Origin of the sequence: Janthinobacterium sp. HH104, assembly GCF_001758715.1 — a bacterium.
GTDB classification, from domain to species: Bacteria; Pseudomonadota; Gammaproteobacteria; order Burkholderiales; family Burkholderiaceae_D; genus Janthinobacterium; species Janthinobacterium aestuarii.
Window position 1 is genome coordinate 55,371 of record NZ_LRIB01000054.1, and the last position, 56,939, is coordinate 112,309.

At 62.6% G+C, this 56,939-nt stretch carries 54 protein-coding genes and 1 tRNA gene (2 of these 55 cut by a window edge); 41 read left to right on the top strand and 14 right to left on the bottom strand.

From position 1 onward, the window contains the following. Positions 1-164, top strand: the end of a protein-coding gene (locus JAB6_RS24925; protein WP_070305301.1) for a molybdopterin dinucleotide binding domain-containing protein. It extends 3,043 nt beyond the left edge of the window; only the last 164 of its 3,207 coding nucleotides appear in the window; its start codon lies off the left edge, out of view; it ends in the stop codon at positions 162-164. A gap of 53 nt (positions 165-217) precedes the next feature. Here JAB6_RS24925 and JAB6_RS24930 read toward each other — a convergent pair whose 3' ends face one another. From JAB6_RS24930 to mutM, 5 genes are all read right to left on the bottom strand, one after another. After that, positions 218-832 carry a response regulator transcription factor gene (locus JAB6_RS24930; protein WP_070305303.1) on the bottom strand — a complete coding sequence of 205 codons (615 nt, stop codon included), beginning with the start codon at positions 830-832 and terminating at the stop codon, positions 218-220. Beyond that, positions 829-2,619 carry a sensor histidine kinase gene (locus JAB6_RS24935; RefSeq protein WP_070305305.1) on the bottom strand — a complete coding sequence of 597 codons (1,791 nt, stop codon included), beginning with the start codon at positions 2,617-2,619 and terminating at the stop codon, positions 829-831. The genes JAB6_RS24930 and JAB6_RS24935 overlap by 4 nt, the downstream gene beginning before the upstream one ends. Further along, complete coding sequence (mutY, locus tag JAB6_RS24940; protein ID WP_070305549.1) at positions 2,619-3,743, bottom strand: A/G-specific adenine glycosylase; 1,125 nt, start codon at positions 3,741-3,743, stop codon at positions 2,619-2,621. The genes JAB6_RS24935 and mutY overlap by 1 nt, the downstream gene beginning before the upstream one ends. A 62-nt stretch (positions 3,744-3,805) precedes the next feature. Then, positions 3,806-5,707, bottom strand: a complete 1,902-nt coding sequence (locus JAB6_RS24945) for a dynamin family protein (RefSeq protein ID WP_070305307.1) — start codon at positions 5,705-5,707, stop codon at positions 3,806-3,808. 21 nt (positions 5,708-5,728) lie between these two features. After that, entirely contained in the window at positions 5,729-6,565 is an 837-nt protein-coding gene (mutM, locus tag JAB6_RS24950) for a bifunctional DNA-formamidopyrimidine glycosylase/DNA-(apurinic or apyrimidinic site) lyase (protein WP_046681687.1), read from the bottom strand. 168 nt (positions 6,566-6,733) lie between these two features. On the opposite strand from mutM, the gene JAB6_RS24955 reads away from it, so the two are divergent. The 7 genes from JAB6_RS24955 to pth all read left to right on the top strand — a co-directional run bounded on the left by JAB6_RS24955 (position 6,734) and on the right by pth (position 12,861). Then, positions 6,734-8,536: a tetratricopeptide repeat protein gene (locus tag JAB6_RS24955; RefSeq protein ID WP_070305309.1), complete on the top strand. Its 1,803-nt coding sequence runs from the start codon at positions 6,734-6,736 to the stop codon at positions 8,534-8,536. 78 nt (positions 8,537-8,614) lie between these two features. Further along, complete coding sequence (locus JAB6_RS24960; protein WP_070305311.1) at positions 8,615-9,250, top strand: outer membrane lipoprotein LolB; 636 nt, start codon at positions 8,615-8,617, stop codon at positions 9,248-9,250. Next, positions 9,247-10,131: a 4-(cytidine 5'-diphospho)-2-C-methyl-D-erythritol kinase gene (gene ispE / locus JAB6_RS24965; protein WP_070305313.1), complete on the top strand. Its 885-nt coding sequence runs from the start codon at positions 9,247-9,249 to the stop codon at positions 10,129-10,131. Before JAB6_RS24960 ends, ispE begins: the two co-directional genes overlap by 4 nt. A 78-nt stretch (positions 10,132-10,209) precedes the next feature. Beyond that, positions 10,210-10,286 (top strand) — tRNA-Gln (locus JAB6_RS24970). A 149-nt stretch (positions 10,287-10,435) separates the two neighbouring features. Next, entirely contained in the window at positions 10,436-11,386 is a 951-nt protein-coding gene (locus JAB6_RS24975; protein ID WP_034753270.1) for a ribose-phosphate pyrophosphokinase, read from the top strand. Between the two features lie 166 nt (positions 11,387-11,552). Further along, positions 11,553-12,161 carry a 50S ribosomal protein L25/general stress protein Ctc gene (locus JAB6_RS24980; protein ID WP_035824067.1) on the top strand — a complete coding sequence of 203 codons (609 nt, stop codon included), beginning with the start codon at positions 11,553-11,555 and terminating at the stop codon, positions 12,159-12,161. Positions 12,162-12,276: 115 nt separating this feature from the next. Continuing rightward, positions 12,277-12,861 (top strand): aminoacyl-tRNA hydrolase, encoded by a 585-nt coding sequence (gene pth, locus JAB6_RS24985; RefSeq protein WP_034753275.1) that lies wholly within the window; start codon positions 12,277-12,279, stop codon positions 12,859-12,861. Here the strand turns inward: pth and JAB6_RS24990 are convergent, their stop codons facing one another. Next, the gene (locus JAB6_RS24990) at positions 12,862-13,959 is read right to left on the bottom strand and encodes a serine hydrolase (RefSeq protein ID WP_070305314.1); all 1,098 of its coding nucleotides are present in this window, start codon (positions 13,957-13,959) and stop codon (positions 12,862-12,864) included. It abuts the gene before it with no gap. A gap of 118 nt (positions 13,960-14,077) precedes the next feature. On the opposite strand from JAB6_RS24990, the gene JAB6_RS24995 reads away from it, so the two are divergent. The 12 genes from JAB6_RS24995 (at position 14,078) to JAB6_RS25050 (ending at position 27,656) form a co-directional block, all read left to right on the top strand. After that, the gene (locus JAB6_RS24995) at positions 14,078-14,653 is read left to right on the top strand and encodes a DUF2975 domain-containing protein (protein WP_070305316.1); all 576 of its coding nucleotides are present in this window, start codon (positions 14,078-14,080) and stop codon (positions 14,651-14,653) included. Beyond that, positions 14,653-14,886, top strand: a complete 234-nt coding sequence (locus JAB6_RS25000; RefSeq protein ID WP_070305318.1) for a helix-turn-helix transcriptional regulator — start codon at positions 14,653-14,655, stop codon at positions 14,884-14,886. The genes JAB6_RS24995 and JAB6_RS25000 overlap by 1 nt, the downstream gene beginning before the upstream one ends. Positions 14,887-15,040: 154 nt before the next feature. After that, positions 15,041-16,132, top strand: coding sequence for a redox-regulated ATPase YchF (gene ychF / locus JAB6_RS25005; protein WP_034753282.1), 1,092 nt, complete (start codon positions 15,041-15,043; stop codon positions 16,130-16,132). 195 nt (positions 16,133-16,327) lie between these two features. Continuing rightward, on the top strand, positions 16,328-16,846 hold the full coding sequence (locus JAB6_RS25010) for a sigma-70 family RNA polymerase sigma factor (protein WP_070305551.1): 519 nt from the start codon (positions 16,328-16,330) through the stop codon (positions 16,844-16,846). Positions 16,847-16,849: 3 nt separating this feature from the next. After that, entirely contained in the window at positions 16,850-17,818 is a 969-nt protein-coding gene (locus JAB6_RS25015) for a FecR domain-containing protein (RefSeq protein ID WP_070305320.1), read from the top strand. A gap of 103 nt (positions 17,819-17,921) precedes the next feature. After that, positions 17,922-19,688, top strand: coding sequence for an ABC transporter ATP-binding protein (locus JAB6_RS25020; RefSeq protein ID WP_070305322.1), 1,767 nt, complete (start codon positions 17,922-17,924; stop codon positions 19,686-19,688). After that, the gene (locus tag JAB6_RS25025; protein ID WP_070305324.1) at positions 19,682-21,451 is read left to right on the top strand and encodes an ABC transporter ATP-binding protein; all 1,770 of its coding nucleotides are present in this window, start codon (positions 19,682-19,684) and stop codon (positions 21,449-21,451) included. Before JAB6_RS25020 ends, JAB6_RS25025 begins: the two co-directional genes overlap by 7 nt. Beyond that, positions 21,448-22,404 (top strand): ABC transporter permease, encoded by a 957-nt coding sequence (locus JAB6_RS25030; protein WP_070305325.1) that lies wholly within the window; start codon positions 21,448-21,450, stop codon positions 22,402-22,404. The genes JAB6_RS25025 and JAB6_RS25030 overlap by 4 nt, the downstream gene beginning before the upstream one ends. Continuing rightward, entirely contained in the window at positions 22,401-23,351 is a 951-nt protein-coding gene (locus tag JAB6_RS25035; RefSeq protein WP_070305326.1) for an iron chelate uptake ABC transporter family permease subunit, read from the top strand. The genes JAB6_RS25030 and JAB6_RS25035 overlap by 4 nt, the downstream gene beginning before the upstream one ends. After that, positions 23,348-24,118 carry an ABC transporter ATP-binding protein gene (locus tag JAB6_RS25040; RefSeq protein ID WP_070305327.1) on the top strand — a complete coding sequence of 257 codons (771 nt, stop codon included), beginning with the start codon at positions 23,348-23,350 and terminating at the stop codon, positions 24,116-24,118. The genes JAB6_RS25035 and JAB6_RS25040 overlap by 4 nt, the downstream gene beginning before the upstream one ends. 1 nt (position 24,119) lies before the next feature. Then, the gene (locus JAB6_RS25045; protein WP_083292992.1) at positions 24,120-25,103 is read left to right on the top strand and encodes a siderophore ABC transporter substrate-binding protein; all 984 of its coding nucleotides are present in this window, start codon (positions 24,120-24,122) and stop codon (positions 25,101-25,103) included. Between the two features lie 99 nt (positions 25,104-25,202). Continuing rightward, positions 25,203-27,656, top strand: coding sequence for a TonB-dependent receptor (locus JAB6_RS25050; RefSeq protein WP_070305328.1), 2,454 nt, complete (start codon positions 25,203-25,205; stop codon positions 27,654-27,656). Between the two features lie 12 nt (positions 27,657-27,668). Here the strand turns inward: JAB6_RS25050 and JAB6_RS25055 are convergent, their stop codons facing one another. Both JAB6_RS25055 and JAB6_RS25060 read right to left on the bottom strand, forming a co-directional pair. After that, the gene (locus JAB6_RS25055; protein ID WP_070305329.1) at positions 27,669-28,505 is read right to left on the bottom strand and encodes a MipA/OmpV family protein; all 837 of its coding nucleotides are present in this window, start codon (positions 28,503-28,505) and stop codon (positions 27,669-27,671) included. Next, on the bottom strand, positions 28,502-28,894 hold the full coding sequence (locus JAB6_RS25060) for a hypothetical protein (protein ID WP_139143498.1): 393 nt from the start codon (positions 28,892-28,894) through the stop codon (positions 28,502-28,504). Before JAB6_RS25060 ends, JAB6_RS25055 begins: the two co-directional genes overlap by 4 nt. Before the next feature lie 133 nt (positions 28,895-29,027). Between JAB6_RS25060 and JAB6_RS25065 the strand changes: the two genes are divergently transcribed. The 3 genes from JAB6_RS25065 (at position 29,028) to JAB6_RS25075 (ending at position 32,288) form a co-directional block, all read left to right on the top strand. Continuing rightward, on the top strand, positions 29,028-30,122 hold the full coding sequence (locus tag JAB6_RS25065) for a type II asparaginase (protein ID WP_034753307.1): 1,095 nt from the start codon (positions 29,028-29,030) through the stop codon (positions 30,120-30,122). Positions 30,123-30,244: 122 nt separating this feature from the next. Then, the gene (locus tag JAB6_RS25070; RefSeq protein WP_034753309.1) at positions 30,245-31,096 is read left to right on the top strand and encodes an MOSC domain-containing protein; all 852 of its coding nucleotides are present in this window, start codon (positions 30,245-30,247) and stop codon (positions 31,094-31,096) included. Between the two features lie 34 nt (positions 31,097-31,130). Beyond that, positions 31,131-32,288 (top strand): diguanylate cyclase, encoded by a 1,158-nt coding sequence (locus tag JAB6_RS25075; RefSeq protein ID WP_034753312.1) that lies wholly within the window; start codon positions 31,131-31,133, stop codon positions 32,286-32,288. Here the strand turns inward: JAB6_RS25075 and JAB6_RS25080 are convergent, their stop codons facing one another. Continuing rightward, entirely contained in the window at positions 32,289-34,268 is a 1,980-nt protein-coding gene (locus JAB6_RS25080; protein WP_034753315.1) for a monovalent cation:proton antiporter family protein, read from the bottom strand. It lies immediately after the preceding gene. 108 nt (positions 34,269-34,376) lie between these two features. On the opposite strand from JAB6_RS25080, the gene JAB6_RS25085 reads away from it, so the two are divergent. From JAB6_RS25085 to JAB6_RS25120, 8 genes are all read left to right on the top strand, one after another. Continuing rightward, positions 34,377-35,387, top strand: a complete 1,011-nt coding sequence (locus tag JAB6_RS25085; RefSeq protein ID WP_080698628.1) for an SIS domain-containing protein — start codon at positions 34,377-34,379, stop codon at positions 35,385-35,387. After that, positions 35,387-35,920 (top strand): HAD family hydrolase, encoded by a 534-nt coding sequence (locus JAB6_RS25090; protein ID WP_046681707.1) that lies wholly within the window; start codon positions 35,387-35,389, stop codon positions 35,918-35,920. The genes JAB6_RS25085 and JAB6_RS25090 overlap by 1 nt, the downstream gene beginning before the upstream one ends. Before the next feature lie 42 nt (positions 35,921-35,962). Next, on the top strand, positions 35,963-36,574 hold the full coding sequence (gene lptC / locus JAB6_RS25095) for an LPS export ABC transporter periplasmic protein LptC (protein WP_034753320.1): 612 nt from the start codon (positions 35,963-35,965) through the stop codon (positions 36,572-36,574). Between the two features lie 25 nt (positions 36,575-36,599). Continuing rightward, positions 36,600-37,181: a lipopolysaccharide transport periplasmic protein LptA gene (gene lptA, locus JAB6_RS25100; protein WP_034753322.1), complete on the top strand. Its 582-nt coding sequence runs from the start codon at positions 36,600-36,602 to the stop codon at positions 37,179-37,181. Continuing rightward, positions 37,181-37,936 carry an LPS export ABC transporter ATP-binding protein gene (gene lptB, locus JAB6_RS25105; RefSeq protein WP_070305331.1) on the top strand — a complete coding sequence of 252 codons (756 nt, stop codon included), beginning with the start codon at positions 37,181-37,183 and terminating at the stop codon, positions 37,934-37,936. Before lptA ends, lptB begins: the two co-directional genes overlap by 1 nt. Before the next feature lie 4 nt (positions 37,937-37,940). Further along, positions 37,941-39,419: an RNA polymerase factor sigma-54 gene (locus JAB6_RS25110; protein WP_034753328.1), complete on the top strand. Its 1,479-nt coding sequence runs from the start codon at positions 37,941-37,943 to the stop codon at positions 39,417-39,419. 69 nt (positions 39,420-39,488) lie between these two features. After that, complete coding sequence (raiA, locus tag JAB6_RS25115; RefSeq protein ID WP_034753331.1) at positions 39,489-39,851, top strand: ribosome-associated translation inhibitor RaiA; 363 nt, start codon at positions 39,489-39,491, stop codon at positions 39,849-39,851. 133 nt (positions 39,852-39,984) lie between these two features. Next, on the top strand, positions 39,985-41,070 hold the full coding sequence (locus JAB6_RS25120; RefSeq protein ID WP_070305333.1) for an enoyl-CoA hydratase/isomerase family protein: 1,086 nt from the start codon (positions 39,985-39,987) through the stop codon (positions 41,068-41,070). Here JAB6_RS25120 and rapZ read toward each other — a convergent pair whose 3' ends face one another. The 5 genes from rapZ to ilvA form a co-directional block, all read right to left on the bottom strand. After that, positions 41,071-41,934 carry an RNase adapter RapZ gene (gene rapZ, locus JAB6_RS25125; RefSeq protein WP_034753336.1) on the bottom strand — a complete coding sequence of 288 codons (864 nt, stop codon included), beginning with the start codon at positions 41,932-41,934 and terminating at the stop codon, positions 41,071-41,073. Positions 41,935-42,204: 270 nt separating this feature from the next. Beyond that, a complete protein-coding gene (gene hprK / locus JAB6_RS25130; RefSeq protein WP_034753337.1) occupies positions 42,205-43,140 on the bottom strand; it encodes an HPr(Ser) kinase/phosphatase in 936 nt (311 codons plus the stop codon). Positions 43,141-43,176: 36 nt separating this feature from the next. Further along, positions 43,177-43,659, bottom strand: a complete 483-nt coding sequence (locus tag JAB6_RS25135) for a PTS sugar transporter subunit IIA (RefSeq protein WP_034753339.1) — start codon at positions 43,657-43,659, stop codon at positions 43,177-43,179. 333 nt (positions 43,660-43,992) lie between these two features. After that, positions 43,993-44,835: an NADPH-dependent 7-cyano-7-deazaguanine reductase QueF gene (gene queF / locus JAB6_RS25140; protein ID WP_070305335.1), complete on the bottom strand. Its 843-nt coding sequence runs from the start codon at positions 44,833-44,835 to the stop codon at positions 43,993-43,995. Between the two features lie 119 nt (positions 44,836-44,954). Further along, positions 44,955-46,490 carry a threonine ammonia-lyase, biosynthetic gene (gene ilvA, locus JAB6_RS25145; RefSeq protein ID WP_034753344.1) on the bottom strand — a complete coding sequence of 512 codons (1,536 nt, stop codon included), beginning with the start codon at positions 46,488-46,490 and terminating at the stop codon, positions 44,955-44,957. A gap of 201 nt (positions 46,491-46,691) precedes the next feature. Here ilvA and JAB6_RS25150 point away from each other — a divergent pair, with 201 nt between their 5' ends. From JAB6_RS25150 to ubiB, 10 genes are all read left to right on the top strand, one after another. Continuing rightward, positions 46,692-47,183 (top strand): YqaA family protein, encoded by a 492-nt coding sequence (locus JAB6_RS25150; protein WP_034753347.1) that lies wholly within the window; start codon positions 46,692-46,694, stop codon positions 47,181-47,183. Between the two features lie 258 nt (positions 47,184-47,441). Further along, entirely contained in the window at positions 47,442-51,482 is a 4,041-nt protein-coding gene (locus JAB6_RS25155) for a DUF3683 domain-containing protein (RefSeq protein WP_070305336.1), read from the top strand. Next, a complete protein-coding gene (locus JAB6_RS25160; protein ID WP_070305338.1) occupies positions 51,479-51,922 on the top strand; it encodes an HIT family protein in 444 nt (147 codons plus the stop codon). The genes JAB6_RS25155 and JAB6_RS25160 overlap by 4 nt, the downstream gene beginning before the upstream one ends. A gap of 9 nt (positions 51,923-51,931) precedes the next feature. Next, entirely contained in the window at positions 51,932-52,384 is a 453-nt protein-coding gene (locus JAB6_RS25165; protein WP_070305340.1) for a gamma-butyrobetaine hydroxylase-like domain-containing protein, read from the top strand. A 98-nt stretch (positions 52,385-52,482) separates the two neighbouring features. Next, a complete protein-coding gene (locus JAB6_RS25170) occupies positions 52,483-52,827 on the top strand; it encodes a YciI family protein (protein WP_070305342.1) in 345 nt (114 codons plus the stop codon). A 2-nt stretch (positions 52,828-52,829) separates the two neighbouring features. Further along, positions 52,830-54,071 (top strand): RNA polymerase sigma factor, encoded by a 1,242-nt coding sequence (locus tag JAB6_RS25175; RefSeq protein WP_070305344.1) that lies wholly within the window; start codon positions 52,830-52,832, stop codon positions 54,069-54,071. 29 nt (positions 54,072-54,100) lie between these two features. After that, positions 54,101-54,835: a bifunctional demethylmenaquinone methyltransferase/2-methoxy-6-polyprenyl-1,4-benzoquinol methylase UbiE gene (gene ubiE / locus JAB6_RS25180; protein WP_034778407.1), complete on the top strand. Its 735-nt coding sequence runs from the start codon at positions 54,101-54,103 to the stop codon at positions 54,833-54,835. Between the two features lie 31 nt (positions 54,836-54,866). After that, a complete protein-coding gene (locus JAB6_RS25185; protein WP_070305346.1) occupies positions 54,867-55,826 on the top strand; it encodes a Tim44 domain-containing protein in 960 nt (319 codons plus the stop codon). A 147-nt stretch (positions 55,827-55,973) separates the two neighbouring features. Beyond that, entirely contained in the window at positions 55,974-56,612 is a 639-nt protein-coding gene (locus JAB6_RS25190; RefSeq protein WP_070305555.1) for an SCP2 domain-containing protein, read from the top strand. Further along, on the top strand, positions 56,609-56,939 hold the 5' end (the start) of the coding sequence (gene ubiB / locus JAB6_RS25195) for a ubiquinone biosynthesis regulatory protein kinase UbiB (RefSeq protein WP_034753364.1). Its footprint extends 1,241 nt past the window's final position; only the first 331 of its 1,572 coding nucleotides appear in the window; the start codon lies at positions 56,609-56,611; its stop codon lies off the right edge, out of view. Before JAB6_RS25190 ends, ubiB begins: the two co-directional genes overlap by 4 nt.

The following is a 56,939-nucleotide window of genomic DNA, read 5'->3' on the forward strand; positions in this document are numbered from 1 at the left end:
TCGGCAAGTCGCGCCAGCCCGACGAAGCGGCCATCGGCGCGGGCATCAACTTGAACGACCTGGGCTTGACGGATCCGAGCCGCGGCGACAAGAACGTGTTTGTCGATCCCGTCTCGGGCACGTCGGTGCGGCAGGGACTGCCGGCGCGTATCGTGCGGACTTAGATTTGTCCACTAGTTGGTAGGTCGGATTAGCGTAGCGTAATCCGACAGACAGCCTAAATCGCCCCACCCGCCATCAGCAGCCGGGCCACCTCGGCTGCTGAATGCAGGCCCAGTTTTCCCATCGTGTTATGGCGGTGCACCTGCACCGTCTTGTCGCTGATGCCCAGTTCGCGGGCGATGACTTTCGATGCTTTGCCTTCGGCCATCAGCAGCGCCACTTCGCGTTCGCGTGCCGTCAATGTCGCCAATGCTGCCTGTGCCGTATTTGTGCTGGCGGCGCTGCGGCTTTCTTCCACGCTGCGGGCCACGGCGCGCGAGACGGCGTCCAGTAGCACCTGGTCCTTGCATGGCTTTTCCAGAAAATCGCAGGCGCCTGCCTTCATCGTCTGCACGGCCATGGCCAGGTCGCCGTGGCCGCTGAGGAAAATCACGGGTAGCGCAATCGCGTGGCGTGATAGTTCCTGCTGCAATTCCAACCCGCTCATCAAAGGCATGCGCACGTCGAGCAGCAAGCAGCCGGGCGCATGGCCCGCGTAGCGCTGCAGGAAATCGCGCGCCGATTCGAACGTTGCCACTTTCCAGCCGGCCGAATCGAACAGATAGGCCAGCGAGCGGCGCATGGCGGCATCGTCGTCGACGACAAAGATGATGGCGTCGCTTTCATTCATGGTGTTTCCTTATTTGCGTCCATATGGCTATCTTCGGGCAGGCGGAACCAGACCGTCAAGCCTGGCGCATCAGCGTTGGCGTGCGCCGACAGGCTGCCGCCGAACGATTCGATGATGCTTTTGCTGAGCGACATGCCCAGGCCCAGTCCTTCGGCCTTGGTGGTAAAGAACGGTTCGAACAATCGCGCCATCTGCGCTGCTGGCAGGCCGCATCCCGCGTCGCGCACGGCTACCGTGCAGGCGCCATTTTCACGGTGCAGCAGCACGCCGATTGGATGCTGCGGATTGCCGTTTTCCACCTGCGCATCGAGCGCATTTTTCAATAAATTGAGCAGCACCTGCTGCACTTGCTGCGGGTCGGCCAGCACGTGCGCGTCAAGATTGCTGCCGTCGTGGGTCCAGCTGATACGGGCGTGCGGATGGGCGGCGCGGAACAGTGCCACGGCTTGCTCGACGGCGCCGGCCAGGGCGAAAGCCGTGCTGTGCGCGGGACGTTTTTGCGCCATCGCGCGGATGTGACGGATGATGGCGCCGGCGCGTTCGCTTTGCGTGGCGATCTCCTGCGCGCCGTCGAGCAGGGGCGCCGCGTCGAGCCGGCCGGCCGTGATGCGGCGCGCCATGCCGCGCGCGAAATTGCCGATGGCCGCCAGCGGCTGGTTCAATTCGTGCGCGATGGCGCTGGCCATTTCGCCCAATATCGCCAGGCGCGCCGTGTGGTCGAGCGTGGCCTGGCGCTGGCGCGCCTGTTCTTCCAGCGCGCGCTGCTGGTGCTGGGCCGCGCGCAATTGCTCCGTGCGCCGGCTGACCAGGTATTCCACGCGCACCGTGTGCACGGCCCAGGCCACGAGCAGGGCCAGCACCAGCAGCATCCAGCCCCAGTAGCGGCGCAGCGCCGTCTCGAAGGTCAGCTTGTCCAGATAGGCGTAGGGACCGATGTGCAAGTCGCGGAACAGTTCATCGACGATCTGGTAATCGCTGGGCACCGTCCAGCTGTAGCCTTCGCTGGTGCGCGGCATGGCCAGCAGGGCTTGCGCCACTTTTTTTGCCAGCGCGGGCGGCGTCTGGCGCAGGGCCACGAAGGGCCAGTCCGGATACAGCCGCGACGAGCTGACGCAGCGAAAGCCGGGTATCGGGCGCGTCGTGATCACGCGCAGTTCCTCGGCGCGCACTTCGCCGCGCGCCACCATCTGTTCGAGCAGGCAGGTGCGCACGATGCCCGCATCCATGCGACCGGACCGCACGGCGTCGACGATCTGCTGCGAGGGAAAGCCGCTGTAGCGCAGGCTGGCAAAATCGTGTGTGGGATCGATGCCCGCTTCGCGCAGTTCGCGCGCGGCGATCTGGTAGCCGCCAAAGGCATCGGGCGCCACGGCCATCACGTTCTTGCCCGCCAGATCGGCCAAGTCATGCAAGGGCGACGCGCTGCGCACGACGATGGCCGAACCGATGGCCTGGCGCGGCGAGTCCGTCCATGGCGATTCCAGGGTGGCGATGCGGCTGGCGCCGTCGCTGTGTTCGAGCGCCACGTAATGGCCGCTGCTGGTGATGGCGAAGGCGATCGCTTGCGACTGCACGGCGCGCGTCAGGCCCGCCTGGTCGTAGTCGGCCAGGATGAAACGGATGCCGGGAATACTGGCCTGCAGGTGGCGCGTCACGTACGACCAGTCCTGCTGCACGGCGTCGCCGCCCTTGTAGGCCAGGACACCGATGCGTACCTCCGGCAGCGCCGTATCGGCATGGGCTGGCGAGAACAGGATCGCCAGCGCCAGTACGGCAAGCCTGCGCACTAAAACATGCTGCGCTGCGCCGAACGCGCATCGCCGAACAGGTCCAGCAGCAGTTTCTTGATCGGTGCGGGCAGCGGCGCATCGGCGATTTTCGCGCCGTCGTACCAGACGTGCGTCGCTTCTCCTGCCAGCGCCAGACGGCGCGCCAGGGTGATACGGCAGGGGACGATGTGCAGCTTGTAGTGGGTGAAGACGTGGACGATGGGCAGCAGCCGTTCCTGCGATTCGATTTCGCCGAACGGCGCCACGGCGCGCGCCAGCGCATCCTGGTCGATGTCGCGCGGACAGTCCTCGCCGGCCAGCACGTGGCCATCGAGTTCGGGCAGGGACAGCAAGCCGCCCCAGATGCCCGAGCCGGGACGCTGTTCCAGCAGCACCTGGCCATCGTCGATGATGACGAGCATGACGGCGTGTTTTTCCGGACTGGTTTTCTTCGGTTTGCGCACCGGTAAGTCTTTAACCCGATGGGTGGCGTAGGCCACGCAGCGCGGCTGCAGCGGGCAGCGGCCGCAATCGGGGCTGCTGCGCGTGCACAGGGTGGCGCCGAAGTCCATCAGGCCCTGTGTGTAGGCCTCGATGCCTGTCTCTGGCAGCAGCGCTTCGGCGCGGCGCCACATGGCTTCCTCGACCCGCTTTTCGCCGGGATAGGCGTCGATGCCAAACGTGCGCGCGAACACGCGCTTGACGTTGCCATCCATGATGGCCGCGCGCGTGCCGCTGGAAAACGCGGAGATGGCGGCGGCCGTCGAGCGGCCGATGCCGGGCAGGTCGGCCAGCAGGGCCGGGTCGCTGGGGAACACGCCGTCGTATTCGACCACCACGCGCTGCGCGCACTTGTGCAGGTTGCGCGCCCGCGTGTAGTAGCCAAGGCCGCTCCACTGCGCCATCACGTCTTCGACAGGCGCGCTAGCGAGGTCGCGCAAGGTGGGGAAGCGTTCGAGGAAGCGCGCGTAGTAGCCGAGGACGGCGGTGACCTGCGTTTGCTGCAGCATGATTTCGGACAGCCAGATCAGGTAGGCATCACGCGTGTTTTGCCAGGGCAGCGCGTGGCGGCCATGCTGCTTTTGCCAGGCGATGACGGTGGCGGAAAAAGTCGGGTCGACATAATCTTCAAAAGGTGCCATGCCCGTGGCGGGCGAGAGCGGATGCAGCAAACGTTTCATGCAGGATTCCAGTGTTCTGTTGTCTATGTTGCGCTGGCCGCGCGCAAAGTGGCCAGCAATTGCGCCAGCTGCGCCTTGTCGCGTTCGAGCGCCGCCAGGCTCGCCTCGAAGCCGGCGATTTTCTGTTCCAGGCTGCCCGTCGCGTCGTGGATGCGCTGGATCGAGGCAAAGCGCAGTTTCAGCTGTTCCTTGTACTCGACGATCTGCGCTTCGAGCGGTGCCATGATGACTTTCAGCCAGGCGCTGGCGTCGTCATTGGCGTTGGTGAAACTGCGGCGCACGCGCGAGGCGATGGTGTCGAAGAATTTTTCCATCAGCACGACGCGGCTGGTGGTGAGCAGGGTCGCCGTGCCGAACTGCTTATGGTAGACGGCTTCGATGTCGGCGATCTCCTGGCGGTAGCGGGCCAGCGAAAACGGCATCGGCAAGGCCAGTGCCAAACCATGTTCGGAGGCGAATTTACGGTACATCACGTTCATCATTTCCGTGATCTCGGCCGTCTTGCCTTCCGAGCGGTCCAGGTTGCTGGCAATGCGCTCGAAATACTGGCGCACGGCTTCGCGCAGGCCCGTGAAAAAGCGGCTGCGCTGCATGGCGGCGCGCACGCCGTCGATATCGTCGCGCACGATGTCCATGCCCAGGCTTGTGTACAGTTCCGTCGACAGGCGGGTAAACACGGCGCGCGTCGCCTGCAGCTTGAACAGGCTGCTGTCGAATTCCTTTTTCTCGATGTCGATGCGCCGCATCATGTGTGCGATCACGCTCTGGTTCTTGCCGCGCAGGCTGTGCAGCTCATGCAACTGCTCGGCGATGCCGCGCGCGCGGGCCGCCGCCTGCACCTGCTGCGCCGCTTCGATGGCGTCCAGGTCGAATGCCAGCTGGCGCCGGATGATGTCCTTGCGCGCGGGGATCAGCTCCTCGAACAGGGCCGTCTCCAGCGGCAGCAAGCGGCTCTTTTCCAGCAGCGCCGCATCGTCGTTGATTTTGCCTACCAAGGCTTTTTGCGCCGAGACGGGAAAAACCTGACTCGCGTCCAGCGTCAACAGATGCGCCACGCTGGCCTGCTGGCGTTCGATCGCCTGCGCCACCTCGGCATCGCCGCGCAATTCGTCCCACATGCTGTCGATCTTGTTGAGCACCACCAGGCGCCCCGCACCGGCGCCGATATGGTTGCGCCATACCTCGATATCGCTGCGCGTGACGCCCGTGTCGGCCGCCAGGATGAACAGCACCGCGTGCGCATTCGGGATCAGGTTCAGGGTCAGTTCCGGTTCCGTGCCGATGGCGTTCAAGCCCGGCGTGTCGAGGATGACCAGGCCCTGTTTCAGCAGCGGATGGGGGAAGTTGATGATGGCGTGGCGCCACATGGAGATTTCCACCTGGCCGTCCTCGTCGAGCATGGCGGGAGCATCCGCGTCGTCGGCGTCGTACAGGCCGTAGCGCGCCGCTTCCTCGACGCTGACTTTTTTCGTCAGGCTGACCTGGCGGATCGCTTCCTGCATGTCGCCGCCGGCCTCGATATTCAGGGGCAGAATGGTCCAGGCGGCGGGCAGGTCGCGGTAGTCGCTGGTCGACAGGTTCTGCGCGCGCGTCTCGATGGGCAGCAGCCGGATCGAGGGCGGCCAGGCCGCGTCGTACAGCAGCTCGGTGGGGCACATGGTGGTGCGGCCCGCGCCCGATGGCAGGATGCGCTGGCCGTAGCCGGCAAAGAAGATGGCGTTGATCAGCTCGGATTTGCCGCGCGAGAATTCCGCCACGAAGGCGACAGATAAACGGTCGTCGAGCAGGCGGGAACCACAGCGCGCCAGGCGCAGCGCGGAGGCGCCGTCGACCAGGCCCGCCGCGCTGGCGGCTTGCCGGTATGCCTGCAAGGCGGCCTGCACGTCCTGCCGCCAGGCGCTGTATTGTTCCAGGTCTCTGACCATCTGCTCCCCTTTACCTATGACTTACTTTTGACAATTCACGCAGTAGAACGTGGAACGCTGTCCCTGCACGATCTGGCGGATAGGCGCGCCGCACACGCGGCAGGGCTTGCCCGCGCGGTTGTACGTGAAATACGTCTGCTGGAAGTAGCCGGACTGGCCGTTCACGCCGATGAAGTCGCGCAGGGTGCTGCCGCCTTGCACGATGGCTTCGGCCAGCACGTCGCGGATCGCCTGCGCCAGTTTTTCGTAGCGCGCCAGGCCGATGCGCCGGGCTGGTGTCTTCGGGTTGATCCCCGCGCGGAACAGGCTTTCGGAACAATAGATATTGCCCACGCCGACGACGATGTCGCCCGCCATCAGCACCTGCTTGATGTTGGTGCCCTTGTTGCGCGTTTTTTCGAACAGCAGCTGGCCCGTGAAGCCGCCTTCCAGCGGTTCCGTGCCGAGTCCCCGCAGCAGCGCGTGACCGTCCAGCGGGCCGTCGGCCTCGTCGTGCCACAGCACGGCGCCGAAGCGGCGCGGGTCCGTCATGCGCAGCACCTGGCTGCCGCCGTCCGCATCTTCCACGACGAGGTCGAAATGGTCATGCTTTTGCGCTTCCGTCCCCGTCGGCAGCACGCGCAAATGGCCCGACATGCCCAGGTGGATGATCAGGGTGCCGTGGCGGAAGTGGATCAGCAGGTATTTGCCGCGCCGACCCGTCAGGCCGATGGTTTGCCCCGACAATTGTTCGCCCAGGGCAGGGGGGAAGGGCCAGCGCAAGCCGTCGCGGCGCAGCACGACGGAGCGCACGGCGCGCCCTTCGAGGTGGGGCGCGACACCGCGCCGTGTGACTTCGACTTCTGGCAATTCTGGCATAGGGCTCGAATGGTTGAAAACCGGGTAAAAAAACAGGCGGGTTGCCGGCCGAGGGCTGGCCCTGGCAGGCTACGCCGCCACGACGTATATATTTCGTTACATACGTGAAGTACGCGATAGTCGCGTTGGGCGTAGAATCAAACTTTGCCGTTTAGCCAGGATCAGCCTTTGAAAAACGCTTTCGCCATTGTAACCTTGTCCGCCCTGATGGCCACGCATGCCATGGCACAGACGCCTGTCGCCCCTGCCGATGCCGCGGCCAGCCCCTCTGCGTCCGCGCCCGCCGCGGCGCAGGAAGAGGGCGCCGAGTCCAAGGTGGACGCCAAAGCAGACGCCAAGGCGGATGGCTTGCCCAAGGTCGAATTGAGCAGCGACCTGCTGTACAAGCTGACCCGTGCGGAAATGGAATTCAAGAGCGGGCAGTGGCAAGGGCCGTACGTGACGATGATGGTGGCGGCGCAGCAGACGCGCGATCCGCGCCTGGCGCGCCGCGCGTCCGAAATGGCGCTGGCCGCCAAGCAGGGCAGCGAAGCGCTGGCGGCCATCCGTCTGTGGCGCGAGCTGGCGCCCGACTCGGACGAGGCAACGCAATTCTTCCTTGGCTTTGTCGTCCTGACCGACAAGATCGAGGAAGCGGAACCGATCTTCGCCGAACGCCTGGCCAATGCGCCGGGTGGCGCGCGCGGCGTGGCCCTGTTCCAGATGCAGCAGATTTTGTCGCGCTCGAATGACAAGCTGTATGCCTATTCGATGATGACGCGCCTGGTGCAGCCTTACCTGGACATGTTCGAAGCGCACCTGGTGCTGGCGCAGGGCGCCTTGTCGCTTGGCGAGCGTGACCGCGCCATCCGTGAAGCGAACAAGGCGCTGGCCATCAAGCCGAACTCCGAACTGGCCGCGCTGACCCTGGCGCAGGTGACGGGCGAACCCGAGGCGGCAAACAAGGTGCTGGCCACGTTCCTGCAAAGGAATCCGGACGCCGTCGAAGTGCGCGGCGCGTATGCGCGCCTGCTGGTCGAGCAAAAGCAGCTGGAGCCGGCGCGCGAGCAGTTCCTGCTGCTGCTGAAAAGCCAGCCCGATAACGTGGGCGCCCTGTATGCGCTCGGCATCGTGGCGCTGCAGCTGGAAGACACCAAGGGCGCGGAGCAGTACTTCAAGCGCTTCCTAGCCGTGCTGGAAAAAAATCCTGGCGATACGCGCGATCCGTTCAAGGCCCTGATGATACTGTCGCAGATCGCCGAGACGCGCGGCGACACGGCCGGCGCCATCGCCTGGCTCGACAAGGTCGACAACAGCGCGTCGGCCGGCTATGTCGAGGCGCGCTTGCGCCGCGCCCAGCTGATCGCCCGCGGCGGCAATCTCGATGCGGCGCGCAAGGCGCTGACGGAAATCGAAACGGACGATCCGGTTAGCCAGGCGCAGGTGCTGCTGGTCGATGCGCAATTCCTGCGCGACGCCGGCTACGTGCAAAGCGCGTACACGGTGATGGAAAACGCCTTGCTGCGTTTCCCCGACAATCCGGAACTGCTGTACGACTACGCCTTGCTGGCCGAGCGCCTGGATAAATTCGAGCTGATGGAAGCGAGCTTGCGCCGCGTGATGGCGCTGGCGCCCGACAACCAGCACGCGTACAACGCGCTCGGTTATTCGCTGGCCGAACGGGGTCTGCGCCTGGAAGAAGCCCATACGCTGATCGAAAAAGCGCTGCAGATGGCGCCCGGCGACCCGTTCATCATGGACAGCATGGGCTGGGTGCAGTTCCGCATGGGTAACCTGGCCGCGGCGGAAAACGCGCTGCGCCGCGCCTATGCCGTGCGTAGCGATCCGGAAATCGCCGTCCATCTGGGCGAAGTGCTGTGGCAGAAGGGCGACAAGGCCGAAGCGCAAAAGCTGTGGCGCGAGGCGCAAAGCAAGGACCCGAAAAACGATGCGCTGAAAAGTACGCTGGCGCGCTTGAATGTCAGTTTGTAGCGCAATGTTAACTAAAATCAGGGGTCAGACCCGCCGGGTCTGACCCCAGCTTTAAGCTGCTGGTTCTTTATAATTCCCATGTCAAAAAACCTCTTTGCTCTCACCGCCCTTTGCCTGTCCCTCTCGGCCTGCTCGACCCTGTCATCTCCGTTTGCGTCGTCCGTCGCCCCATCGGGCCAGAGCGTCGCGCCCTACCGCGAACAGGTCGAGCTGACGGGCCGCCTGAACGTCGTGTACCAGAAGGATGACAAGCCCGAATCGGCCACCGTCAATTTCAACTGGCAGCAGACGGCGCAGCGCACGGACGTGACCCTGTATTCGCCCGTCGGCAGCACCCTGGCGACGATCGCCGTCACGCCGCAGCAAGCCGTGTTGACGCAAAGCGGCAAGGCGCCGCGCAGCGCGCCCGATGTCGATGCCCTGAGCGCGCAGATGCTGGGCTGGTCCTTGCCCGTGTCGGGCTTGCGCGACTGGCTGCAAGGCCATGCCGTGGGTGCCGACGGCAAGCGCTTCGTCGCTTCGCCGGCCAACGACAGCGTCACCACGAAAGACGGCTGGCGCTTGCGCTATGTGTCGTGGCAAGATGCGTCTGACAATACACCGGGCGCCTTGCCCCAACCGCGGCGTATCGATGCCGAACGCAATGCCAGCGCGCAGGCCGATGCCGTCTCGCTGCGCATCGTGCTCGATGCCCCATCTGCTCAAGCACAATGAAGTTGACTACCCTGAATAACTGCCCGGCCCCGGCCAAGCTGAACCTCTTTTTGCACGTCAACGGCCGCCGCGCCGATGGCTACCATCTGCTGCAGACGGTGTTCCAGTTGCTCGACCATGGCGACACCTTGCACTTCACGCTGCGCGACGACACGGCGATCCGCCGCGTGACTGAACTGGCCGGCGTGCCGGAGGAGCAAGACCTGATCATCCGCGCCGCGGCACTGCTGCAGGCCGAAGTGCTGCGCCGCACGGGCGCCTTGCCGCGCGGCGTCGATATCGCCATCGACAAGGTGCTGCCCATGGGCGGCGGCTTGGGTGGTGGTTCGTCCGACGCTGCGACGGCCCTGATGGCCTTGAACCGCCTGTGGCAGGCAGGTTTGACGCGCGAGGAATTGATGGCGCTGGGCTTGCCGCTGGGCGCCGATATCCCGTTTTTCATCTTTGGCGAGAATGCCTTTGCCGAAGGCGTGGGCGAAGCCTTGCAGCCCGTTGCCACGCCCGAGTGCTGGTATGTCGTGATCGAGCCTGGCGTACAAGTGCCGACCGCCGCAATTTTTTGCGCGGAAGGCTTGACGAGAAATACCGAACCCGTCACAATAGCGGACTTTTCCAGGCACCTCGCAGAAGGAAACGATGCGGGCGGGTTTGGTAAGAATGATTTACAGCAAGTAGCATGCAGTCTTTTCAAGCCGGTAGCAGATGCGGTAGAATGGCTGGGTGCTTACGGTGAGGCCAGGATGACTGGTTCCGGTGCTTGTGTGTTTAGTGCGTTTGGCAGTCAGGAAGAAGCGGATGCGGTGCTCAGCAATGTGCCACCAGTCTGGATCGCCTGGAAGGCAAAAGCGCTGAATCGCCACCCGATGCTCACCATGTTGTAGAGAGCAAAAAAAGATTTTGCTTAGCGTCAAATAGTCGGTATAATACTGGCCAACATGACGGCAAGCAGTCAGTAACGTAGGGGAATCGCCAAGCTGGTTAAGGCACTGGATTTTGATTCCAGCATGCGAAGGTTCGAATCCTTCTTCCCCTGCCACCATTTCACCGTAGTCTGTCGATGCGAAGTTGGCGTCCAGTACGGGAAAAAGCAGATGTGCCGCCACGCGGCATATTCTAAACATGACTGACCGGGCCTATGCCCGGTTAGTGCTTTTCAAGACTTCTATATCACCTCTTGGGACTCCCATGGCTTACGAAAACCTGATGGTTTTTACCGGCAACGCGAATCCAGCGTTGGCAGAGGGGGTCGCAAAAAACCTCGGCATCCCTCTCGGTAAAGCAAACGTTTCGAAATTCTCCGACGGCGAAGTAATGGTCGAGATTAACGAAAACGTACGCGGCAAGGATGTTTTTGTTTTGCAATCCACCTGTGCTCCAACCAACGACAGCCTGATGGAAATCATGCTGATGGTTGATGCCTTGAAACGTGCTTCCGCTGGCCGCATCACCGCCGCCATTCCTTACTTCGGCTACGCCCGCCAAGACCGTCGTCCACGCTCCGCGCGTGTGGCGATTTCGGCCAAGGTGGTGGCGAACATGCTGGAAGAAGCCGGTGTCGAGCGCGTCCTGATCATGGACTTGCACGCCGACCAGATTCAAGGTTTCTTCGATATCCCAGTCGACAATATTTACGCTTCGCCAATTTTGCTGGGTGACCTGCAAAAGAAAAACTACCAAGATCTGCTGGTGGTGTCGCCGGACGTCGGCGGTGTGGTACGTGCGCGCGCCCTGGCAAAACGCCTGGGCTGCGACCTGGCCATCATCGACAAGCGTCGTCCAAAAGCGAACGTGTCCGAAGTGATGAACATCATCGGTGAAGTCGAAGGCCGCAACTGCGTGATCATGGATGACATGGTCGACACGGCAGGCACCCTGACCAAGGCTGCCGAAGTGCTCAAAGAGCGCGGCGCGAAAAAAGTCGTGGCGTATTGCACGCACGCGGTGCTGTCGGGCCCGGCGATCGACCGTATTTCGGCGTCGCCACTCGATGAGCTGGTCGTGACCGATACGATCCCCCTGTCCGAAGCGGCCCTGGCCTGCGGCAAGATCCGTCAATTGACGTGCGCGCCGCTGCTGGCCGAGACGTTCAAACGCATCATCAAGGGTGACTCCGTCATCTCGCTGTTCATCGACTGATTCGATCAGCAGTAACAGACGTAATGCCTGCGGCGCGACCGGCTTTTTGCCTGTTGCGCCGCAGTGTTTTAATTTTCGGGGTGTTTTGCACCCCATTTCCGAGGATTCCTGGTCGCGGGCATCCTCATAACACAAGGCGCAAGCCTTGTTCTTCTTGGAGTTTCACATGAAAGTTATCGCATTTAAACGCGAATTGCAAGGTTCCGGAGCGAGCCGCCGCCTGCGCATTTCCGGCCAAACCCCTGGTATCGTCTACGGTGGCGCTGAAGCCCCTGTGCTGATCTCGCTGGATCACAACGCCCTGTACCACGCGTTGAAAAAAGAAGTGTTCCACTCGTCGATCCTGGACCTGGAAATCGACGGCGTTTCCCAGCAAGTTCTGTTGCGCGACTTCCAAGTCCACGCATACAAACAACTGGTTCTGCACGCTGACTTCCAGCGCGTTGACGCATCGCAGCCTATCCACGTGAAAGTGGCTCTGCACTTCATCAACGCTGACGTTTCCCCAGCAGTCAAACTGCACGGCGCGACCATCAGCCACGTTGCCAATGAAATCGAAGTAGCTTGCCTGCCAGGCAAACTGCCAGAATTCATCAACGTTGACCTGTCGAACATCGACGTCGGCCACTCGCTGCACGTTGGCGACCTGGTCCTGCCAGCTGGCGTGACCGCTGTCACCCACGGCGCCAACCTGACCATCGCTACCGCTTCGGTACCGGCTGGCCACGTTGCTGCTGAAGCCGCTGCTGCTGAAGTTGTTGCTGACAAGAAGTAATTTTGCCGCCGCAGCAATGCGGTAGTCGCAAGGAAAAACCCGCCAGGTTCGCCGCGCGGGTTTTTTTCTGCCTGTTTTCACCGATAATGCTTTCTTTTACACTGCAGACACAGCCATGCCCATACGCCTGATCGTCGGCCTCGGCAACCCGGGACCCGAATACGAACAAACCCGCCACAATGCCGGCTTCTGGCTGGTGGACAATCTTGCCAACAGCTTGCCCGGCACGCGCTTGCAGCGCGATTCGCGCTACAACGCCATGCTGGCCAAGACCTCCATCGGTGGCAACGAAGTCTGGCTGCTCGAACCGCTGACCTTCATGAACCGCTCGGGCCAGTCCGTGGGCGCGCTGGCGCGCTTCTTCAAGATCGCCGCCGATGAAGTGCTGGTCGTGCACGACGAACTCGATCTGATGCCCGGCATCGCGCGCCTGAAAAAAGGCGGATCGGCCGGTGGCCACAATGGCTTGAAAGACATCACGGCCGCGCTGGGCACGCAGGATTACTGGCGCTTGCGCCTGGGCATCGGCCATCCGCGCACCCTGAGCCTGCAGCAGCAGGTGGCCGACTTCGTGCTGCACCGCCCGCGCCGCGAAGACCAGGAACTGATCGAGCAAGCGATCGACAAATCCTTGCAGGTGATGCCGCAGATCGTCGAAGGCAAGTTCGAAGCCGCGACCATGAAACTGCATACGGCCTAGTTATTTTCCTGCCTGGCCGAAGCCGGCCATGATGGTTTTCGCCATCTGCTGCTGGCTGGCCTGGGCGCTGCTGCCTTCGCCCGCGTTGGCGGCGATCAGCAAGCCGTCGCCGCTGCCGGGCGCCAGCGCGATCAGCGCGTGCCAGTAGCCGTTCGAGCCCAGGTGGGTGAGCACACGCTGCGGCGCTTGCGGTGGAAAATGCATCACGCCCCAGCCCAGGGCTGCATTCGTGTCGCCCTGCGCCGTGTGCAGCAAGATATACGTTTCCCGTTTCAACAGCTTGCCCTTGCCTTGTTCGCCGTGCAGTTGATCAAGCGCAAACTTGGCCCAGTCTTGCATGCTCAGGTGAATCTCCCCATCGGGCGCCATCATCAGCGGATTGCTGGCCATCAAGCCGGCAATCGGCTTGCCTTCCTTATGCCCCAGATTTTGCCCGCGCACGGTGGGGCCGAACGCGGCCCGCATGCCCAGCGGGCCGAACACTTCGGCCTGCATCAATTCTTCATACGTCTTGCCCGTGGCTTTTTCCGCGATGGCGGCGGCGATCATGGCGCCGCTGTTCGAGTAGTGCGATTCGCCGCGCGGCGCGGCCACTGGCGCGTCGGCCAGCGCGCGCTGCGCGTATTCCTGGCGCAGCAGCGGCAAGGGGCGCGTGTCCGCGTAGGTGGAATTGATCCACGCCTCGTCGGGATTGGGCGGCAGGCCGGCGCGGTGCGACAGCAGATCCATCAGGTTGACGTCGCGGTACTCGGCGCGCATGCCGCCAGCCAGCGCGGGCAGCATGCGCGACAGCGGCGCGTCCCACGACAGCACGCCCCGTTCCACCAGCCGCGCGATCAGGGTCACCGTCATGGCCTTGCCGTCCGAGCCGATATTCCACACATCATCGGCGCGCACGGCATCGTGGCCATCATTGGCGCGCACGCCAGCTTGTGCCTGCGCATCGATCTTGCCGTCGCGAATCACGAGTATGGCCATGGCCGGCACGCTCTTGTCGGCCAGCGCCTGCTGCAACATGGCGTTCACGTCATGGGCGCGGGCGGCGCCGCTGAGTAAAAAGGCGGTGCTGCAAACGAGCGAGGCAAGCAGGGTTTTCATGGTGTCTCCAGTCGATAAGGGTGATGGAACATGCTAAAATGTTCGCAAAACATGATTTAATTATTGTTTTACGATAATTTATTCTAACGGCAGTAGCCGCTTTCGTATACTTTTAAATATGAAAAAAAATCAGACGGCGCCCGCGGCGCTGAGCCGGCGCGTGCGCTACGGCGTTTCGGGATTCTTCCTGCTGTACCTGCTGCTGACGGTGCTGGGCTGGCTGGCGCCCGCGCCGGCCGTGCAGGGAGCCGTCGGCAACGCCGGCATGTATGAGCTGTTGCTGCAATTGCAGAGCCAGCCATTCGAGCGCCTGGCCGCCATGCCCTTGTGGCAGCGGGGACTGGGCCTGGCGCTGGCCTTGCCGGCCTTGTGCGTGCTGGGTGACGCCGTGCGCCAGCTGGCCGCGGTCTTGCGCCAGTTCGAGCAGGGCGTGTTTTTTACGCCGCAGGTAGCGCGGCACTTTCGCCGTTTCGCGGGCGGTTTGCTGCTGGGAACGGTGCTGACGTTGCTGGAACCGACCGTGCGCGGCATGCTGTTCGGCTTGCTGGAAGAGGGGACGAGCCAGTTGCGCCTGGTCATCGACATCACGGGCGGCGACCTGTGGACCTTGCTGCTGTGTTCCATTTTCTTTGCGCTGGCGCAAATCCTCCATGAAGGCAAGCGATTGGCCGATGAAAACAGCGGGTTCATCTGATGGGTATCGTCGTGCGCCTCGACCTGGTACTGGCCAGGAAAAAAGTGAAATCGAAGGAACTGGCCGCCTTCATCGGCATCACGGAACAGAATTTGTCTCTCTTGAAATCGGGCAAGGTGCGCGGCGTGCGTTTCGATACCCTGTCGAAGATTTGCGAAATGCTCGAATGTCAGCCCGGCGACATCCTGGAATTCGATGCGTCGCAGCCGGACGGCGGGGATGGCGGCAGTTAGCGGCACAGAGGGCGGTTTTTTTGAAGAGTTGGGTGCATAGAGGTACAATTGACCCTTACGAGCATTAATACAGCAAGATTATCCAGAAAACGCCGGTACAGGCCGTTTTTGCACCAGCCGCTTGCCGGCAAAATTGATTAATTAAAGGTTTTCCATGAGTCTCCAATGCGGTATCGTCGGCTTGCCGAACGTCGGCAAGTCCACCCTGTTCAATGCACTGACGAAAGCCGGCATCCCGGCTGAAAACTATCCGTTCTGCACCATCGAGCCGAACGTCGGCGTCGTCGAAGTGCCGGATCCGCGCATGGATGCGCTGGCCGCCATCGTCAAGCCGGAACGCATGGTCAACGCCATCGTGGAATTCGTCGACATCGCCGGCCTGGTGGCCGGTGCATCGAAGGGCGAGGGCCTGGGCAACCAGTTCCTGTCGCACATCCGCGAAACGGACGCCATCGTCAACGTCGTGCGCTGCTTCGAAGATGACAACGTCATCCACGTGGCTGGCAAGATCAACCCGCTCGACGATATCGAAGTCATCCAGACCGAACTGGCGCTGGCCGACATGGGCACCGTGGAAAAAGCCATCCACCGCGAAAACAAGAAAGCCCGCTCGGGCGACAAGGATGCGGCCAAGCTGCTGGCCATCATGGAACGCATGATGCCTTACCTGAACGACGCCAAGCCCGTGCGCGCCATGGGCCTGGACGCCGACGAAATGGAACTGATCAAGCCGCTGTGCCTGATCACGGCCAAGCCGGCCATGTTCGTGGCCAACGTGTCCGATTCGGGCTTCACGGACAACCCGCTGCTGGACCAGTTGACGGCCTATGCGCAATCGCAAAACGCCCCTATCGTCGCCATCTGCGCCGCGCTGGAAGCGGAAATCGCCGACCTGGACGATGCCGACAAGGGCGCTTTCCTGGCCGACATGGGCATGGAAGAGCCAGGCCTGGACCGTCTGATCCGCGCCGGCTACAAGCTGCTGGGCCTGCAAACCTACTTCACGGCAGGCGTGAAGGAAGTGCGCGCGTGGACCGTCCCTGTGGGCGCCACGGCACCGCAAGCGGCCGGCGTGATCCACACCGACTTCGAACGCGGCTTCATCCGCGCGCAAACCATCGCCTATGACGACTTCATCGCCTACAAGGGCGAAGCGGGCGCCAAGGAAGCGGGCAAGATGCGCGCCGAGGGCAAGGAATACGTGGTCAAGGATGGCGACGTGCTGAACTTCCTGTTCAACGTCTAATCCCGACCCGCTCCCGTACGGAGCCGCCACGAACCCTGCAAGTCATTGATTTGCAGGGTTTTTTATTGCCCGGATGGCCCAGCGGGTGCGGGATATGGTTGCGGCTGTCCTGTTTTTTACTATATAATGAGAATAATTCTCATTTATAATCCGATGCGCCTGTTCTTGCCGGCCGTTGGCGACAGGAAGGGTATCGTGAGCACCGCCGAGTTAGCGCTTCAGCAGCAAGTCAGCAGTCTGTACACCGACCACCATCACTGGCTGCGTGGCTTGCTGCGCCGTAAACTCGGCAATGCCTTCGATGCGGCCGACCTGGCGCACGACGTGTACCTGCACCTGATGAAGACGGGCAGGGTGCCGCCGGCCGGGGAGTCGCGCCGCCATCTGACGCAGATCGCCAACGGCATGGTCATCGACCTGTACCGCCGCCGCCAGATCGAAACGGCCTACCTGGAAGTGCTGGCCCTGGTGCCCGAAGCGCTGGCGCCGTCCGAGGAAGAGCGCGCGCTGGTGATCGAGGCGCTGACGGAAATCGACGCCGTGCTGCACCAGCTGCCCGCCAAGGCACGCAAGGCCTTGTTGCTGTGCAAACTCGATGGCCTGAGCTACCGCGACATTGCCACCGAATTGCAGGTGTCCGTCTCGTCCGTCGAAAAATACATCGCCGCCGGCCTGCTGGCCTGCTACCAGGCCATGCACGCCCAAGGCGCCTGAACCATGGATGTGGTGATTGCACCGGCCATCGTGCAGCAGGCGGCCCAATGGATGGCGCGCCTGTGGTCCGATGACGCCAGCGACGAAGACCGGGCTGCCTGTGCACGCTGGTGCGCCGCCCATCCGCACCACGCCATCGCCTGGCAGCGTTTGCAGGCGTTCGAGGGCAAGCTGCACAGCGTGCCGCGCGACGCGGCCCGGCATGTGCTGCGCGAACCGGCGCCGGCCGCCTACCTGAACCGCCGCCGTGCCCTGAAACTGCTGGCCGTGCTGCTGCCCGTGGGCGGCATGGCCTACATGCTGCGCGGCACGGATGCGTGGCAAGTGGCCACGGCAGGGCATGGCACGGCCACGGGCGAGATCCGCGAGATGACCTTGCCGGACGGCACGCGCGTGATGCTCGCTTCCGCTTCCGCCATCGATGTGCGCTTCGATGCCAGCGAGCGCTTGCTGATACTGCGCAGCGGCGAAATCCTCGTCACGACGGCGCACGATCCCGATCCGGCCCAGCGGCCTTTCCGCGTGCAGGGCCGCCATGGCACGGTGCAGGCGCTGGGCACGCGTTTTACTTTACGCCAAGACGAATACACGTCGCGCGTGGCCGTCTTCGAGGGCGCCGTCGAGGTGCGTCTCGCGCATGCGCCGGGCCGTCCCGTGCGCATCGACACGGGCCAGGGCGCCGTCTACTCGGCCGACATCGTGCAGTCTGGCGCACCCGCGTCCGCCAGCGCCGCGGCCTGGGCCAAAGGGGTGCTGGTGGCCGACAACATGCGCCTCGATGAGCTGCTTGCGGAACTGGCCCGCTACCGTCCCGGCCTGCTGCGCTGCGACCCGGCCGTGGCCAGCCTCACCGTCAACGGCGTGTTTTCCTTGCGCGATACGGACCGCGCGCTGCACAACCTGGCGCTGGCCTTGCCCGTGCAAATCGTTGCGCGCACGCGCTACTGGGTGACCGTCCAGGCCGCTGCCTGACAATTTCGCGGACCCGATTGAGGGTTTTGCATTCTCGTTCGGGATATAGGGTGAGAGCCACCTTTATCCATTGAACTTATGCACGCTTTTTCCCGTTTTTCCCATGAGTAGCCCAAGCCGCCAAGCCGGCCCGATCAGCCGGATACTGCAGCCCATCCGCGGGCGCCTGATCGCCGCCGCCGTGCTGGCCGGTATGGGTTCCATGCTGACCCTGGTGCCGCTGGCCGGCATTGCGCACATCGCCAGCATCGCCCTGGCCCCTGCGGCCACGCAGCTTGGCATCTGGCCCACCATTCTCGCCAGCGTCGCCTGCCTGTTTGCCGGCATGGCCCTGATCACGCTGGGCGAGCTGGCCGCGCATCTGGCCGACAACCGCCTCACCCATCAATTGCGCCTGCAAGCCATGCAGCACCTGGGACAGGTGCCGCTGGGCTGGTTTACCAGCCGCGCCTCGGGCGAGGTCAAGCAGGCGATGCAGGACGATATCAATACCCTGCACAGCCTTACCGCCCACTTCTATACGACGACGGGGCGCGCCGTGGGCGCCATCGCCATCTCCGTCATCTATCTGTTCGCCATGGACTGGCGCCTGGCTCTCGTCGCCATCCTGCCATTTCCCGGCTTTTTCCTGTTCTTCGGCCGCGCCATGAAGGCCAGTGGCGGCAATATGGAGCAATTTGTCGCCGGCATGGGGCGCATCAACAATGCCGTGGTGGAATTCGTCAACGGCATCCCAGTGGTCAAGGCCTTTGGCGCCACGGGACGCGCGCACGGCAGCTACCGCGCCGCCGTCGATGCGTTTGCCGAGGCGTTTGCCGCGTTTACGCGCCCCCTGGTTGGCTCCATGGCGAATGCCAATGCGCTGATCGCGCCCGTCGCCGTGCTGGGCGTGGTGGTGCTCGCCGGCACCGTGTTCGTGGCGCTGGAGGCGATGGCGCCCGTCGATATCCTGCCGTTCGCCCTCGTGGCGCCCGGCATTTCCGCACCGATGCTGCTGCTGCATTACCTCACGCATGACCTCAACAATGCCACGGGTGCGGCCCAGCGCGTGCAAGCCTTGCTCGACACGCCCGTGCTGGCGCAGCCGGCGCCAGGCCAGCAGAAGTTGCCAGTTGGTACCGAGATTCGCATGGAAAATGTGGGCTATGCCTACGATGGGCACAACAAGGTGCTGTCGGACATCACGCTGACTTTGCAGCCCGGCACGGTGACGGCCATCGTCGGCGCTTCCGGCTCCGGCAAGTCGACCCTGGCGCGGCTGCTGCTGCGCTTTTTCGACCCGACAGAAGGGCGCATCACCTTGGGCGGCGCCGACCTGCGGCACATCGCCACGCCAGAGCTGTACCGGCGCATCGGTTTCGTGCTGCAGGAAGTGCGATTGATCCACGCCAGCGTGCGCGAGAACATTGCGCTGGGCCGCCCATCGGCCAGCACGCACGAGATCGAAGAGGCGGCGCGCCTGGCGAACATCCACGAGCGCATCCTGGCCTTGCCGCGCGGCTACGATTCCGTCATCGGCGAGGATGCGCAGCTGTCCGGCGGCGAGTTGCAGCGCGTCAGCATCGCCCGTGCCGTGCTGCTCGATCCATCCGTGCTGGTGCTCGATGAAGCGACGGCCGCAGCCGACGCGGAAAACGAAGTGGCGATCCAGGATGCCCTGTCGCGCTTTGCCCAAGGCCGCACCCTGCTGGTGATCGCGCACCGGCTCGACACGGTCATGCATGCCGACAACATCGTCGTCGTCGAGAACGGCGCCATCGCCGAGCAGGGCAGCCATGCCGGCTTGCTCGCCCACCAGGGCCGCTATGCGCAACTATGGGCGCTGGGCGGCTATCAGGATTCCCAGGAAGATGCGGTGCTCCCATGCTGAAAACGTTTATTCAACTGCTGGGCGATGATGCGCCCGTGTTCCGCCGCTATTGCGCCATGGCGCTCGCATATGGCGTGCTGAGCGGGCTGACGATCACGGCGCTGGTATTGGCTCTGGGCCGGCTGCTGGCCGGCGATACGGGCGGCGCGGCCCTGTGGCTGATCGTGCTGCTGGCCGGGCTGGTCGCTTGCTGGGCCTGGCGGCGCCAGGTGGAGAAAGCGGGCGTGCGCGTGGGCGTGACGGTCTTGCAAGGGGCGCGACAGCGCCTGGGCGACCACGTGGCGCGCCTGCCCGTCGGCTGGTTTACGCCGGAGAATACGGCCAAGCTGGGCCACGTCATCACGCAAGGCATGATGAACGTCGCGCAGCTGCCTGCCCACGTGCTCACGCCCGTGATTTGCGGCGCCGTCACGCCCGTGGTCTTGCTGGCCGCGCTGTTCGCGCTGCATTGGCAGCTGGGCGTGGTCGCGCTGCTGGCGCTGCCCCTGCTGGGCGGTGCCTTGCGGCTCACGGCGCACCTGGGCCAGCGCGCCGACGATGCCTACCACCATCATTTTGCCCAGACCAGCCAGCGCCTTGTGGAGTTTGCGCAAGCGCAATCCGTTTTGCGCGCATTCGGTGGCGCAGCTGAAGGCGGCACGCGTTTCCTGCAGCAAGCCATCGACACACAGCGCCACGCGGGCACGCGGCTCATTTATCTGTCGGCGCTGTCCTCGGTGCTGAACGCCTGGACCGTGCAAGCCATCTTCGCCGTCTTGCTGGCCGTTGCCGCGAGCCTGCTCGGTACGGCAGCGGCTGCGGCAGATGTCATCGCCGTCATCGTGGCATTGCTGCTGGTGGTGCGCTTTGTCGACCCGCTGCAGGAAGTGGCCAGCTATGGCGAAGTGCTGCGCGGTGCGCGCGGCCCGCTGGACGCTGCGCGCGATATTTTCGCCGTACAGCCCTTGCCGGAAGCACACAAGCCGCAAGCGCCGCGCGATGCTTCGGTCGAATTGCGTGGCGTGCACTTCCGCTATGCGCCGGACCAGCCCGACGTCTTGACGGACATCAACCTGCAGATTGCGCCGGGCAGCATGACGGCACTGATCGGCGCTTCCGGTTCAGGCAAGACGACCCTCGTACGCCTGATTGCGCGCTTCTTTGACGCCAGTGCAGGCACGGTGCTGGTGGGCGGCGTCGATGTGCGCGACATGTCCAGCGAGCAATTGGCCGGTCAGATCAGCCAGATCTTTCAGGACAGTTATCTGTTCCAGGGCAGCATCGGCGACAACATTCGCATCGGCAAGCCGGACGCCAGCGATGCCGAGGTGCTGGAAGCGGCGCGCCAGGCTGGCGTGGCCGAGATCATCGCCCGCTTGCCGCAGGGGCTTGCGACGCCGGTGGGCGAGGGCGGCGCGCGCCTGTCCGGCGGCGAACGCCAGCGCATCGCCATCGCGCGCGCGCTGGTCAAGGATGCACCGATTCTGCTGGTCGACGAGGCGACCGCCGCGCTCGACGCGGAAAACCAGGCCGCCATCGCCGAAGCGCTGGCGCGGCTGCGCGGCAAGCGCACGGTGATCGTCATCGCCCATCAGTTGTCGACGGTGGCCATGGCCGACCAGATTGTCGTGCTCGATGGCGGCACCCTGGGCGAGCAGGGCGCGCCAGCCATCTTGCGCGCGCAGGGCGGCCTGTATGCGCACTTCCTGGCCCAGCGCCAAGCGGCCAAGGGCTGGCGCATCGCCGCGCCCGCGTGTCCGGCTGGAACGGAGTCCGGCATTTGACACACGCGCGTCTGCTTTTCCTTTTCGTGCTGCTGTGCTGCGCCTCCTTGCTGGTTGGCGCCAGGCAGATGGAGTGGGCACAACTGTTGTCATCGTCCGGCGCGCTGTCCGACGATACGTGGCTGACCCTGACGGCCAGCCGGCTGCCGCGCCTGGCGGCGCTGGTGCTGACGGGCGTGGGCCTGTCCGTGTGCGGCGTCATCCTGCAGCACATCGTGCGCAACAAATTCGTCGAGCCGGCCACGTCGGGCGGCCTCGATGCGGCCAAGCTGGGCATCCTCGTTGCGCTGACCGTGGCGCCGGCAGCGGGCACGGCCGGCAAGATGGCGTTCGCGCTGGCCTTCTGCCTTGCCGCCAGCGTACTGTACGTGGCCCTGATCCGCCGCATCCGCTTCAAGAACACGATTCTGGTGCCCGTGATCGGCCTCGTGTATGGCGGCGTGCTCAGCGCCGTGGCCGAGTTTTATGCCTACCGCAACAACATCCTGCAAAGCATGCAGGGCTGGCTGCTCGGCGATTTTTCGCGCATCGTGCAGGGCAACTATGAAATCATTTATCTGATCCTGCCCATCGTTGCCCTCACGTATGTGTACGCGCAGCGTTTTACCGTGCTGGGCATGGGCGAGGGCATGGCCACCAGCCTGGGCCTGAATTATGCGGGCACGGTGGCGCTGGGCCTGATGCTGGTGGCCGTCACGGTGGCGGCCACGGTGATCACGGTGGGGGCCATTCCGTTCGTCGGACTGGCCATCCCGAATCTGGTGGCCTTGCGCTATGGCGACAAGCTGGAGCGTACCCTGCCCATCGTCGCGCTGTGCGGCGCGTCGCTGCTGCTGGCCTGCGACATCGCCGGGCGATTGCTGATCTATCCATTTGAAGTGCCGATCGGCCTGACGGCCGGTGGCGTGGGCGGCCTGCTGTTCCTCATCCTGATCATCCGGGGGCGGCGATGAAGCGGTTCTTGAATCAACGGATGCTGTGGCTTGCCGTGTTTGCTTTGGCGCTCGCTTTCCTCTTCCTCGGCGCCAATCTCGACTTCGATTACGTCATCCCAAAGCGCCTGTCGCGGCTGGCCGCCATCGCCATCGGCGGCGTCTGCGTGGCCGTGTCGTCGATTGTTTTCCAGACCATTGCCGGCAACCGGATACTGACACCAGCCGTCATGGGTTATGAAGCCGTGTACCTGCTGCTGCAATCGCTGCTGATCCTCGCGATGGGCATGCACAGCGTGGTGCTGCTGGGACAGAACGGCAATTTTGTCGTGTCGATTGCGCTGATGCTCGCGTATTCCTGGGCCATCCACTATTGGCTGTTTCGTGATGGCAAGAACAACGTGTATTTTCTGCTGCTGCTGGGTTTTGTGCTGACGATGGTGATCGGCACGTTGACCCAGTTCATCCAGCTGCGTATCAGCCCCGGTGAATTTGCCATCTTGCAAGGCTTCAGCCAGGCTTCGTTCAACAAGGCGCAGCCGGTGCAATTGCTGTACTCGGCCCTGCTGGCGGGCGCCGCCTGCGCAGCCGTGGCGAAGACCCTGCCGGCGCTCGACGTGCTGGCGCTGGGGCGCGAGCAGGCGATTTCGCTCGGCATCGATTACCGGCGCATGGTGCGGCTGCAGCTGGCGCTGATCGCCGTGCTGGTGGCCGTGTCGACCAGCTTGCTGGGCCCCACGGCCTTCATGGGCATCTTTGTGGCGAACACAACGTATGCCCTGGCCCGTACGGGGCGTCACCGCGCCACCTTGCCGCTGGGCTGCGCCATCGCCATCGCCATCTTCCTGGCCGCCCAGCTGCTGGTCGAGCACGTTTTCAACTACCGGACCACGGTTGGCATCCTGGTCAACCTTGTATGTGGCGTGTATTTCCTCGCGCTCATGGTCCGCACCCGGGGTACCGCATGATCCACGTCAATCAGATCGAAAAAAGCTACGGCACCAGGCGTGTGCTGGACAACGTCAGCGTGCAGTTTCCCAAGGGAAAAGTGACGTCCTTGATCGGCCCGAATGGCGCCGGCAAGACCACCTTGCTGATGCTCATCGCGCGCTTGCAGCAAGCGAATGGCGGCGAGATTGCGATAGACGGGCGCAGCATCGCGGCGATCAAGATCCAGGACTATGCGAGACTGGTGGCCACCCTGCGCCAGTCTCCCGATTTTCATTTGCGCCTGACGGTGGAAGAGCTGGTCGCCTTTGGCCGCTTTCCCTACAGCCGGGGTAGCTTGACGCGGCAGGACCGGCAAGCCATCGACGAGGCCATCGCCTTTTTGTCGCTGGACAATCTGCGCCTTGCCTACGTCGATGAGCTGAGCGGCGGCCAACGCCAGATGGCCTTCCTGGCCATGACGATCGCCCAGCAGACCGATATTTTGCTGCTCGACGAGCCGCTCAACAACCTCGACATGCAACACGCCGTGCAGATCATGCGCGCGTTGCGCCGCCTGTGCGACGAGCAGGGCCGCACGGTGATCCTGGTGATCCACGACATCAATTTCGCCGCCAATTATTCGGACCACATCGTCGCCATGCAGGGTGGCGCCGTGCGCTTTTCCGGCCCTGTCGACGAGGTCGTCACCGAGGCACGCTTGCGATTGTTGTACGGCATCGATTTTCACATCATGCGCAATGAGCGCGGCTGCGTCTGCAATTACTTTACCCCCACAGGAGCTTGAGATGATCTGGAACAAATCCCGCTGCGCGCTGGCCGTGCTGCTCGCCGCCATGGCCGCTCTGCAAGGCTGCACCGACAAGGTGGCCACGGCGCCGCCGGCACTTGCCGCTTCCGCGTCGGAGCAGGCATTTACTCCCGTCACCATCGTGCACAAGCTGGGCACGACGGTGATCCAACATCGCCCGCAGAGGGTGGCCGTGCTCGACATGAACGAAGTCGATTTCCTCGACCAGCTGGGCGTGCCCGTGGCCGGCATGGTGAAGGATTATGTGCCGCATTTCCTCACGCGCTACAAGGATGACCAAGCCATCCGCGACCTGGGCGCCATCGTGCAGCCCAATCTCGAGCATATCCACGCGCTCCAGCCCGATCTGGTGCTGATGACGTCGATCCAGGCCAACCATTACAAGGAACTGAGCCAGATCGCGCCCACCTTGCATTTCGACGTGGACTACCAGAACAGCGATAGCAAGCATATCGAGGTGGTCAAGCAGCACTTGCTGACGCTGGGGCGTATCTTTGGCAAGGAAGACGTCGCCAACCTGAAAGCCGCCGAACTCGACGCCAAGGTGGCGGACGCGCGCAAAATGATCCAGGACCGTCCCGAGAAAGCACTGATCGTGCTGCACAACAATGGCGCCTTCAGCTCATTCGGCGTGCAGTCGCGCTACGGTTTTGTCTTTGATGCGCTGGGCGTGAAACCCGCCAGTTCGGCCATCGAAGCGGGCTTGCATGGCCAGCCCATTTCCAGCGAATTCATCCAGCAAGCCAACCCCGACATCATCTATGTTGTCGACCGCACGGCCGTGATGGAGCACCGCCCCGTCATGACGGCCGAACAGATGGCCAATCCGCTGCTGCGCCAGACCATGGCCTGGAAGAACGGCCGCGTCGTCTTCGTCGATGCGGACGCCTGGTACATCACGGCGGCCAGCGTGACGTCGCTGAAACGGGTGATTGACGACGTGCTCAAAGGTTATCAATGATATTTTCGTAATGATTCGTATTTAGATTGAGGGTTTTGCCTTTTCGTTCGGGAGATAGGGTGAGAACAAGCAATCATCCCATCTGAAAGGATTTACTGTATGACACACCGCATGGCAACGCGCCACCTTCCCGCCTTGAATCTGAGCCGCATCGCCACCGCCGTGCAACTGGCGCTCATCACGGGCTTGACCGTGGGGGCGCTGGGCGTGGCGGCCCCGTCAGCCTACGCGCAAGCGGGGACGGGCCCGGCCCGGCAAGCATTCAGCGTGCCGGCCGGTGCGTTGGGCTCGGCGCTCAACATTTTCGCCGCCGAGGCGGGCGTGGAATTGACGGTCGAGGCTAGCCTGCTGCAAGGCAAGAACAGCGCCGGCCTGTCCGGCAGCTACAGCGTGCCCGAGGGTTTTTACGAATTGCTGCGCGGCCACGGCTTGCAAGCCGTGCGCGAGGGCAATGGCAGCTATACGGTACGCCGCGAAGCGGCGCACAGCGCCGCCGCCGAGGCAGCCGCCACCATGCCGGCCGTGACGGTGTGGGGCAAGGGCAACATGGTGACGGATGCCTATGCCGGTGGGCAAGTAGCGTCCGGCGGCCGCGTGGGATTTTTGGGCGACAAGGATTTCATGGAAACCCCGTTCAACACCATCAGCTATACGGATAAATTCATCGAAGACCGGCAGGCGCGCGACATCACCGATGTGATTTCCGCCACCGATCCCACCGTCTTCAGCAGCGGCATGACGGGCATCATCGGCGAGAATTATTCGATACGGGGCTTCAGCTCGAATATCGGCGACGTCGCGTTTGGCGGCCTGTACGGCATCTCGCCCTACTACCGCACCTCGCCTGAAATGTTCGAGCGCATCGAGGTGCTGAAGGGACCGTCAGCATTGCTCAATGGCATGCCACCGGGCGGCTCGGTAGGCGGCAGCATCAATCTCGTGCCCAAGCGCGCGGGCGATACGCCGCTGGCGCGCGTGACGGCATCGTACATGTCGGACGCGCAATGGGGCGGCCATGTGGACTTGGGTCAGCGGTTCGGCGAGCATAAACAATTCGGCATCCGCGTCAACGGCGTCTACCGCGATGGCGAGGGCGCCATCGACCATCAGAAAAAGAAGACCAAGCTCGTCTCCGTGGGCCTGGACTGGCGTGGCAACGGTGCGCGCCTGTCCGCCGACCTGTACCACAGCGAGGACCGCGCCGATGGCTTGAACCGGGGCGTCAACCTGGCCCCCGGCTTGCCCGTGCCGCGTCCGCCGAAAGCGGAAACCTTGTTGAATCCCAGCTGGGCGTTCTACGATACCAAGGACAAGGGCGCCATGTTGCGCGGCGAGCTGGACCTGAACGGGCAAGTGATGGCGTATGCCGCCGTGGGCGCCAGCCGGGCCGACTACCAGTCGACGGGCGCGTACCTGATCCAGGTGTTCGACACGGCTGGCGACTACCGCACCAATCTTGCCGACCTAGGTTTTGATGTGGAAAAGCAGTCGGCGGAAGCGGGTTTGCGAGGCAAGCTGCGCACGGGCGATATCGGCCATCAATGGGCCGTCAACGCCACGTATTATCACCACACGGACAAGCAGTACGGGCGCAGAAATACCCTGGCAAAAGACTGGATCACGAATATCTATAACCCAGTCTGGGGTCCGGCGACGCGCTTCGAGGCGCCGCAAATTTCCAAGGCGGAACTCCGCCTGGCCAGTATCGGCCTGGTCGACACGCTTTCTTTTGCGCAAGACAAGGTGCAGCTGACGGTGGGCTTGCGCCGCCAGGAAGTGCTCAGCGATAACTTCAACATCAAGACGGGCGCGCGCACCTCGCGCTATGACGAAGGCGCCACCACGCCGGCCGTCGCCCTGCTGGTCAAGGCGAGCAAGACGATTTCCCTGTATGGCAATTACATCGAAGGCTTGAGCCAGGGCGCCACGGCGCCGTTGACGGCGGCCAACTCGGGCGAGGTCTTTGCGCCATACAAGTCGAAGCAGGCGGAGCTTGGCCTCAAGGTCGACCTGGGCGAGTTCGCGCATACGGTCAGCATGTATGAAATCAAGCGGCCCAGCAGCTATGTCGATCCCGTCAGCAATATCTTTTCCTTTGGCGGCGAACAGCGCAACCGCGGCATCGACTGGGGCTTCTTCGGTTCGCCCCTGCGCGACGTGCGCCTGATGGGCGGCGTGGCGTATGTCGATCCGGTCTTGAGCAAGACGCCGGGTGGCGCCAACCAGGGCAAGCAGGCAACGGGCGTGCCCAAACTGCAAGCCAAGCTCGGTGTCGAATGGGATACACCCGCCATCCCCGGCGTGACCCTGACGGCGAATGCGACGGCGGCATCGAAGCAATACATCAATGCCGACAATTCGATGTCCGTGCCGGGCCGTACCGTGTTTGATCTGGGCGCCCGCTATGCGACGAAGGCGGCGGGCCGGCCGTTGACCGTACGCGCCAGCGTGACGAACGTCGGCAACAAGGCATACTGGGCGTTGCCGCAATGGACCAGTCTGGGCCTGGGCGCGCCGCGCACGGTCATGCTGTCGGCCACGACGGAGTTTTAAGCCGTCTTGTTGCTATTCGTCCGCGCCCCGCGCCAGGCTGTCCGAGCGCCGCCACGTCCACATCAGGCCGATGCCGGCCGAGGTGCCGCTGTTCTGGCGCAGCAGGGGGCTGGCGCGGTTGGCGGCGCCTGAGTAGTTGTCATAGCGTAAGAAGGCAAAGGCGCGCCAGTCCTGGTGCAGCCGGTACGAACCGCCCAGACCCAGCCGCGTGAGCATCAGCCCGCTCTTTGCCGCATACGCTGGCCGCTGCGCCGTGGCAAACGCGGGGCTGACGCCATAAAAATAATCGGTGATGGCAGCATTGCCCAGCACGGCGCCCAGGCTGGCGTCGACATGCCATGCCTGCTGCCCGCCTTGCAGTCCATACACGAAACGCGGCTCGAACGTGGCGCCCTGGCGGCGCAGGCCGCCGCGCGCTTCGATGACGGCGCGCAACGGTAGTTCCAGGCCCAGGCGGCTGTGCTGCGTCGGCTCGGCCAGCTTGATTTTCAGGCGCGGGCCAAATTCCACCAGGGTGCCCAGGTCGGGCATGCCGCGCCGGGCCGGCACGTCGCTGGAGCGGGCCGGCAAGGACAGGGCAAAACCGATATCGAAGTCGAGGCGGTCCGTATCGAGCAGGCGCGCGCCCACGCCCGAGCGGTCGGCGCGCAACACTTTCCCGCGATAAATCAGATAGGGCAGGGCCAGGCTGCGCGTCGAGCGTTCGCTGGCGCCGGGATAGGCGGGCGTGACGGCCGTGCCGCCAAATACGCCCGCTTCCCATAAGGGTAGCGGTGCTTCGGCGGCTTGCGCCGGCGCCATGGCGGCGGAGAAGGCACAGGCGGCCAGCAAGGTGCGGGCGGTGTTCATCGAGGAAATCCGCAAGGTTTGCCGGCCTGTAGCGATTCCAGCGCCTTGTCGCTGAGGGCGCTCGATTGACCGCTTTTCTTTGCCAGCGCGATGGCGCGGCTGAAATGAAAGGCGGCCGCGTCGTCGCGGCAGGCGGCGCTGGCGGCGCGCCCGGCTTCGTGGTGCAGCCGCGCCTGCCAAGCGAAATCGCCATGGCCCAGTTCGGCATTGCCAGCGGCGTCCGCGTAGTTGCGTATCGCTTGCGCCCAGTCGCCCTGGCTGGCCGCTTCCCGCGCGAACTGCTCCTGCTGCGCCGCCGTGCGCAGTTCGATTTGCGTGGCGCAGGCGCCCAGGGCCATCAGGACGAACGGCAGGACGAGGCAAGTGCGGAAGGACATGAGTGTGGACATGGCGCCACTGTAGCGCATGGGAAGGGGCGCACGTTTGCGCTGAACGCGTGAATCTGGGCTTTTTTGTAGCACTGATGACATATAATTTGCACACGACTTTGTTATCTTTGACACATCACCGAACAGGAGCACCATGTTTTCACGTAAATTTCATTCTTGTGCACAGCTGATGCTGGCTACCTTGCTGATGGGCTTTGTCGCGGCCTCGCCTGCGCGTGCGCAGCAGGCGGCCGTCAAATTGCCGAACGTGGTGATCCTGGCAACGGGCGGCACCATCGCCGGCAGCGGCGCCGACAGCACCACCACCGTCGGCTACACCTCGGCCACCGTGGGCGTCGAACGCCTGATCGCGGCCGTGCCGGAACTGAAGAAAGTGGCAAACGTAAAAGGCGAGCAAGTATTCCAGATCGCCAGTGAAAGCATGGGCAACAGCCACTGGCTGACCCTGGCCAAGCGCATCAATGTGCTGCTGGCCTCGAACGATGTCGATGGCGTGGTCGTCACGCACGGCACCGACACCATCGAGGAAACGGCGTATTTCCTGAACCTGACCGTGAAAAGCCACAAGCCGGTCGTGGTCGTGGGCGCCATGCGTCCATCGACGGCCATCTCGGCTGACGGCCCCATCAACCTGTACAACGCCGTGTTGCTGGCCGGTAGCAAGGAAGCCGTGGGCAAGGGCGTGCTGGTGGCCTTGAACGACCAGATCAATGCCGCGCGCGAAGTGAGCAAAACTAACACCTCGACGACGGATACCTTCAAGTCGCCGGAACTGGGCATGCTTGGATACATCCAGGGCAGCAAGCCTTTCTTCTACCGCCAGTCGACGCGCAAGCACACGCTGGAATCGGAATTTGACATCAGCAAGCTTGATGCCTTGCCGCAAGTGGACATCGTCTACGGCTACGCCAACATGAACCGTGTCGGCATGGACGCCTTCATCGCCGCTGGCGCCAAGGGCATCATCCACGCTGGCGTGGGCGATGGCAGCGTGGCCGCACAAATGAAGCCGGCCCTGGTGGAAGCGCGCCAGAAGGGCGTGCTGATCGTGCGTTCGAGCAGAGTCGGCCAGGGCATCGTGGCGCGCAATGGCGAAGCGAACGACGATGAACTCGACAGTGTCGTCTCCGACACCCTGAACCCGCAAAAAGCCCGCATCCTGCTGATGCTGGCCCTGACCAAAACGAATAGCACGCAAGAAATTCAGCGTATTTTCTACACGTATTAATCACTGCTACGCCACACTCAGCCTTATTGGCTCAGTGTGGCTGATTTACGCTTGCCCGCTTTGCTGCCATACTTCGCTTCTGAATAATTTCCTGACAGAAGCTGCAACACTGTCTCCGGTTCATGGCCATCCTGTCCGACATCATTCTGTATCCCATCAAATCGTGCGCCGGCATCCATTTGCGCGAGGCGGTCCTGACGCGTTCAGGGCTGATGAGCGAGCACGTGTTCGACCGCGAATGGATGGTGGTCGATGAGCAGGGCCGCTTCCTGACCCAGCGCGAACATCCGCGCATGGCGCTGATCGTGCCGTCCATCAAGGCCACCACCCTGGAATTGCGCGCGCCGGGCATGCTGCGCCTGGAAATCGAGCTGGGATTGCCGCATCCGCAACACTCGCCCATGCTCGACGTGCAAGTGTGGGACGATTGCGTGCGCGCCTACGATTGCGACGACGTCACGGCCACCTGGTTTTCCAACGCCATCGGCGTGCCGTGCCGCCTGGCGCGCTTTCACCCGGATGTGGTGCGCGCCACCAGCACCACATGGACGGACGGCATTGCCGCCGAGACCATGTTTGCCGATGGTTATCCGGTGCTGATCGCGGGCAATGCCTCGCTAGCCGACGTGAATGACAAGCTGCGCGCCGCTGGCCGTGACGCGCTGCCGATGAACCGCTTCCGCCCCAACCTCGTCATCGGCGATATCGGCGCCTTCGAGGAAGACTACGCCGACTTCCTGCAATTCGGCGCGACGGTGCTGAAACCCGTCAAGCCGTGTTCGCGCTGCCCGATTCCGTCGGTGGACCAGGCCACGGGCGTGCCCGGACCGGACCCGCTCGACGTCATGCATGGCTATCGCGCCAAGCCCGAGCTCGACGGCGCCATCTGCTTCGGCATGAACGCCATCGTCACCGAAGGCGGCGATGAGCGTATCGTGGTGGGGCAGGACATCGGTTTCGAACTGGCATTTTAAGCATGGCGCCCGCACACAAGGGTTTAAGGTTTCTATGAATCAAGCAATACCGCCGGACCCGCGCATTGCCAGCCTCGAAGCCGAAAACCAGGCCTTGCGCGCGCGCATGGCTTTCCTGCTGGAACAGGCCGAGCGCAACCACGACATCATGTGCCGCCACCAGGCGTTCGACCTGGAAATCGTCAGCGCGTCCACGTTTCCTGAATTGATCGGCACCATCTTCCGCACCTTGCCCGTGATTTCCGACCTCGACGGCGTCACTCTGAGCCTGCTCGACGAGGATGACGATATCGTGCTGGTGATGGAAAAGCTCGGCGTCGATTTCAGCGCCTTCCCGCAGTTGCTGTTCGTGCATGCCGTGGCCGAGCTGGGTTTTGCCGCACCAAAGCCCGTGGCCGAGGGCGAAGCGGCCTTGCCGCCGATGCCGCTGCTCGGTGCCTTCGATGCTGCCGTGCATGGCCCCCGTTTTCCGCAGATCGAATCGCTGCGCAGCGTGGCGCTGGTGCCCTTGCTGCGCAACAAGCGCCTGATCGGCAGCCTGAACCTGGCCAGCAGCGACGTGACGCGCTTTACGCCCGCGCTGGGCACGGATTTCGTCAAGCACATGGCGTCCATCATCGCCATTTGCCTGGAAAACGTGATCAGCAATGAAATGCTCAAATACATCGGCTTGACCGATTCCCTGACGGGCGTCTACAACCGGCGCTATATCGACCGCCGCCTGCTGGAAGAAATCGCCCGCGCGCGGCGCCAGAATTATTGCATCTCATGCATGTATATCGATATCGACCATTTCAAGCTGGTCAATGACACGCATGGCCACCAGGGCGGCGATGAAGTGCTGCGCGAAGTGGCCACGCGCATCCGCACGGAATTGCGCCGCTCCGATGCACTGGGCCGCTTCGGCGGCGAGGAATTCGTCGTGCTGCTGATCGACGCCGATCTCGACAGTGCGACCTTCGTTGCCGAACGCATCCGCGCCAGCATCGCCGGCACCATGTTCGACTTGCCGGGCAGCGCGCAGGCGTGGGTCAGCGTGTCGATCGGCGTGGCCAGCCTGGAAGCGGACGCGGCGCTGCTGCCGATTGAAACGGTGGCGCAGCAACTGGTGGCGCACGCGGACCAGGCCCTGTACCAGGCCAAGGCCGATGGCCGCAACAAGGTCGTCAGCTGGAAAGCGCAGCGCGACTGATTATTTCAACAGCAAGGTCTCGGCTTTGGCCACGGCGTCGGCCGTGCCGCGCAGCACCACCACGTCGCCGCTGGCCAGCTGCGTCTCGGGGGTAACTTCCAGGCGGCCGCGGCCGCGGCGGATGGCCGTCACAAACGCGCCGCAGCCGGCCACGTCGACCGCACTCAAGGGCAGTCCCACGCAATGCGCGTCTTCGCTGACGGTGACCGTATGCAGGCGTTCCAGCTCGGCATCATCGCCCGCGTCGCTGGAACCGTGGAAATAGCCGCGCAGCGAGGCATAGCGTTCCTCGCGCGCCGCCTGCACCCGGTGCACCACGCGGCGCAGGGGCACGCCCATCATGATCAAGGCATGTGAAGCGAGCATCAGGCTGCCTTCCATCAATTCCGGCACCACTTCGGCCGCGCCCGCCTTCTTCAACTGGTCGAGGTCGGTATCGTCGTGGCTGCGCACGATGACGGGCAGGGTCGGCGCCATTTCGTTCAGCAGATGCAATAACTTCAGTGCCGAGGGCGTGTTGGCATACGTGATCACGACGGCGCTGGCCCGGTAGATGCCGGCCGCCACCAGGCTTTCGCGCCGGCCCGCATCGCCATACGAGACGTTGGCGCCCGCCAGCTGCGCTTCCTGCACCCGTTCCGGGTCCAGGTCCAGCGCGTGGTATTCGATTTTTTCTTCCTCCAGCAGGATGGCCAGGCTTTGCCCGCTGCGTCCGAAGCCGGCGATCAGCACGTGTTTTTGCGACGCCATGGTGCGGGTGGCGATCCTGGTCAGCGCCAGCGACTGCATCATCCAGTCGTTGGCCGCCAGTTTCATGACGATGGCGTCGGACTTGGCGATGAGGAAGGGCGCCACCAGCATCGACAGCACCATCGAGGCCAGCACCACCTGCACGACGAACGGGTCCATCAGCTTGATGCCGCCAGCCAGGTTCAGCAGCACGAAGCCGAACTCGCCCGCCTGCGCCAGTCCCAATCCCGTGCGCAAGGCCACGCCGTTGCTGGACCCGAACAGCCGGGCCAGGCCCGCGATCAGGGCAAATTTCAGCAGCACAGGGGCGCATAGCAAGAGCAGGACCAGCCACCAGTTATCGAGCACCACGCGGATATTGAGCAGCATGCCGACCGTGATGAAGAACAGGCCCAGCAGCACGTCGCGGAAGGGCTTGATATCCTCTTCCACCTGGTGCTTGAATTCCGTCTCGGAAATGAGCATGCCGGCAACAAATGCGCCCAGGGCCAGCGACAGCCCGGCCCGTTCCGTGATCCACGCCGCGCCCAGGGTAATCAAGAGCAGGTTGAGCATGAACAATTCTTGCGAGCGGCGCTTGGCAACGATGGTCAGCCAGCCGCGCACCATCTTCTGGCCGATGAACAGCAGCAAGATCAGTACGACCAGAGCCTTGCCGCCGGCCCAGGCCAGGGTTTCGGCCAGGTTGTCCGAATCGCGCGTGAGGGCCGGAATCAGGATCAGCAACGGCACGACGGCCAGATCCTGGAACAGCAGGATGCCGATGATCTTGCGGCCGTGTTCGCTTTCGAGCTCGAGCCGCTCCGTGAGCATTTTCGAGACGATGGCTGTCGACGACATGGCCAGCGCGCCGCCCAGGGCGAACGCGGCTTGCCAGCTCAGGTGGATGTAGGCGGACAGGTAGCGCCCGACGAACCAGCCGAAGACGACGGTGGCGATGATGGTGGTGACCACCTGCGCCATGCCAAGGCCGAAGACGATGCGCCGCATGGCGAGGAACTTGGGCAGAGAAAATTCGAGCCCGATGGAAAACATCAGGAAGACGACGCCGAACTCGGCCAAGGTATGGCTGGCCTCGTTTTCGGCCGCCAGGCCCAGCGCATGGGGGCCGATGACGATGCCAACGGCCAGGTAGCCCAGCATGGGCGGCAAATGCAACATTCTGAAAGCGACCACGCCCAGCACGGCGCTGCCGAGTAACATCAGGGTCAGTTCAAGCGAGGAAAACATGGGTTGCCCGGTACGGTCAATGGAAATCGTTGTTTGTTGTGACTGGCAAGTTTTTTGCTTTCCTAATTCGTTTATACTTTGGGCATGAGTGTAACCCATGAAAAAACAATGCTGAAAGCTTTTGATCGAATTGACATGCAAGCGACGACCGAGCGCGCTGTCGCGCTGGCCCGCACCACCTTGCAGATCGAGTCCGACGCCATCGTTGCGCTGCACGCGCGCCTTGCCACGGACGACAGCGTGGGCCGCGCCGTGGCGCTGTTGCTGCAATGCAAAGGAAGAGTCGTCGTCTCCGGCATCGGCAAGTCCGGCCATATCGCGCGCAAGATTGCCGCCACCCTCGCTTCCACCGGCACGCCGGCCCTGTTCGTGCATCCGGCCGAAGCGGCCCATGGCGACCTGGGCATGGTCACCTCGGACGATGCTTTTATTGCCATATCGTACTCGGGCGAATCGTCCGAGCTGATGGCCATCATGCCTGTCGTCAAACGCATGGGCGGCGTACTGATTTCCATGACGGGCAAACCGAATTCCAGCCTGGCCCAGCTGGCCGATGTGCACCTGGATATTTCTGTTGAGAAAGAAGCCTGCCCACTGAACCTGGCGCCGACGGCCAGCACCACCGTCACCCTGGCCTTGGGCGACGCGATCGCCGTGGCCTTGCTCGACTTGCGCGGCTTCAAGGAAGAAGATTTCGCCCGCTCGCACCCTGGAGGCGCCCTGGGTCGCCGCCTGCTCACGCATGTGCATGACGTCATGCGCAGCGGCGAAAGGGTGCCGAAAGTGCCGGTAGAGGCATCCCTGCTGCAGGCGCTGGAAGAAATGACGAAGAAGGGCATGGGCATGACGGCCGTCGTCGACGCGGACAACCGCCCCGTGGGCGTGTTTACGGATGGCGACTTGCGCCGCATGTTCGAGCGCGTGCAGGATTTCACGCAAGTGGCGATCCGCGACGTCATGCATGCGCAGCCGCGCAGCATCGCGCCCGAACGCCTGGCCGTCGATGCCGTGGCCGTGATGGAGCAGTTCCGCATCAACCAGATGCTGGTCGTCGATGCCGACGGCAAGCTGGTGGGCGCCCTGCATATCCATGACCTGACGCAAGCGAAGGTGATCTGATGGACAGCGTAGCGGACAACCTGGCGCGCGCGGCCAAGGTCAAACTGATGATCTTTGACGTCGATGGCGTGCTCACCGACGGCAGCCTGCATTTCGGCCCCGATGGCGAGATGATGAAAACGTTTAATGTGTATGATGGCCTGGGCATCAAGCTGCTGCAGGAATCGGGCGTGCAGACGGCTATCATCAGCGCGCGCCGCTCGGCCATTACGGCACGCCGCGCGCAAGACCTGGGCATTACCCATGTGCACCAGGGCGGCCACGACAAGCTGACGCCGTTTCGCGAACTGCTGGCGCTGACGGGCTTGACGGAAGAGCAATGCGGCTACATCGGCGACGACGTCATCGATGCGCCCATCCTGAAACGCGTGGGTTTTGCCGTCAGCGTGCCGGGCGGGCGTCCGGAAGCGCAGGACCTGGCGCACCATGTGACGCAGGCCGGAGGCGGCCGCGGCGCGGTGCGCGAGATCTGCGAATTCCTGCTGCGCGCCCAGGACAACTATGCGCGCGTCATGGCGCCGTTCCTGGAGTGAGGCGCACCTTGCCGCCAGTGATATTGGAAAGAGTGAAACCCTATGCGTAAGCCAGGAGGCGCCCATCGCTGGCGCACGATTTTTACCCTGCTGGGCGCGGTTGTTGTCGCGCTGGCCAGCTTTTGGCTGCTCGAAGTGATGAACAAGAACAGCCAGGACATCAAGGCCAGCAAGCATCTGGATGAGCCCGATTATTTCATCACCAATTTCAGCCTGGTGCGCATGGATTTGACGGGTAAGCCCAGCTATATCGTGTCGGGCACCAAGCTCACGCATTATCCGGCCGACGATTCGTCCGATATCGACCAGCCCTTCGTGCGCAAGCTCACGCCCGGCATGCCGCCGTTGAACATGAATGCGGAACTGGCGCATATCGACCAGGACAATACCAGGCTGCAACTGCACCGCAAGGTCGTGATCGACCGCGCGGCCAGTCCGAAGGCGCAGAACCTGACGGTCAGGACGGAAGCGCTGACGGTGTTTCCGGACGAGGAAAGAATGGAAACGGACGTGCCTGTCGATATCCTGACGGGCACCTCGCGCCTCAATGGCATCGGCATGAAAGCCAATAACGCCACGGGCGTGGTGGAAGTGCAGAATGCGCTGCGCATGGTCCTCCCGCCGAAACCGCGCCCTGCCGCGGCGGCAAAATGACAGAATGAAACAAGGAAACCATACTATGAAGAACATCTTGCTGTTGACCGTATTTTCGCTGGCCATCATGGGCGTGGCGCATGCCGAGAAAGCCGATTCCGAGAAGGAAGCCGTCATCACGGCACGCAGCGGCCACGTCGATGACGTCAAGCAAGTGCGTACCCTGACGGGCGACGTCGTGCTGGTCAAGGGCACCCTGACCATGAAGGCGGGCCGGGCATTGATCACGGAAGACCCGCAAGGCTATCAGTTCATCACCTTCTGGGCCGATCCCGGCAAGCTGGCCACGTTCCGCCAGAAGCGCGATGGCGCGGGCGACCTGTGGGTCGAAGGCGAAGCGGAGCGCGTGGAATACGACAACAAGACGGAAGTGGTGAAACTGTTTTCCAAGGCCAAGCTGACGCGCCTGGAAGGCACGAAAGTGACGGACGTGGCCAATGGCGCCTTCATCTCGTATGACAGCCGCAAGGAAGTATTCAAGATGGAAAATTCCGACAGCGGCACCAGCACCTCCGATGGCGGCAGCGTGCGCATGGTGATCCAGCCGAAGACCAAGGCGCCTGAAGCGGAGAAAGCGCCGGCCACGCCTGCGCCAGGAAAGAAATAATGGACAATACTCGTTGCGGCAGCACCCTGATCGTTCGCGGTCTGCAAAAAACCTATGGCAAGCGGCAAGTCGTGCATGATGTCTCGCTGCAAGTCGAATGCGGCGAAGTGGTGGGTTTGCTGGGCCCGAACGGCGCCGGCAAGACCACCTCGTTCTACATGATCGTCGGCCTGGTGCCGTCGGACGGCGGCAGCATCGACATCAGCGGCGTGGACATTTCCAGCCTGCCGATCCACCGCCGCGCGCAGATGGGCCTGTCCTATCTGCCGCAGGAAGCGTCCGTCTTCCGCAAGATGACGGTGGAAGACAATATCCGCGCCGTGCTGGAAATCCAGACCGTCGAAGGCCGTCCTTTGAAGAAGGCCGAGATCGAGGAGCGCCTGGATAAGCTGCTGGCCGATTTGCAGATTGAAAAGCTGCGCGAGAACCAGGCCCTGTCCCTGTCGGGCGGCGAGCGCCGCCGCGTGGAAATCGCCCGCGCGCTGGCCACGGATCCCCGTTTCGTGCTGCTCGATGAACCGTTCGCCGGCGTCGATCCGATCGCCGTGATCGAGATCCAGCGCATCGTGCGCTTCTTGAAGGAGCGCAATATCGGCGTGCTGATCACCGATCATAATGTGCGCGAGACGCTGGGTATTTGCGACCGTGCCTACATCATCAACCAGGGCTCGGTACTGGCGTCGGGACGCCCCGACGACATCATCGCGAACGAGTCGGTACGCCGGGTCTATCTGGGCGAACACTTCCGCATGTAAGCCAATGAAACAATCATTGCAGCTGCGCACTTCGCAGCACCTGGCACTGACGCCGCAGTTGCAGCAATCGATACGCCTGTTGCAATTGTCCACCCTGGAATTGCACCAGGAACTCGAACAACTGCTGACGGACAATCCCTTGCTCGAGCGCCTCGACGATCCGCTCGACCGTTCGCTGCGCCTGCTGTCGGACGGGGCCTTGAGTTCCACGGCGGCGCCGGCCGAAGCGCCGCCCCAGCCGCCAGGCCAGGAGGCGCCCGCGGCGCCAGCCGAAGCGGAAACCTTTGACGGCGAGGCGGGCGAGGGTCCGGCCGCGGCGGATGGCGGCGACAGCGACTGGAGCGAGGCGAGCCGGGGCAAGGCGCCCGACGACGAAGATTCCCGCCCGCAACTCGAGGCCCATCACTGCACCCTGCGCGAACACCTGATGGAGCAGATGCGCGTGACGGTGCTTGAATTGCGCGACCGCGCGCTGGTCGAGCTGATCATCGACGCGCTCGACGACAATGGCTACCTGGAAGAGTCGCTCGACGACATCCTGGCGCGCCTGCCGGAAGAGCTGGAAATCGACGCCGACGAGATGCGTACGGCCTTGTCGCTGCTGCAAAGTTTCGATCCGCCCGGCGTGGGCGCGCGCAATGCGTCCGAATGCCTGGCGCTGCAGATCAAGCGCTTGCCGCACATCGCCATGGTGACGCGGCGCATGGCCCTCGTCATCGTGGAAAAGCACCTGGCCTGGTTTGCCCAGCGCGATTTCAACAAGCTGAAAAAAGCCCTCGATTGCGACGATGAAGACTTGCGCGAAGCACAGACGGTGATTCGCCAGTGCAATCCGCATCCGGGCGCCGTATTCGCCTCGGACGTGTCCGATTACGTGGTGCCCGACGTCGTCGTCAAGCGCGCGCGCAATGGCTGGCAAGTGACCCTGAACAACGACGTCATGCCGCGCCTGCGCGTCAACGCCATGTACGCCAACCTGCTTAAGCAGGGCAAGGGCGAGGGCGCCATGGGCGCACAGTTGCAGGAAGCCAAGTGGCTGATCAAGAATATGCGCCAGCGTTTCGACACGATCCTGCGCGTGGCACAGGCAATAGTAGAAAGACAAAAGAACTTTTTCTCGCACGGGGCCGTTGCCATGCGCCCCCTTGTGCTCCGTGAAATAGCTGATACACTGGGTTTACACGAGAGTACTATCTCGCGGGTAACAACTCAAAAGTACATGCTGACCCCGCACGGCATGTTCGAGTTGAAATATTTCTTTGGTAGCCACGTCGCCACCGAAGCGGGGGGCGAAGCGTCATCGACGGCGATACGGGCATTGATCGTGCAACTGACAGGAGCAGAAGACCCTAAAAATCCTTTATCCGACAGTAAGATTGCGGACATGCTGGGGGAACAAGGCATGGTGATTGCGCGACGTACTGTTGCCAAATACCGGGAAGCGTTGAAAATTCCGCCAGTGAGCCTGCGTAAGTGTTTGTAAGTTTTTTTCGGTTCCTCTGCGGGCCGGATAGGATGGACCGCACGAACCCGATCATCTTTAGGAGTGTGTATGAATCTCACCATCAGCGGACATCATCTCGAAGTGACACCAGCCATCCGTGAATACGTACAAACGAAGCTGGAACGCGTGAAACGTCATTTCGATCAAGTTATCGATATCGCCGTGATTCTGACCGTGGATAACCTCAAAGAGAAAGAAAAACGTCAAAAGGCCGAAGTCAACCTGCGTTTAAGTGGCAAAACCGTCTATGTGGAAAGCCTGGCACAAGACCTGTATGCCGCGATCGATGCCCTGATCGACAAGCTCGATAGGCAAGTGATGAAATACAAAACCAAAGTGCAAGGGCACGGTAAAGAGGCGATCAAGCATCTGCCAGACAACTCCGAGGAAGACGCCGTCGTCGCCGTTTAAGGCCACCCGCTTCCAGCAGTTGTGATCAACTAAGGGCGCACATTGCGCCCTTTTTTGCGCCTGGACCTTTTGAATGCAATCTTCCCCGCGCAGGCGCTAAAATGTTTGTACTTTTACTTTTTTCACGCCTGCCATGAGCGACTTCGTCCAGACCTCCATCCGCAACCGCACGGGGCACATCGTGCTCGACCGTCCGAAAGCCTTGAATTCCCTGTCGCTGGAGATGGTGCGCGCCCTGAGCGCTGCCCTGCTGGCCTGGCGCGACGATCCGCAGGTGGACGCCGTCGTGATCCGCTCGAGCAGCGAGAAAGCACTGTGCGCCGGCGGCGACATCCGTTTCTTCTACGATGCGGGCCTGGCCACGCCGCAAGGCGGCAGCGCCTTGCTGGAAGATTTCTTTACGGAAGAATACGCGTTAAATCATGTGATCCATTTCTATCCGAAACCGTATATCGCCGTGATGGATGGCGTGGTGATGGGCGGCGGCATGGGCGTGGCGCAAGCCGGACCCGGCAACCGCCTGCGCATCGTCACGGGCCGCACGCGCATGGCCATGCCGGAAGTTAATATTGGCTTGTTCCCGGATGTGGGCGGCAGTTATTTCCTGTCCCGCCTGGCCGGCCAGCTGGGCCTGTACCTGGGCTTGACGGGCTTGACGATCAACGCGGCCGACGCCCTGTACACGGACCTGGCCGATGTCTACCTGCCCGAGGCGCAGATGGGGGCGCTGCTGGCCCTGTTCGAGTCGACGCCGGGCGAGGCCTTGCCGGTCGCCATCAAGGCGCTGGCGGCGCCGTTCCAGGCCGAGGCGGGTATCGCCTCGCTGGCGGCGGCGCGCGTGGCGCTGGACCGTCACTTCGGCGCCGGCTCCGTGGCGGCCATCATGGCCTCGCTGGCGCAGGACGACAGCGCGTTCGCCAGCAAGGCGCTGGCGGCCATGCGCCTGCGCTCGCCTTTGATGATGTCGGTAACTCTGGAATTGCTGCAGCGCGGGGCTCACTTGGGCGTGGCCGATTGTCTGCGTCTGGAGCGCACGGTGGTGCGCCACAATTTCGAGCATGGCGAAGTGCTCGAAGGCGTGCGTGCGCTGGTGGTCGACAAGGACAATGCGCCGCGCTGGAACCCATCAAGCCTGGACGAGGTCGATGCTGCCATGGTGGCGCGCTTCTTCGCACCGGTCTGGCCGGCGTCAGCGCATCCGCTGCGCCACCTGAATTAACTAGCTACGTTCGCGGTGGCGCAGCACGACGCGCTCGTTGGGGCCGAAGTATTGCGCCAGCCGTTCCGCCATGTACACGGAGCGGTGCTGGCCACCCGTGCAACCGAGGGCCACCGTCAGGTAGCTGCGGTTGTCGGACTTGAATGACGGCAGCCATTTTTCGATGAAGGCGCGGATGTCGGCCAGCAGTTCCAGCGCGCTCGGCTGCGCGTCGAGGAAGGCGATCACGGGCGCGTCGCGGCCGTCGAGCGGGCGCAGCGCCAGGTCGTAATAGGGATTGGGCAAGGCCCGCACGTCGAAGACGAAATCGGCGTCCAGCGGCACGCCCAGCTTGAAGGCGAACGATTCGAAGAACAGGGTCAGCGGCGCGCGTTCGGAAGCGATCATATCCTTGATCCAGGCGCGCAATTTGTTGGCGCTCAGCTCCGACGTGTCGATCACGTGGCCCAGCTGTTCGATGGCCGACAGGCGTTCACGCTCTTCCGAGATGCACTCGATCAGGGTGCGGCGGCTGGCCGGATTCTGGTTCGGGCGCAATTCATGCGACAGCGGATGGCTGCGCCGCGTTTCCGAGAAGCGCGCCACCAGCGAATGCGTGGTGGCCGTCAGGAACATGACCTTGACGTCGTGTCCCTGGTCGCGCAGCAGCGCCACATTGTGCGGCAGGCTGACGAGCGACTCGGCGCTGCGCGCATCGACGGCGACGGCCAGTTGCGGTGTACCTTCGTCGAGCAGGGTTTGCACCAGGCTGGGCAGCAAGGCCGGTGGCAGGTTGTCGACACAATAGTAGCCGGTATCTTCCAGCACATTGAGCGCGACGGATTTACCGGAGCCGGATATTCCGGTGATAAGGACGATATGCATAGCCCGATCATACAATAAAGATCGGCACTCTGCTCCAAGGCAATTGTCTTTACAAATTATTGCAATTTGGACTGTGGTATTTCTTTGCTGCACACGTCAACCATGTTGTCGGATTACGCGGGGCTTTGCCCCGCCTCGGCGGCCCGCTAATCCGACCTACGTTGCTAATCGCCACTCATGGCGAGTCGTCGGTGCAGCAGGGAATTCACGCAGCACTGCTGCGTGCCTGCGTAACGGTTCGCCCTTGCAAGGGCGAACTCCTTGGCAACATTAATCGCCACTCATGGCGAGTCGTTGCCGCTCCATGAACTCCTGCAAGGTATCGATGCCGCGCAGTTGCAAAATGGTATTGCGCACGGCCGCTTCCAGCAGCACGGCGATGTTGCGGCCGGCGGCGACGGGGATGACGACCTTGCGCACGGGCAGGCCCAGCACGTCTTCCGTGGGGAACAGGAAAGGCAGGCGCTCGACTTCTTCTTCCAGCGCGTTGCGGCGCACGAGATGCACGATCAGTTTCAAGCGCATCTTGCGGCGCACGGCCGTTTCGCCAAAGATGGCCTTGATGTCGAGTAAGCCCAGGCCCCGCACTTCCAGCAGGTTTTGCAGCAGGGGCGGGCAGCGGCCTTCGATCATGTTCGGCGCGATGCGCGAGAATTCGACGGCGTCGTCGGCCACCAGGCCGTGGCTGCGCGAAATCAGTTCCAGCCCCAGCTCGCTCTTGCCCAGGCCCGAATCGCCGGTGATCAGCACGCCCACGCCCAGCACGTCCATGAACACGCCATGCATGATGATGCGCTGCGCCAGTTTTTTGGACAGGTAGACGCGCAGGAAGTCGATCACTTGCGCGGCCGGCAACGGGGTGGAGAACAGGGGAATGTTTTGCTCGTCGCAAATGGCGAGGATGTCGGGCGGCGTTTCCAGCCCTTGCGCGATGATCAGCGCGGGCGGGCCGCCGGCGATCAGCTCGCCGATCACGTGGGTACGCGTATTGACCTTCAGGCGCTGGTAGTAATTGATTTCCTGGTGGCCGAAGACCTGGATGCGGCCCGGATGGATCAGGTTCAAGTGGCCGACCTGGTCGGCGGCCGACGAGACGTCGCCCGAGATCAGGCGCTCGCCGCCGGGGAAGCCGGCGAACCAGCCCAGTTGCAGACTTTCACGATTATCGTCGTACAGGCGTTGTATCGTCAGCGGCGTTTGCAACATGGCAGTCTTCTTCAGGAGTGGAGGAATACCTGAAGTTTAACCCGCCGCTTGCAGACTGGGTTGCCAATTGACGATGCGCGAATGCACGGATTTCGGTTCCGGATCCGTGGCCAGCGCCGTACGGAAGGCATCGTCGGAAAACATTTCGGCGATTTCCGACAGGATTTCCAGATGTTGCTGAGTGACATGATCAGGAATCAGCAGGAAAAACAGCAGATTGACGGGCTTGCCATCGGGCGATTCGAAGGGAATCGGCTCGGCCAGGCGCACGAAGGCGCCCAGCGGCGATTTCAAGGTTTTACTGCCCTTGACTCTGCCATGCGGCACGGCCACGCCATGGCCCAGACCCGTCGAGCCCAGGCGTTCGCGGGCAAACAGATTGTCCGAAACGGTAGAGCGGGCGATGCCGTAATTGTTTTCGAAGATCAGGCCGGCTTGCTCGAAGGCGCGCTTTTTACTGGAGACTTCCAGGTCCAGCAGGACGTTTTCGAGGGATAATATTTTGCTAAGATTAGTCATGACACTCAATGAAATGGTGCAATGCGCAGAGGGCTTGCGAGCCGAATTATAGGCCTGTTTCGGCGGCCTGTAACGCCAATTCTCAACAGTATACGCCCGCTGCGGGCGCAGTGGGCGCTACAGCCCACGTGGCCATCATTTTAGCAAAAAAATAACATCGGCGTGTATCGGCTATTTCTTGATTAAAAACACGGCGCGCGCCGGTTTTTCCGCCGCCGAATGCCGATTTTCCGATTTTTCAGCGTCTGTGACATGCTCTGCGGCACTACTGCAACGTTGTTTTAAAACACAGCCAACATTCCTGCTGGCATGGTTGCGTGGTGGTGTCTGGTGTTACTGGCGCGCATTGCGCAGATTGCCCGGCATCGTACCCGTGCTGAAATTGCTGCGCCATGGATTGATATCGAGGCCGCCGCGGCGCGTATAGCGCGCATACACGGACAGTTTTTGCGGCTTGCACTGACGCAAGATATCGACAAAGATGCGCTCCACGCATTGCTCGTGGAATTCATTGTGCTCGCGGAAGCCGATCAGGTAGCGCAACAGGCTTTCCTGGTCGATCTGCGGCCCCGCATATTCGATCTGCACGCTGCCCCAGTCTGGCTGACCCGTCACCAGGCAATTTGATTTGAGCAAATGCGAGACGAGTTTTTCTTCCACGGGCGCTTCATTCAGGGCGGCTTTCAGCAGCAGCGGCGAAGGCGTGTATTGCGTGATTTCCAGGTCGAGGCGGTCGAGCAGTACGCCGTCGAATTCGCCCATTTTCAGCTTGCCGAAATCTTCCTGCAAGGTCAGTTCCACTTGCACGGGCGCGCCGAAGCCGTTCGACAAATCCTGCTTGAGCAGGGCCAGCAGCGCTTCGGGGTTGTCCAGCTTGGTCTGGTTGAACGAGTTGAGGTACAGCTTGAACGATTTCGACTCGATGATGTTCGGCGAATCGGCCGGCGCGCTGACCTTGGCGATGGCTACCTGCGGCTTGCCGCGCTGGTTCAGCCACGACAGTTCGTACGCATTCCAGATATCGAGGCCGAAGAAGGGCAAAGTGCCGCGCAGTTTCAGCTCGTCGCGCTTGCCCTGACGTGGAATCGGAAACAGCAATTCCGGCGCGTAATCGGTGCGGTAGGCGGAGCTTTTGCCCAGGGGAGATTGTTCGGCGAGATCGTTGGTGGTGGTCATGGTCGTGTGGCGTGAATTCAGTCAAGGACGCATGGTAGCCTATTTCACCCCAACGGCAAGGACCGGGGTCAGACCCGACGGGTCTGACCCCAGCATGTGCAGTTGGGTTACTTCCCCATTTACCCCAGGAATAATTTATACACAGGATTGCTGCTCTCATCCCAGTAACGGTACCCGAGGGTATCGAGGAAGCGGGCAAATTCGCCCATCTCATCGGGCGGCACTTGCAGGCCGATCAGGATGCGGCCCACGTCGCCGCCCTGGCTGCGGTAATGGCACAGGGAAATATTCCAGTTCGGCGCCATGCTGTCGAGGAAACGCATCAGCGCACCGGGGCGCTCGGGAAATTCAAAGCGGTACAGCAGCTCGTCCTGGGCCAGCCGGCTCTTGCCTCCCACCAAGTGGCGGATGTGCGACTTGGCCAGTTCGTCGTGGGTCAGGTCCAAGGTCTTGAATTCGTGCTCCTCGAAGGTCTTCGCCAGCACGCTCGACTCATGCCGGTCGGCAATTTGGATGCCGACGAATACGTGCGCGGCTTTTTCATCGCTGATGCGGTAATTGAATTCCGTCACGTTGCGCGCACCGATGAGCGAGCAGAAACGCTTGAAGCTGCCCCGCTGTTCGCGCATGGTGACGGCAAACACGGCTTCGCGGAATTCGCCCAGTTCAGCCCGTTCCGCGACGAAACGCAGCCGGTCGAAATTCATGTTCGCGCCGCTGGCGATGGTGACCAGGGTTTCATTGTTGACGGGGTGCTTGGTCAGGCTGGCCCGTTCCACATAGGCTTTGGCGCCGGCGATGGCCAGCGCGCCGGACGGCTCCAGAATGCTGCGCGTATCCGTAAACACATCCTTGATGGCGGCGCAGATGGCGTCCGTGTCGACGGTGATGATTTCATCGACATACGCCTGTACGAGACGAAAGGTTTCCTCGCCAGCCAGGCGCACGGCCGTGCCATCGGCAAACAGGCCCACGTCGTTCAGGGTGACGCGTTCGCCCGCCTTGAGCGAGCGGGCCATGGCGTTCGAATCGACGCTTTGCACGCCGATGATCTTGATGTCGGGGCGAATCTGTTTCACGTAGGCGGCAATGCCGGCGATCAGGCCGCCGCCGCCGATGGGCGCGAAGATGGCGTGGATGGGGCCGGCGTGCTGGCGCAGGATTTCCATGCCGATCGTGCCCTGGCCGGCGATCACGTCCGGGTCGTCGAACGGGTGCACGAAGGTCAGCTTCTGTTCCTTTTCCAGGGTCAGCGCATGGTTATAGGCATCCGTGTAGGACTCGCCGTGCAGCACCACTTCCACGTTCACGCCGCCGCGTCCCTTGACAGCCTCGACCTTCACCAGCGGCGTGGTGGTCGGCATGACGATGACGGCACGGCAACCCATGCGTGCGGCGGACAGGGCCACGCCCTGGGCATGGTTGCCGGCCGAGGCGCAAATCACGCCGCGCTTGCGTTCCGCTTCGCTGAGCTTGGACATCTTGTTGTAGGCGCCACGAATCTTGAAGCTGAACACGCTTTGCATGTCTTCGCGCTTGAAGTAAATCTGGTTGTTCAGGCGCTGCGACAGGGCAGGGGCCAGTTCCAGCGGCGTTTCGGTGGCGACGTCATAGACGCGGGCGGTCAGGATTTTCTTGAGGTAGTCGATGTTCATAGTCTGCAAGCAAGTGATTCTGGGCCAGAAAGGGTCTGGAGCGTGTCTGTCGATAGCGGCGGCGCCGCGGCGGATAGCCTGGCGACAATAATGCTCTGTGGAACTGCGGGCGGGTATGCCTTTGCCGGCCGGCGCGATGTGTGCGGCGCCCAGGCTGCTCTTCATTATAATGGAGAGCCTTACTGCATCGCGAAGTGTTCCATGATCGAATCCGCAATCGCCTGGCTGCTGCAGCTGATCGCAGCACCGGAAGTCGGGCTGACATCGGTCTTTCTGATCAGCTTTATTTCCGCCACCTTGCTGCCGCTCGGCTCGGAGCCGGCCGTGTTTGCCGTCATCAAGGCCAATCCCGCGCTGTTCTGGGCCGCCATCGGCGTGGCCACCCTGGGCAATACCCTGGGCGGTATCGTCGACTACTGGCTCGGCTACCGGGCCAAGCAGGCGTTCGCCAAGGAGCGCGACACGCGCTGGTTCCGCTGGCTGGCCCGCTATGGCGCCAAGACCATGCTGCTGGCCTGGCTGCCGCTCGTGGGCGACCCCCTGTGCACTTTGGCTGGCTGGCTCAAGCTGCCGTTCTGGCCCAGCGTCGCCTACATGGCCGTCGGCAAGTGCGCGCGCTACCTGACCATGACGGGCTTGCTGCTGTACGTGCCCGATGGCGTATGGCACCGGATCGGCCAGATGCTGGCCTGAATGGGACTGCCTGCAACGCCAGTTTGCCCCATTTTTGGGCAGGTCGATAGTTTGCAATAGAGTCCGATTCTTGGCATTTTTGCGTCAAAAAATCATGGAAACTGGTTTTTTATTCGCGTAAAAGAAGGCTTTTCCATATTTGCTATGGGGGCGGATGAGGTGCTTAAACCTTGGGCGGCATAAGGCTGTTCCCGCATGGTGCGGCGCAATAAGATAAAATGGCCCTTTAGGGTCCAGTCTATATCGTCACCACACTCCATGAACGCTCCCGCACAAATCCAAGCTTTACTGGCAGAAACGCCGAATGGTCCCGCAGCAAGCCGCCTGCGCGAAATCCCGTATAACTACACGTCGTTTTCCGATCGCGAGATCGTCATACGCCTGTTGGGGGAGGACTCCTGGCGCCTGCTCGACGAGCTGCGCGGCGCCCGCCAGACGGGCCGTTCCGCCCGCATGCTGTACGAGGTGCTGGGCGATATCTGGGTCGTGCGCCGCAATCCCTACCTGCAGGATGACTTGCTCGACAATCCGAAGCGCCGCCAGGGCTTGATCGATGCCTTGCATCACCGCCTGGCCGAAGTCGACAAGCGCCGCCTGTCCATCGATGCGGCCGGCGGCGACGCGCTGGCGGCTGGCGAAGCGCCGGAAGTGGCCAAGGCGCGCAGCGCCAATGTGGAGTTGCTGCTGAAGGCGGCCAGCAAGGCAGTGGCCGACTTTGGCGACGAATTCCGCAAGACCTACGACTTGCGCAAGCGCACGGTCAAGGTGCTGGGCCGCTACACGGAAAAACACAATGTGCGCTTCGACGGCATGACGCGCGTGTCGCACGTGACGGACGCCACCGACTGGCGCGTGGAATATCCGTTCGTCGTGCTCACGCCCGACACGGAAGAGGAAATGGCCGGCCTCGTCAAAGGCTGTATCGAGCTGGGGCTGACCATCATCCCGCGTGGCGGCGGCACCGGTTACACGGGCGGCGCGATTCCGCTGACGCCGATGTCGGCCGTCATCAACACGGAAAAACTCATCACCCTGGGCGCCGTGGAAATGACGGTCTTGCCGGGCCTGACGCACGAATACGCGACGATCAATTCGGGCGCGGGCGTGATCACGAACAAAGTGTCGGAAGCGGCGGAAAAGGCCGGTTTCGTGTTTGCCGTCGATCCGACCTCGGCCCACGCTTCGTGTATCGGCGGCAACGTGGCCATGAATGCGGGCGGCAAGAAAGCCGTGCTGTGGGGCACGGCGCTGGACAACCTGGCCTCGTGGCGCATGGTGGACCCGAACGGCGACTGGCTCGACGTCACACGCCTCGACCATAACCTGGGCAAGATCCACGATATCGCACTGGCACGTTTCCAGCTGGAATGGCGCCACCCGAGCACGCGCGACGCGACAAAACCGAACGCGCCGTTCAAGACGGAAATTTTGGAAATTCCTGGCCGCAAGTTCCGCAAGGAGGGCCTGGGCAAGGACGTCACCGATAAATTCCTCGCCGGCTTGCCGGGCATCCAGAAAGAGGGTTGCGACGGCCTGATCACGTCGGCGCGCTGGATTTTGCACAAGATGCCGAAATTCGCCCGCACCGTCTGCCTGGAATTCTTTGGCCAGGCGCGCGATGCGATCCCGTCGATCGTGGAAATCAAGGATTACCTGGACGGCTTGCCGGCCAAGGGCGAGCAATACACGAGCATCCGCCTGGCGGGCCTGGAACACCTGGACGAGCGCTACCTGCGCGCCGTCGGCTACGCCACCAAGTCGAAGCGGGGCGTGCTGCCGAAGATGGCCCTGTTTGGCGACATCGTCGGCGACGATGAAAACGCCGTTGCACAAGCGGCGTCGGAAGTGGTGCGCATCGCCAACACCCGCGTGGGCGAAGGTTTTGTGGCCGTCAGCCCGGAAGCGCGCAAGAAATTCTGGTTAGATCGTGCCCGCACGGCCGCGATCGCCAAGCACACCAATGCGTTCAAGATCAATGAAGACGTCGTCATTCCCCTGAACCGCATGGGCGAATACACGGATGGCATCGAGCGCATCAATATCGAGCTGTCGATCAAGAACAAGCTGCAACTGGCCGACGCCCTGAGCGCGTTCTTTGCCAAGGGTAACTTGCCAATCGGCAAGAGCGACGATGCATCCGACGACCGCGTCGATGATGCGGAAATGCTGGGCGACCGCGCCGAGCAGGCGCAGCAGTTGTTGGCGCAAGTCACGGCACGCTGGACCTATCTGCTGGCCCAGCTGGACCGTCCGCTGGTCGACGCGAAGGCTGAATTGGCCGAACTGGGCATGGAGCGCTTGCTGCCCGTGTTCGAAGCACGCCTGGAAACGCAGCCGAACGCGACATTGTTCGACGTGGTGCAGGACCGCACGGTGCGCATCACGTGGAAGCAGGAAATCCGCGCCCAGCTGCGCCAGATCTTCAACGGCGCCGCCTTCAAGCTGATCCTCGACGAGGCGACCGCGATTCACGCGCGCATCCTGCGTAGCCGCGTGTTTGTCGCGCTGCACATGCATGCGGGCGACGGCAACGTGCACACGAACTTGCCCGTCAACTCGGACAATTACGAAATGCTGCAAGACGCCCACGAAGCCGTAGGCCGCATCATGATCCTGGCCCGCTCGCTCAATGGCGTCATTTCCGGCGAGCACGGCATCGGCATTACCAAGCTGGAATTTTTGACGGAAGAAGAAATCGGCGACTTCCGCAGCTACAAGCAGCGCATCGATCCGGAAGGCCGCTTCAACAAGGGAAAACTGCTGAATCTGCCGGGCATGGGCGCCGACTTGCGCAATGCCTACACGCCATCGTTCGGCCTGATGGGCCACGAGTCGCTGATCATGCAGCAAAGCGATATCGGCGCCATCGCCGATAGCGTCAAGGATTGCTTGCGTTGCGGCAAGTGCAAACCCGTGTGCTCGACCCACGTGCCGCGCGCCAACTTGCTGTACTCGCCGCGCGACAAGATCCTGGCGACGTCGTCCCTGATCGAAGCGTTCCTGTACGAAGAACAGACGCGCCGCGGTATTTCCATCAAGCATTGGGAAGAGTTCGAGGACGTGGCTGACCACTGCACGGTCTGCCATAAATGCGTGACGCCTTGCCCCGTCAACATCGACTTTGGCGACGTGTCGATGAACATGCGCAACTTGCTGCGCAAGATGGACAAGAAGAGCTTCAATCCGGGCACCAAGGCCACGATGATGTTCCTCAACGCCACCGATCCCGTGACCATCAATGCCACGCGCAAGGTCATGATCGGCTGGGGTTACAAGGCGCAGCGCCTGGGCCACGACTTGCTGAAGAAGTTTGCCAAGAAGCAAACCAAGGCGCCGCCGCCATCGACGGGCAAGCCGCCCGTCAAGGCGCAGGTGATCCACTTCATCAACAAGAAAATGCCGGGCAACCTGCCGAAGAAATCGGCGCGCGCGCTGCTCGACATCGAAGACGACAAGGTCATCCCGATCATCCGTAATCCGAAGACGACGACGGCCGATACGGAAGCCGTGTTCTACTTCCCCGGTTGCGGTTCGGAGCGCCTGTTCTCGCAAGTGGGCCTGGCCACGCAAGCGATGCTGTGGGAAGTGGGCGTGCAGACGGTCTTGCCGCCGGGCTACCTGTGCTGCGGTTATCCGCAGCGGGGCGCGGGCGAGTTCGACAAGGCCGAGAAGATGATGACGGACAACCGCGTGCTGTTCCACCGCATGGCCAACACGCTCAATTACCTGGACATCAAGACGGTGCTCGTCTCGTGCGGCACGTGTTACGACCAGCTGGCGACGTACCAGTTCGAGAAGATTTTCCCCGGCTGCCGCATCATGGATATCCATGAGTATCTACTGGAGAAAAACGTCAAGCTGGAAGGCGTCAACGGCACCCGTTATATGTACCACGAGCCATGCCACAATCCGATGAAGCTGCAGGAATCGGGCAAGACCATCAATTCCCTGATCAGCACGGTGGATAACGTGAAGATCGAGAAGAATGACCGTTGCTGCGGCGAATCGGGTTCTCTGGCCGTCACGCGTCCCGACATTTCCACGCAAGTGCGTTTCCGCAAGGAAGAAGAGATGGTCAAGGGTGCCGACAAGCTGCGCGGCGACGGTTTTACCGGCGACGTCAAAATCCTCACCAGCTGCCCGTCGTGCCTGCAAGGACTCTCGCGCTACAATGACGATTCGGGCACGACGGCCGACTACATCGTCGTCGAGATCGCCAAACACTTGCTGGGAGAGAACTGGATGCCGGATTACGTGAAACGCGCCAATGACGGCGGCATTGAGCGGGTGTTGGTGTGACCTGCGATCTGTGCACATTGCTGGACGGCTTTGCCAACAAGCAGGGCTGTGAAGCCTTGCTGTGGCGCAGCGAGCGCCTGTCCGTCGTGGCCGTCGATGACGCCGCCTATCCCGGCTTTTGCCGCGTGATCTGGAACAAGCACGTCAAGGAAATGACGGACTTGACGCCTGGCGAGCGCAACTACGTCATGGAAGTCGTGTGGCAAGTCGAGCTGGCCGTGCGCGAAGTGATGCAACCGGAAAAGGTCAACGTGGCCAGTTTCGGCAACATGACGCCGCACGTGCACTGGCACGTGATCCCCCGCTACCGCGACGACGCGCATTTCCCGAACCCGAGCTGGGCTGTCGTGCAGCGCGAGACGGCACCCGAGGTGCTGGCCGCGCGCCGCGCGCTGCTGCCGGCCTTGCGCGACGCCATCATTCAACGTTTATCCGCATAAAGTATCGTCATGACTGAAAAAGCAGCAACACCGCAACCGACCGGCTTGACCGTGCACAACCAGTCGCGTGTGCTCGACGTGGCTTTCGACGATGGCAGCGAATTTGCGCTGCCGTTCGAATACCTGCGCGTGTACTCGCCGTCGGCCGAAGTGCAGGGCCATGGCAAGGGCCAGGAAACTTTGCAATTAGGCAAACGCCTGGTCGGCATCACGGGCATCGAGCCGGTCGGCAACTACGCCGTGCAACCCACCTTCAGCGATGGCCACAATTCCGGCCTGTACACCTGGGCATACTTGTACAAGCTGGGCGCGGAAAAAGACAAGTTGTGGCAAGCCTACCTGGACCAGCTGGCGGCAGCCGGCTATCCCGGCGACAGCGGCCGCGACGCCAAGGCCGACATGACGGTCAAGCAGTCGTCCGGCGGCCATGTGCACGGACCGAGCTGCGGGCATAAGCATTAAGCTGAAAAAATAATGCGGTAAGCTTGTCGGATTGCCGCATATCCATTCGTCGTATGAATGCCCGCGCTTGCGGGCATTTTTCTTTTGGAGAAGAGACTATGGAATACATGATCCTGATCTACGCCGACGAGGCGCGCTATGAATCCATGGAAGAGGGCCAGATGGCCAGCCTGATGGCCGACTTTGCCAGCTATACGCAGGCGCTGGAGGCGGCAGGCGTGCTGCGCGGGGGCGCCGAGCTGGCGCCAGTGGGCAGTGCCACCTGCGTGCGGGTGCGCAATGGCAAACCCGTCATCACGGATGGGCCGTTCGCGGAAACCAAGGAACAGCTGGGCGGCTACTATCTGCTAGCCTGCGCCAACCTGGACGAGGCGCTGGCCTGGGCCGGGCGTTGCCCGGCGGCCTCCTTGGGCACCATCGAAGTGCGGCCCGTGACGGCTTGACGATGGCCGGCGACGCCATCGCGGCCGTCGAACGCGTCTTTCGCCAGGAAAGGGGCAGGGTGCTGGCAGGCCTGATGCGGCGTTTCGGCGACCTGGGACTGGCGGAAGATGTGTTGCAGGAAGCGTGCCGCAAGGCGCTGGAACTGTGGCCCCGCACGGGCATCCCCGATAATCCCGCCGCCTGGCTCAGTTCCGTGGCGCGCAATGCGGGGCTCGATCACGTGCGCCGGGCGGGCAAAAGCGTCAGCGATGCCGAGGCCGTGCTGTCCGGCCTGACTGTATCCGTGGAAGAGGAAACGCCGGCCATCGGGGACGACCGCCTGCGCCTGCTGTTCATCTGCTGCCACCCGGCGCTGGCACCCGAGGCGCAGGTGGCGCTGGCCCTGCGCACCTTGTGTGGCCTGTCCACGGGCGAGATCGCGCGGGCCTTCGGCGTGGTGGAAGCTGCCCTGTCGCAGCGGCTATTGCGCGCCAAGCGCAAGATCGCCGAAGCGCGCATCCCCTTCGAGTTGCCGCCGGAACAAGAATTGCAGCCACGGCTGGCGCAGGTGCTGCACGTGATTTACTTGGTGTTCAGCGAAGGCTATTGCGCCAGCGGCGGCGAGACCCTGCTGCGCGCGGACCTGTGTGCCGAGGCGCTGCGCCTGGGACGCTTGCTCGACAGTCTGCAGCCGGGCCAGCCCGAAGTGCAGGGGCTATTGGCCCTGATGCTGCTGCAGGCGTCGCGCGGCCCGGCCCGGCTATCGCCTGAAGGCTATCTGCTGACCCTGGAAGAGCAGGACCGGCGCCTGTGGCAGGGGGACTTGATTGCCGAGGGACTGGCCGTGCTGGAACTGGCCTTGCCGGCGCGCGCGCCAGGGCCATATCAGCTGCAGGCGGCGATCGCCGCCTTGCACGCCAAAGCACCCACGGCCAGCCAGACGGACTGGCGCCAGATCAGCGCCCTGTACGGCGCCTTGCTGCGGCACAAGCCGGAACCGTTGATTTTGCTTAATGCCGTGATCGCCTGTGCGATGGCGCATGGCACTGCACACGGGCTGGCGTGGCTCGATCGCCTGGAAGCCGTGCCCAGCCTGGCGCTATCGCATTATCTGCATGCAGCCCGGGCCGACTTGCTGCGCCGCCAGGGCGACCGGCAAGGGGCGCTGGCGGCGTATGCCCGGGCGGCCATGCTGGCGTCGAATGCAGTGGAAAGGCAATACCTTCTCCGGCGTCACGGGGAAATGCGCCTGCCGCTTGTATAATGCTCCCAAGTTCAAACAGACTGCCTACCATGACCAATACGACCCATTTCGGATACAAAACAGTTGCAGAAGACGACAAAGTGCGCGAAGTCGCCAAGGTGTTTCATTCCGTCGCTGCCAAATACGACGTGATGAACGACTTGATGTCGGGCGGGCTGCACCGTCTGTGGAAGACGTTCACCATTGCCAACGCGGGCGTGCGCCCCGGTTTCAAGGTGCTCGACATCGCCGGCGGCACGGGCGACCTGTCGAAGGCGTTTGCCAAGCAGGCGGGCCCTACCGGCGAAGTCTGGCTGACCGATATCAATGAATCGATGTTGCGCGTGGGTCGCGACCGCCTCTTGAATCGCGGCTTGCTCACCCCCACCATGTTGTGTGACGCGGAAAAACTGCCATTCCCCGATAATTATTTCGACCGTGTCAGCGTGGCCTTTGGCCTGCGCAACATGACGCACAAGGATGTGGCGCTGGCGGAAATGCGCCGCGTGCTGAAACCGGGCGGCAAGCTGCTGGTGCTGGAGTTTTCCAAGGTGGCCGCTCCCCTGCAAAAGCCGTACGACCTGTATTCGTTCTCGGTCTTGCCGTGGTTCGGACAGAAAATCGCCGGCGACGCGGAAAGCTACCGCTACCTGGCCGAATCGATCCGCATGCACCCGGACCAGGAAACCCTGAAGACCATGATGGAAACGGCGGGTCTGGAACGCGTGCAGTACTACAATTTGACGGCAGGCATTGCCGCTTTGCACACCGGTATCAAGATGTAATGCATCAACGTTGGTGATTTTAGGAGATGGAATGAAATTGAAGAAATTTATGGTCGGCATGATGCTGGCCGCGACCACGGTATCCATGCTGGGCGAGGCGCTGGCCCGTCCCATGGGCGGTGGCCGTTCGATAGGCCGTCAGTCGCAAAGCGTGAGCCGCCAGGCGCCCGCGCCGGCCCCAGCGCCGGCACCGGCTGCCACGCCACGCCAGGCGCAACCGGCGCCGGCTCCTGCGCCAGCACCTGCCGCCAAGGCACCGAGCCGCTGGAAGGGCTTGCTGGGCGGCGCCTTGCTCGGTCTGGGTCTGGGCGCGCTGCTGTCGCACTTCGGCCTGGGAGGCGCCCTGGCCAGCATGATCAGCACCTTGCTGATGGTGGCTTTGCTGGCCGGCGTGGTCTTCTTCATCTACCGCATGGTGCGCGGCAAGCGTGCTGGCAACAGCAGCGGCAATGCGCCGTTCGCCGGCTTCGGCAACCAGCCTGCGCCAGCGGGCAACGTGCCTGACATCGGTTCGCGCATTCCACCGCTGCCGCCGCTGCAGCCCGTCTCGTCCGGCGTCGGCCTGGATAAGCCGGACCCGGACCCGGTCCCGGTGCCGGCTGCCGCGCCATGGGGCGTGCCAAGCGACTTCGACAAGGAGGCCTTCCTGCGCCACGCGAAAAGCAATTTCATTCGCCTGCAAGCGGCCTGGGACAAGGCCGACGTCAACGATATCCGCGAATTCACGTCGCCGGAAGTGTATGCGGAACTGCGCATGCAAATCCAGGAGCGGGGCACGCAAGCAGACTTTACCGATGTCGTCACCATCGATGCCGAGCTGCTGGGCATCGAGACGAGCGTCAACGATTACCTGGCCAGCGTGAAGTTTGTGGGCCTGATCCGTTCAGCGCCGGGCGCCGCGGCGGAACCGTTCGCGGAAGTGTGGAATATGTCGAAACCCGTCAGCGGCAATAGCGGCTGGGTCCTGGCAGGCATCCAGCAATTGAATTAATTGTAAAAACTTGCTGAATAATGGCTTAAGTCCATGCGGAATGCATGATGCTTAACAGATATTTCCTGCTGAACTGGTAAGATCGAAACCGCCTACGTTGTTTTACGGGCGGTTTTTTCTTTTTGGGGGCGCGAAGCGCGCAACATGATGGCACCACTTTCCGACCTTTCCCTGATGACGCCCGTCATCGCGACTATTAACCACTTGCTGGCGCAAGAGCCGTGGGCGCGCCAGCAGCTGGCCGTGCACGCCGGCAAGCTGGCCTGCATCGACACGGGCGCCGTGGCCCTGCGCCTGCGTGTCGACAGCGCCGGCATGCTGGAAGCGGCGCCGGCCGACATGCCGGCCAACGTCACCATCCGCGTAAAATTGTCCGACGTGCCGCTGATCCTGCAAAACCGCGAGCGGGCGTTTTCCTACGTCAAGATCGAAGGCGATGCCGAGTTTGCCAATGCGATTTCGCAATTGAGCAAGGGTTTGCGCTGGGAAGCCGAGCACGACCTGGAAAAGGTCGTCGGCCCCATGCTGGCCACGCGCCTCGTTGCCGGCGCCAAGGATGCGGCCGCGTTTGTGCGCACGGGCCAGCAAAAGCTGGCGGAAAACGTGGCCGAATATTTTCTCGACGAACAACCCATGCTGATCCGTCCTTCTACCCTGCAAGAGTATTCCGCTGGCGTGACGCGCGTGCGCGATGACGTCGAACGCCTGGCCAAGCGCCTTGCCCGGCTGGAAAAGGCGGCCGCCGCCGTCCAGCCGCAGTCTTCCTCACCGGATTTGTCTACATGATATTGAAATTCCTGCGCCTGTTTAAAATCATCCGTGTTTCCATCAAGTACGGTCTGGATGAGATAGCGATTTCTGGTCTGCAAGTTCCCCGCACCGCCAAATTGATCGACACCCTGATTTTCTGGCGCGACCTGTCGTCGCCACGGGGCTTGCGCCTGCGCTTGGCGCTGGAAGAGCTGGGCCCGATTTTCGTCAAATTCGGCCAAGTGCTGTCGACCCGGCGCGACCTGATGCCGCTTGACATCGCCGAAGAACTGGCGCGCCTGCAAGACCGGGTCCCGCCTTTCGATTCCGACCTGGCCATCGCGCAAATCACCAAGTCGCTGG

Coding starts and splice junctions, on each gene's coding strand:
- JAB6_RS25165 (WP_070305340.1), top strand. CDS start 51,932: ATGACTGAAAAAGCAGCAACACCGCAACCGACCGGCTTGACCGTGCAC.
- JAB6_RS25190 (WP_070305555.1), top strand. CDS start 55,974: ATGGCACCACTTTCCGACCTTTCCCTGATGACGCCCGTCATCGCGACT.
- JAB6_RS25015 (WP_070305320.1), top strand. CDS start 16,850: ATGGATGTGGTGATTGCACCGGCCATCGTGCAGCAGGCGGCCCAATGG.
- JAB6_RS24995 (WP_070305316.1), top strand. CDS start 14,078: ATGAAAAAAAATCAGACGGCGCCCGCGGCGCTGAGCCGGCGCGTGCGC.
- JAB6_RS25120 (WP_070305333.1), top strand. CDS start 39,985: ATGAGCGACTTCGTCCAGACCTCCATCCGCAACCGCACGGGGCACATC.
- mutY (WP_070305549.1), bottom strand. CDS start 3,743: ATGGCACCTTTTGAAGATTATGTCGACCCGACTTTTTCCGCCACCGTC.
- lptC (WP_034753320.1), top strand. CDS start 35,963: ATGCGTAAGCCAGGAGGCGCCCATCGCTGGCGCACGATTTTTACCCTG.
- JAB6_RS24945 (WP_070305307.1), bottom strand. CDS start 5,707: ATGGTCAGAGACCTGGAACAATACAGCGCCTGGCGGCAGGACGTGCAG.
- pth (WP_034753275.1), top strand. CDS start 12,277: ATGCCCATACGCCTGATCGTCGGCCTCGGCAACCCGGGACCCGAATAC.
- lptB (WP_070305331.1), top strand. CDS start 37,181: ATGGACAATACTCGTTGCGGCAGCACCCTGATCGTTCGCGGTCTGCAA.
- JAB6_RS25000 (WP_070305318.1), top strand. CDS start 14,653: ATGGGTATCGTCGTGCGCCTCGACCTGGTACTGGCCAGGAAAAAAGTG.
- mutM (WP_046681687.1), bottom strand. CDS start 6,565: ATGCCAGAATTGCCAGAAGTCGAAGTCACACGGCGCGGTGTCGCGCCC.
- JAB6_RS25055 (WP_070305329.1), bottom strand. CDS start 28,505: ATGAACACCGCCCGCACCTTGCTGGCCGCCTGTGCCTTCTCCGCCGCC.
- lptA (WP_034753322.1), top strand. CDS start 36,600: ATGAAGAACATCTTGCTGTTGACCGTATTTTCGCTGGCCATCATGGGC.
- JAB6_RS25185 (WP_070305346.1), top strand. CDS start 54,867: ATGAAATTGAAGAAATTTATGGTCGGCATGATGCTGGCCGCGACCACG.
- JAB6_RS25020 (WP_070305322.1), top strand. CDS start 17,922: ATGAGTAGCCCAAGCCGCCAAGCCGGCCCGATCAGCCGGATACTGCAG.
- JAB6_RS25135 (WP_034753339.1), bottom strand. CDS start 43,659: ATGACTAATCTTAGCAAAATATTATCCCTCGAAAACGTCCTGCTGGAC.
- hprK (WP_034753337.1), bottom strand. CDS start 43,140: ATGTTGCAAACGCCGCTGACGATACAACGCCTGTACGACGATAATCGT.
- JAB6_RS25060 (WP_139143498.1), bottom strand. CDS start 28,894: ATGTCCACACTCATGTCCTTCCGCACTTGCCTCGTCCTGCCGTTCGTC.
- ispE (WP_070305313.1), top strand. CDS start 9,247: ATGAAGTTGACTACCCTGAATAACTGCCCGGCCCCGGCCAAGCTGAAC.
- rapZ (WP_034753336.1), bottom strand. CDS start 41,934: ATGCATATCGTCCTTATCACCGGAATATCCGGCTCCGGTAAATCCGTC.
- JAB6_RS25175 (WP_070305344.1), top strand. CDS start 52,830: ATGGCCGGCGACGCCATCGCGGCCGTCGAACGCGTCTTTCGCCAGGAA.
- JAB6_RS25040 (WP_070305327.1), top strand. CDS start 23,348: ATGATCCACGTCAATCAGATCGAAAAAAGCTACGGCACCAGGCGTGTG.
- JAB6_RS25025 (WP_070305324.1), top strand. CDS start 19,682: ATGCTGAAAACGTTTATTCAACTGCTGGGCGATGATGCGCCCGTGTTC.
- JAB6_RS25150 (WP_034753347.1), top strand. CDS start 46,692: ATGATCGAATCCGCAATCGCCTGGCTGCTGCAGCTGATCGCAGCACCG.
- JAB6_RS25035 (WP_070305326.1), top strand. CDS start 22,401: ATGAAGCGGTTCTTGAATCAACGGATGCTGTGGCTTGCCGTGTTTGCT.
- JAB6_RS25080 (WP_034753315.1), bottom strand. CDS start 34,268: ATGTTTTCCTCGCTTGAACTGACCCTGATGTTACTCGGCAGCGCCGTG.
- JAB6_RS25075 (WP_034753312.1), top strand. CDS start 31,131: ATGAATCAAGCAATACCGCCGGACCCGCGCATTGCCAGCCTCGAAGCC.
- JAB6_RS25155 (WP_070305336.1), top strand. CDS start 47,442: ATGAACGCTCCCGCACAAATCCAAGCTTTACTGGCAGAAACGCCGAAT.
- JAB6_RS25065 (WP_034753307.1), top strand. CDS start 29,028: ATGTTTTCACGTAAATTTCATTCTTGTGCACAGCTGATGCTGGCTACC.
- JAB6_RS25050 (WP_070305328.1), top strand. CDS start 25,203: ATGACACACCGCATGGCAACGCGCCACCTTCCCGCCTTGAATCTGAGC.
- JAB6_RS25045 (WP_083292992.1), top strand. CDS start 24,120: ATGATCTGGAACAAATCCCGCTGCGCGCTGGCCGTGCTGCTCGCCGCC.
- JAB6_RS24980 (WP_035824067.1), top strand. CDS start 11,553: ATGAAAGTTATCGCATTTAAACGCGAATTGCAAGGTTCCGGAGCGAGC.
- JAB6_RS25085 (WP_080698628.1), top strand. CDS start 34,377: ATGCTGAAAGCTTTTGATCGAATTGACATGCAAGCGACGACCGAGCGC.
- JAB6_RS24975 (WP_034753270.1), top strand. CDS start 10,436: ATGGCTTACGAAAACCTGATGGTTTTTACCGGCAACGCGAATCCAGCG.
- ilvA (WP_034753344.1), bottom strand. CDS start 46,490: ATGAACATCGACTACCTCAAGAAAATCCTGACCGCCCGCGTCTATGAC.
- JAB6_RS25070 (WP_034753309.1), top strand. CDS start 30,245: ATGGCCATCCTGTCCGACATCATTCTGTATCCCATCAAATCGTGCGCC.
- raiA (WP_034753331.1), top strand. CDS start 39,489: ATGAATCTCACCATCAGCGGACATCATCTCGAAGTGACACCAGCCATC.
- JAB6_RS24990 (WP_070305314.1), bottom strand. CDS start 13,959: ATGAAAACCCTGCTTGCCTCGCTCGTTTGCAGCACCGCCTTTTTACTC.
- JAB6_RS25170 (WP_070305342.1), top strand. CDS start 52,483: ATGGAATACATGATCCTGATCTACGCCGACGAGGCGCGCTATGAATCC.
- ychF (WP_034753282.1), top strand. CDS start 15,041: ATGAGTCTCCAATGCGGTATCGTCGGCTTGCCGAACGTCGGCAAGTCC.
- JAB6_RS24930 (WP_070305303.1), bottom strand. CDS start 832: ATGAATGAAAGCGACGCCATCATCTTTGTCGTCGACGACGATGCCGCC.
- ubiE (WP_034778407.1), top strand. CDS start 54,101: ATGACCAATACGACCCATTTCGGATACAAAACAGTTGCAGAAGACGAC.
- JAB6_RS25090 (WP_046681707.1), top strand. CDS start 35,387: ATGGACAGCGTAGCGGACAACCTGGCGCGCGCGGCCAAGGTCAAACTG.
- JAB6_RS25110 (WP_034753328.1), top strand. CDS start 37,941: ATGAAACAATCATTGCAGCTGCGCACTTCGCAGCACCTGGCACTGACG.
- JAB6_RS24960 (WP_070305311.1), top strand. CDS start 8,615: ATGTCAAAAAACCTCTTTGCTCTCACCGCCCTTTGCCTGTCCCTCTCG.
- queF (WP_070305335.1), bottom strand. CDS start 44,835: ATGACCACCACCAACGATCTCGCCGAACAATCTCCCCTGGGCAAAAGC.